We start from the raw sequence: 57,671 nt of genomic DNA, 5'->3' as shown, positions 1-57,671 counted from the left end.
TAACGGTCAACAGTCCGCTTACTCAAACACGAATCAAGCTAGGGGAAGCAAAGATTCAACTTCACGCTCACAGGTAGTTCAGGAACGAAGCTCAACGGATCAAGCAGCCTCAAGCCAAGCGCTTTTGCGTGCGTTAGCTGTAGGAAGCGAGCAGGAGGCGCCCTCTCTGCCATCGTTCCCCCGGCTATCCTCAATAGGGCAAATGCATGGCACATATATCGTTGCTCAAAACGAGGAAGGCTTGTTCTTGATTGATCAGCATGCAGCACACGAACGGATTAATTATGAGTATTACTTTGAGAAATTCGGCAGGCCGGCGGAAGCAAGCCAAGAGCTCTTAGTACCGATTACACTTGAATTTACTCCAACAGAAGCGGAACGCTTGAAGGATAAGCTTCCTATACTTGAGCAAGCTGGTGTCTACATCGAACCGTTCGGCGGCAATGCTTTTCTGGTTAGGGCATACCCACACTGGTTTCCGCAGGGTGATGAAAAAGCACTTGTAGAGGAAATGAGTGAGTGGCTGCTATCTGAGCGCAAAGGGATTGACCTTAGTAAGCTGCGAGAGAAGGCAGCAATAATGTGCTCCTGCAAAGCCTCCATTAAGGCTAATCAAAGCTTAAGCACATTGGAAATAGAGGGCTTGCTGGATCGGCTGGCGGCTTGCCGTAACCCCTATACATGCCCGCATGGACGTCCTATCATTATTAGCTTTTCCACTTATGAGTTGGAGAAAATGTTTAAACGAGTGATGTAAGGTAAGGCAAGTCCCATTGAAATAATGCTGATGGGACTTGCTTTTTTTAATAAATATGGAAGAGAGTTATTTCCTGGTTCTATATACCGAAAGAGAGTTGATTTAGTATGGATACTCAAGTAATTACAAAATTTATAATGCTTGTACCAGCTAATGAGGTGTTTGAAGCGATAGTAGACCCTGAAAAAATGTCAAATTATTGGTTTTCATCGGGAACTGGAAGAGTGGAACAAGGTAAGATGATTACTTGGAGATATGATGAATACAATGCAGAAGTAGTAATAAATGTTTTGGAAGTCGAGGAAAATAAGAAAATCATATTCTCGTGGGGGGGATATGGTCAAGAAACGATTGTTACAATTTTACTAAAAGAGTTAGATAATAGGAGTACAATTATTGAAGTAAACGAATCGGGTTTGAAAGAAGATGACCCCGAAATTGTAAATAAAATGATAGGGCAAAAAGAAGGTTGGGTATATGTGTTAACTTGTTTAAAGGCTTATTTGGAAAAAGGCGTGAATAATTTGAGAGCATCATTAATTCATTAGTTAATAAACCCATGAAAAAATGACGATTCTCTTTGCATTTCTTGTTGAAATAACAGGTGCGTTTGTTCATCAAGAATCGCATGTAAAGGACCTCCAATGGGTCCTTTATTTTTTACTGATTATTAACATTATCCGTTAACAGAATCTAATAAATAAAAGGAATGGAGGAGTTTGACCTAATGGACAAACCATTTCACAATAGCGATTACACCATTATGATTGCTGATGATGATACTTACATAACCGAGTTAATAAACATGTACCTTAAGAACAAGGGGTTTCATGTCCTATGTGCGGCTACAGGAACTGAGGCTTTAGAGCTGCTCCGGAGGCATACCATTCACTTGATTGTATTGGATATTATGATGCCTGATAAGGATGGATGGGCTATCTGCAAGAAAATTAGAGAAACGAGCGACCTGCCTATTTTGATGCTAACAGCTAAGGGGGAAAGCGAGGACAAAATAAAGGGATTTGGTATTGGCGCCGATGATTATATGGTTAAGCCATTTGATCCAAATGAGCTCATTGCTAGAACGGTTTCTCTGCTTCGCCGAGCCTACTCCTCACTAAGGCAATTAAAGCTGCCTGCATCCATTAGAGTTGATTCTTTGACGATTGAAACAGCCTCACGAACCGTTTACTTAGAGAGCGATATTGTTGAGCTTACCCCCAAGGAATACAAGCTCCTTCTCAGCTTTGCACAGCATCCTAATCAAGTGCTTGAGCGACAGCAGCTTTTGGACCTTGTGTGGGGAGAGGATTACTTCGGAGATGATCGTGTTGTGGATGTAACGATTAAACGGCTTCGTGAAAAGCTTTCCCAAGAGAAGGAAAAATCCAGTTGGTCTATTGAAACAGTAAGAGGCGCAGGCTACAAGCTGCGAACCGAGGTGCAGTAATGCTTACTTCTGTGTTTCGTAAACAACTGCTAGCTCTGCTTTGTGTACTTTTGGTTGGATTTACATTGCTTGCGCTTGTACTTAATTTTGCGCTTCAGGATTTCCTTGTGAAACAAAAGGAGGCTGTACTCTTCCGTGAAGGAGAACAGTTGAATGAGCTTTTGCTGGAGGGCTTGAGTACAGATCCTGCCAATCCGAAGGCGATGTATACCAATGCGGAATCTCGACTAAAGCGAACTTTCAACATCCGGACGAAGTTGTTGTTAACCGATGATGGCAGCAATGTGGACAAAGGGAGGAAACTGCAAAAACGATTGCTACGGCAAAGTGAAATAAAGGACCCGACTCTTCTTACTCAAGTTTTAAAAGGAGATCGCGTAACTCAAATGGGTCTTTTTACCGAAACGGATGATACGATTCTGCTTTCTGTTGGGATGCCTGTCAATGAGAACGGTAAAGTAATTGGAGCGCTATTCCTACATACACCCGTCCAGGAAATCCAGATGGGTAAAGTAACCCGTCTAATTATTTTTACGGCTTACTTGATTGCGATTCCATTCTCTTTGTTAGTTTTTGTGTTATCCAAACGAATGACAGGTCCCTTGCTTCGGATGAATCGAGCAGCCAAGAGGTTAGGGAATGGTGATTTTACTGTGAGGGTTCCTGTAGAAAGCCGTGATGAGGTTAGCCAGCTTGCTGACACCTTCAATCAGATGGCAGGACAGCTGGAACAACTCGATCGAATGCGTAAAGACTTGATTGCAAATGTCTCTCATGAGCTCCGTACTCCATTAACCTCTGTTCGTGGATTTGCTCAAGGCCTAGTGGAAGGAGTCATACCGCTAGAGCAGCATCATCGATATCATCAAATCATTTATGCAGAGCTTTTCAGGTTGACCTCCCTATTAAATACGATGCTCGATCTATCTGCCATTGAAACAGGACGTGTCAATATGGAAATGAAGGCTATTCGTTGGTCTTCCTTGGTTCATACGGTTAGCGACAGCCTGGCACCTAGAATGGAGAAGAAACAACTATCCGTAGAAATTGTAGAGCCTGAAGATGAGATTTTGAAGGCATATGGCGACTCCGAACGGCTCAAGCAGGTGTTGTTTAATTTATTAGATAATGCTATTCGCCATTCCGGCTTAGGCGGTAAGATTACCATTCGATCTTTTTATGAAAATGAAAGCCTGATTGTCAAGGTCTCGGATACGGGCTCAGGAATTGACCCTTCTAAGCTGCCTTATATTTGGGAACGATTCTATACAGAGGATGATTCGCGGCATACGCATAGAGAACGAAGTGGATTGGGGCTGACCATTACCAAGCAGTTGATTGAGCTCATGAAGGGTTCGATTGAGGTCGAGTCAGTCTTAGAAGAAGGAACTACTTTTACAATAAGGATTCCCACTCCACCTGAAACGCAGTAGAATATATAAAGAAATGAGCCGAACACCTTGGGTGCTTAAACCAAGTGAACGGCTCATTAGAATTCAATTATTTATTTACGCTTGCGGCAGCTTTCTTGGCTTGCAGCTTAGCTTGACGTTTTTCCTCATGCTTAGCCTGACGTTCTGCTTTATGCTTGGCTTTGAGCTCAGCGGTTTGCTGGTGAAGGTATTCTTGAACCGTTATTCCAAGCTCCTGTGCTTTTTTCACTGCTTCAGCATGCTGTGCCTTCCTCTGTGCTACATATTGCTCAACCGAGATTCCTTTCTTATCGGCTTTCTGTTGAATCTTTTCTTGTTTATCTTCCTTATGCTGCTGTTTTGTCAATTTAAGATCTTGCTTATATTGTTCTAATGTTAGTCCCGCGGCTTGTGCTTTTTGTTCTAGCTCTGCTTTATGTGCTTGATGTTTTTGAGTCCATTGTTCCAATGTAAGACCTTTAGCAGCAGCCTTAGCCTCTAATCTTGCTTTATGGGCTTCTTTGGTTTTTGGAACAGCACTATTGGTTTCATTTGCCGCAAAAGCGGAACCCATTAAACCTATTGTTAATAATGCACCTGCTACAGTTCCTACGATTGTTTTTTTTAGCATTAAGTTCAACTCCTATGGATGATATGTTTCTTACAAGCTAATAGTAGCGTTGCTTTATGACAGGAATATTACAAACGGTAACAAAGCTAGACGCGTTTGTTTATGTAAATATTTGAATATACTTCTACTGTGTTGTTTGTTATAATTTATAAGTTTTCAGCGGAGTAGAACAAGAAGATTAGGGTTGGTGCAACTAACAAATGATTAGACAATGGATTTCATTTCAGAGAGAGAACGAAGATATAAGAATATTTCTTGATAGAGGTGTAAAGGAACGAATTGACTACTCACAGTTTTCAACCCTTTTCAATCTTTCGTTAAATATTTATCATATAGCTGAAAAGAAAGAGCAAATAACCCAAATTCAAGATGAACTGATAGCGCTTCAGGAGAAGCTGGACTCAAGTATTCTTGAAGCCGACCAAGGGGTTTTTATTGCAAGGATTGATTCAGAGACTCGAATAGAGCTAATTTTCTATGTAAGAGATCATGATAAGTGTAAAGAAATGGTTCAAGATGCTTTAAATCATTTCGGGAGATTTCGTTATGCCATAACTTCCAGGCTAGATGAGCAATGGGGGTTTTATGACTATCTTTCTCCCAGTTATTTAGAGGCTGAATTTTATAATAACTACAATGCGGTTCATTCATTTTATTATGAAGGGTATAAGACGAATGTAGAATATAGAGTTCATTATTATTTGCGATTTCAGAATAGTGATGATCTTCTAGAAGCAGCTGAAGGCTTAAAACGACATGATTATACCGTAGAGAATATTGAATACGATGCGGAAGGCATGAATTTAAAGCATGTGTTGCATTTGAGTTTAGCCTGCTTTCTAAATGAGGATACATTGAATAGGAATACCTCATTATTGGTTAAAACCGTTACTAAGGTTGATGGAAGGTACGTAGGCTGGGGTATTTATCCAAAAGAGAGATCCGTTAGGAAAATTAAAGCTGTATTTAAAAAGATACAAAACTATTTCTTATTTGTTTGTTGTATAGTCCTCTTGACTACAGTTGGGGTGTATTTCCATTTTAAATGAAGAAATGAGAGGACTTTGAAATCAAACTCCCCGATCTCGGAAAGTATCTGCTTTCAAAGATCGGGGAGTTTGTATGTATGTATGTATGTATGTATGTATGTATGTTTGCACTGTTGGAGCTAATTAAACTATCTGAACAAACGTATCAATAATGGACGGGTCAAAAAAAGTGCCTCGGTGTTCCCGAATAAAATCAAGTGATTTCTGTCTGTCCCAAATTTCCTTGTAAGGCCTTCTAGAAGTTAAAGCATCATATACATCGACTACGGAGACGATACGAGCCTCTAACGGGATTTCAGATTCTTTCAAACAGTGAGGATATCCGGAGCCATCCCATTTCTCATGATGAGATAAGATGATATTTTTGGCAATATTAAATTCCTCCTTAAAAAAGTCATCATCCAATTCAGCATTGACCTTTTCAAGTATATCCACTCCGATTAATGGATGCATTTCAATTATGATCCGTTCATAGCTAGTTAATGGGCCGGGCTTATAGAGAATACCTTCCGGGACTCCCGATTTACCAATATCATGCATAATACTGGCATGTACAATGCTCTGAACATAATCTTGAGACAGACCTAGCTCAAGCCGTTCGTTATGGGCATTTACCAGCTGTCCGGTGAGCTGCTGAACTCGTGTCAAATGCTCCTCAATCGCTGGGTCGCGAATTTCACAGGAGATGGCAAGTACCTTCAACAGAGCTGCTTGTATATTACTTCGGCGTCCTTCTGCAATGTAGATGCCATCCTGCAAATGCTCCAATTCTCTGAATACCCCAACATAATAGCAATCTTCATTTATAAGGAATGGAGTGATGGAAATAGATGAGTGCCACAGCTCGCCACTTTTCTTTTTGTTGACAAAAATGCCCGACCAGCTTAACTGCTGATTCAATGCATCATACATATCCTGATAAGTTGATTTTGAAGTGAGCTTGGTTTTTAGGATACCGGCTCTAAACCCCAATATCTGTTCACGGTCATATCCGGTAATATCCTCGTATGCTTTATTTACGTCCAGAATTCGATGGTTCTTATCCGTAATAATTACCGCATCTGACAATAATAAAAATGGTTTTAATGATTCTTCCATGCTTAAGCTCCCTTATGATGTCTTTCTTTCTAATTTTGTAAACGTGCTTAATTGTATTATAAGGATGATGAGCCCTATATGTAAAACGAACGATTCGTGGACGCAGTAAAGAAAAACTGTTAAAATTCAGTTGTTCCGATTTTTTTATAAAATTCAAAAGCTAGACGGGTGATGTAGTTGCTGATAACAACCTCTTACGAACCACAGGCGGAGCAGCTGGAATTAGCAGCGCATTTGTCAGAGCAAGTTAGGGGATTAACTGGGATTCAAGAGGACATTCGAGTTGTTTCACGTCGACAATTTTCCATATCACAATTGAGAAAACGTTATGGAGCTCAGGATGTCTTGCTTGTATCGCGCGAACGAATAGAGTATTATCAGGATCAGCAGCCGTTGCTATTCTTTCATCCAAGTACTGCTGCGATCCGGGCAAAACGTCTCAACAATGGAGAACCGGATACGTTAATGCAGTTATCTGGATTAAAGTCAGGAGATAGGGTGCTGGACTGTACAGCAGGGCTAGGCTCTGATGCTGTTGTTTATTCTTTCGCGCTTGGGGGTAATGGTCAGGTAACTGCGCTTGAAAGCAGGGCACTGCCATACTTACTGTTAAACCAAGGACTTGGTGCTTATCATTCGGACATACCCGGAATGAATGAAGCTATGCGCAGAATTCAAGTGATTCAGATTGACCATTATGATTTTCTGAAGCAGCAGTCTGATAAGTCATTCGATGTGATTTATTTCGACCCCATGTTTCGCAGGCCGATCGAAGAATCCAACTCTATTAGCGCGATTAGGGAATTAGCGGATCCTAGAGCGGTCACAGAGGCAACGGTTGCCGAAGCCAGGCGGGTTGCCCGCCGAACTGTAATTTTGAAAGAGCATCGTGAAAGTAAAGAATTTGAACGTTTAGGTTTTACAGAGGTACACCGTTCGACCACGAGAATAGCTTACGGAGTGATACGATTGTGACACAGGCTTCTATTAAGCCAAACCTGCTGGTGTTGGTTGGTCCGACCGCAGTAGGTAAGACAAGGCTTAGCCTTCAACTGGCAGCCGATTATGGCGCTGAAATTATATCTGGTGATTCTATGCAGGTTTATCGTGGAATGGATATTGGGACGGCAAAGGCTACCTCACAGGAGCAGCAGCAGGTCCCCCACCACTTGATAGATATCCATAATCCTGATCATCCTTTTTCAGTAGCTGAGTTTCAGGAGCGGGCTAGCCAATTGATCTTTGACATCCATGACCGCGGCAAGCTGCCTTTTATTGTGGGAGGTACAGGACTTTACGTTGAATCCGTTTGTTACAACTATCAGTTTAGTGAGAGCGGATCAGATGAGGCTTTCCGTAATGAACAAGCTGAATTTGCTGTAACGTATGGTGCTGAAGCCCTGCTAGAGCGGCTGCGACAGATTGATCCCGAGAGCGCGGAACGGCTGCATGCCAACGACCAACGACGCATTATCCGGGCGCTTGAGATATTTCATTTGACAGGCGAGCGTTTATCTGAGCGGTTAAAAGTACAGAAAAAACAGTCTCCTTACGAACTATGTATCGTCGGGTTGACAATGGATAGAGCTTTACTATATAAACGTATTGAAGAGCGGATCGATCAGATGATCGATGAGGGATTAATCGAAGAGGTTGAGGGGCTCCTCAAGCAGGGATACGGCAAGCAATACATATCGATGCAGGGTTTGGGATATAAGGAAATGATCGATTATTTACAGGGTCATTTATCTATGGAAGCTGCTGTGGAACTGCTAAAGCGAGACACTCGCCACTTTGCTAAACGTCAGCTCTCATGGTTCCGCCATATGAAAGATATCCAGTGGGTGGATGTCAGTGAATTGGGAAATTTTTCTGCCCATTTGGACCAGGTTCATGCTATAATATCAGATAGGTTAAAATTCGAACGTTAAACTCATTTGAGGGGGCCCATGATGAACAAATCGATCAATATTCAGGACACATTTTTGAACCAATTGCGCAAGGAAAATATTCCGGTAACCGTCTATCTGACAAATGGGTTTCAAATCCGCGGTGTTATCCGTGCGTTCGATAATTTCACGATCATCATAGACAGTGAAGGCCGTCAGCAAATGGTTTATAAGCACGCGATCTCAACCTTCACCCCTCAGCGTTCTGTTTCACTAATGCAACAAGAGAACGCTACAGACAACTAGAATTTTACTAAGAGCAAAATTCTAATGAGCAACTTTTCAGCTGAATGTTACGTCTAAATGAATACGAACCATAAGAGCAACCCCGTCAGAAGGGTTGTTCTTTTATTGTAAAAATAGCAATTGATCGAACAGGGGTGACTAAAGAGATGGCGACTGGGAAAAAAACAAATGCAGAAAAATCGAAGCCAAAGAAAAAGAAGCGGAAGTTTAGTACCGGCAGAGCGTTAATGTTCTCGTTCGTAGCTGCTGTGGTAGCTCTGATCTGTGCATTAGGCGTCTACATTTTTATTATTATAAACGGGGACAAGATTCTAAAGGAAAATATCGATAAGCTCGATATGGATGAAGCTTCTCAAGTCTATGATGTTAACGGAGCCGAAGCTGCTGTGTTATATCGTGAAAATCGCGAAATCGTGCTGGCGGAAGATATTCCGTTGAAGCTGCAGCAGGCATTTATTGCAACGGAGGATAAAAGATTCGGAGAGCACTCCGGTATTGATTTCTTAGGTATTGGAAGGGCACTGGTCAAGGATGTTATAGCAAGGAGTGCGGCTGAAGGTGGCAGTACAATAACTCAACAGCTTGCTAAAAATCTGTTTTTAAGCTCGAATAAAACCTTTTTTCGTAAAGCAACCGAAATGTCTATTGCTGTAGCATTGGAGAACAATTTTACTAAAGAAGAAATATTAACGAAGTATCTAAATCGGATATTTTTTGGGAACCGTGCTTATGGTGTAAAAGCGGCAGCGAAAAAATATTTTGGCGTATCCGATTTAAAGAAGCTGGAATTGTGGCAGATGGCAACACTTGCTGCAATGCCTAAGGCTCCAAGCACTTATAATCCTATATCTAATCCGGAAAAATCTAAAGAACGGCGTACTGTTGTTTTGAAATTGATGGAAGATCAGAAGTATATTACGGCGGATGAAAGAGCCAAGGCTGAAGCAGTGGAATACGTGGCGCCAAAGGAATCAGGCTCAAAGGATTATATAGCTTTTTTAGACTATGTTATTAGCGAAGCCAGCGATCTGTATGGCTTGTCTGAGGATGAGCTCTTGCGCAATGGTTATAAAATATACACCACAATGGATATGAATGCACAAAAAATTATGGAACAGACATTTGCAAATGATAAGTTTTTCCAAAAAGACGGTCCTGAGCAAAAGATGCAGGGAGCAATGGCCATTGTTAACAATAAGGATGGCGGTCTTGTCGGTATCGTAGGTGGTAGAGATTACGTTCTACGCGGTTTAAATCGGGCAACCGTGATGCAACAGCCGGGCTCCTCCATTAAACCAATATTGGTGTATGCACCTGCTCTTGAAAGTGGCAAATACACACCATATAGTATGCTGGAGGATAATGAATCTAATTACAATGGGTATACACCGCGTAATTATGATGGAGTTTATCGTGGTCAAGTCAATATGTTTGAGGCTGTTAGAAAGTCAATTAATGCGCCTGCCGTTTGGCTGTTGAATGAAATTAAAGTGACCACAGGTATGAAATTTGCTGAAAACATGGGAATTCCCCTGGATCCGGTTAAGGACCGTAATCTGGCTATTTCCTTAGGCGGAATGACAAAGGGTGCTACACCGGTTCAAATGGCAGCTGCATACAGTGCTTTTGCCAACAATGGATATTTGAACACAACGCATTCGATTGTAAAAATATTGAATGATAAAGGTGCGGAAGTAGCAACGTTCAAGCAGGAGCGTAAATCGCCGGTAATGAGCGCAAAAACAGCGTATTATATGACGCTTCTAATGCAGGCTGTTGTTGAGCCTGGCGGTACAGGGACAGCGGCCAAGTTCGAGCGTCCTGTTGCTGGGAAAACAGGTTCCACTCAAAATGTAATTAAAGGACTTGAAAAGTATAATAGGGACTTGTGGTTTACAGGCTACACACCGGAGTGGAGCGCGGCGGTATGGCTCGGCTTTGATAAGCCAGATGCCAAGCACTATGTAACCATGAGCAGTGGTGCACCTGCGGTAATCTTTAAGGAGGTCATGCAGAAATCTCTGGCAAAACGTCCTATGACGCAATTTACAAAGCCTGATGGGGTGGCTGATCCTGTAGCGCCGCCAAAAGGTGTAGGAGAATTGAAGGCTGAATATGTAAAAGAAAGTCAAGGCGTGGTGTTGAGCTGGACAGCTGTCGGGGAAGGGACTTCGTATCAAATATTCCGCAAGGAAGATAAAGATAAGGATTTCGCGGCTGAGCCTATCCTGTCTACTACAGCGATTGAGATTAAAGACATATCTGTTAAGCCTGGGGTGACATACCAGTATGCAGTTGCTTCTGTGAACCCTAATAATGCGGCTACTGGAGGAAAATCAAATGCTGTAACCGTTGCTGTACCAATGGACAATGGAGCTGTTACAGGGCCTAATGGACAAGGACAGGGACAAGGTCAAGGACAGGGACAAGGTCAGGGACAAGGACAAGGACAAGGACAAGGGCAGGGTCAGGGACAAGGACAAGGACAAGGCCAGGGTCAGGGCCAAGGACAAGGCCAGGGTCAAGGCCAAGGCCAGGGTCAGGGCCAAGGTCAAGGACAGGGTCAAGGACAAGGACAAGGACAAGGACAAGGACAAGGTCAGGGTCAAACGTCGGGCGGGGTTAAGCCCGGCACTGGTACAGGAACCACCCCCGGCACAGTGACGCCGGGGCAAGGCAATGGCACGACCGCCCCAGGTACGGGCGGTCAGCCAGGCACAACGCCGGGGACGACGTCCCCCGGCGGAGCAACGAGCGGTACCGGCACATCCGGTACCGGAAATCCCGCTGCCGGAACGGGCAGCGGGGGCGGAGCCGGAACAGGGGCTGGAAGCCCTGTTCCGACCTCGCCCAGCAGCACCACCGGTGCTGCTGGAGCCGTTGATCCCGCGGCGAAGACGGGATCGGGCACGCGCTAGGCCGTGGCAGATGCCCGGCCGTGCCATTCGGCTGCGGCGTGAAGCCGTTAGCCACGCGCAAGAAGAGCCGAACGTCCGGATGCAAGATATCCGGACGTTTTGTTATATTTTACCCACTCGTAGTATAATAATGGATATGGCAATGACCATAAATTACAATATTGGAGTTGAAGAGTAGAACATGAAAGCAACATTTACAGCAACAACCGCGAAATGGGCCGCTATAGCAGCCGTTTGTACACTTCTGCTTTCAGCTTGTGGAACGAAGCCTGCTGAACAATCAGGAGCTTCAGGAGGAGCAAGCCAAACGCCGTCCGGCCAACAAACACAGCAGCCAGCTAATAACACACCTACGGCTCAGCAACCGGCAACACAGCAGCCTGCTGCCAAAAAAAGCTGGACTACGCCTCCTGAAATGAAAATCGACGCAAAAAAAACATACCAAGCGACAGTTGCTACAACGAAAGGCACATTCAAAATCGATTTATTTGCCAAGGACGCGCCTAAAACTGTAAATAACTTCGTATTTTTAGCCAAAGAAGGCTTCTATCAGGATATCATTTTCCATCGGGTTATATCGACGTTTATGGTACAAACCGGAGATCCTACCGGTACTGGACGCGGCGGTCCTGGCTACAAATTTGAGGATGAGCTGAAGACTCCCTATAAGTACGAACCGGGGATTGTTGCTATGGCAAATTCTGGGCCAAATACAAATGGGAGCCAATTTTTCATCTGCTCAGGTGAGGATTGCAAAGGCTTGAATAAGAAACCGGACTATTCGATTTTCGGAAAAGTATCCGAAGGAATGGATGTAGTTCAGAAAATCGCAACAACACCCGTAAACGGAGAATCTCCCAAAGAAAAGATCGCTATTCAGTCTGTGACCATTACAGAGAAATAATATAGGTTCAATGCAAAGAGGCGGGGCGTATGTCCGAAGGGAAAGGCCATAACTACTAGACAGGAGGAGCAACAGCTTCCCTCTCGAAGTTCTCATCCCTAACTGGGGCAGGAATCTTCATCCTTTTCGCAAAACGCACAAACCCAGATTGTACACCAAGGACGCCTTAAGGGCGTTTTTCTTACTCGTACTATAAGGGAGGGTTCACATGTCACTTCAATTATCACAAAAAGATCGTTATAGGGGAAGCTTGCTAGGGTTGGCTATCGGAGATGCTGTGGGAACAACGGTAGAATTTCATGCTCCAGGTACGTTTGAACCACTTAAAGATCTTGTTGGAGGTGGACCCTTTAATTTGCAAGCGGGACAGTGGACAGATGATACCTCCATGGCGCTTTGTTTGGCCGAAAGCTTGCTTGTATGCGGTAAGTTTCATCCAGTGGATCAAATGGAGCGTTACGCCAGATGGTACCGTGAAGGCTACTTGAGCAGTACAGGTGTCTGTTTCGATATCGGCAATACCGTTCGTACGGCTTTGGATAGGTTTGAACTAACCGGTGAACCGTTCTGCGGCTCTTTAAATCGCTTGGCATCGGGAAATGGATCGTTAATGAGGCTTGCTCCTGTTCCTTTGTACTATGCGGCTAACCCGCAGGAGGCCATTGTCAAATCGGGAGACAGCTCTCTGACTACTCACGGATCGATATTGACTGTAGATGCATGCAGGTACTATGGAGCATTAATCATTGGTGCATTACAGGGAGCTTCCAAAGAACAATTGCTTAAGGAGAGCTTTTCACCGGTAGTCGGCTTCTGGGAGAAGCACTATCTGGTTCCAGAAATCGATGAAATTGCGAAAGGCTCATTTAAAAGGCTCCAGCCTCCAGATATTAAGGGCTCCGGCTTTGTTGTGAAATCGTTGGAAGCAGCTCTGTGGGCTTTTTATCACAGCTGCAGCTTTGCTGAGGGTTGTCTGCTTGCTGCTAATCTAGGGGATGATGCAGACACTACCGCAGCGGTTTACGGACAACTGGCGGGTGCTTATTATGGAGTTAATGACATCCCAGAGCATTGGTTAAATAAGTTGTACATGAAAAGCTTCATCGAAGAAACGGCTGACAGTCTGCTTCGAGCGGCAGAAGAGGTGAAACGTTGTGGGTGAAAGGCATTGCCTAATGCTGCATGGATTCACCGGCGGTCCTTATGAGCTGACGCCACTTGCAGAGCATTTAACAAGGACTGGCGCAGTTTGCCATGTTCCTGCTCTGCCGGGGCATGATCCTGAACTCCGAACGCTGGGGGATGTACGATGGATCGATTGGGTTCATGCGGCATCTATTGAGGCTTCCCGATTGACTCAGCGCTATGGAACAATCGATCTTATCGGCTTTTCAATGGGCGGCTTGATCTCAGCCTATATTGCAAATCGGTTTCCGATACGCAAGTTAGTGTTGTTGAATGCAGCAGTTTATTATCTCAGTCCGCTGAGATTTATTAAGAATTTAGCCAATAGAGCACACAGCAATGAGTGGTTCAATTGGAATGAAAAAAAGAAAAAGACACCATGGAGAGCTACCAGACAGTTTATCGAATTAAATAAACAAATGCGACCTGAGCTGCCTCAAATTACAGTGCCGACTTTTATTGCTCAAGGGGAACAAGATCCTATCATTCATCCTAAAAGCGCCCGGTATCTGTATCAGAAGCTGCAAGGCGAGAAGGAAATTCACTATTTTCCGGGCACGCGTCATATGATTTGTTTGGAGCCTGAAGCTCCCGTATTGTTTAAATCGGTTGAGCAATTCTTATATAAGAGATGATAAAAGTGACAGGCTTTAATCATACGACGTTACGTATTTCAAGCTTAGCCAGTTCGCTTCCATTTTATATCGAAATTCTCGGAATGAAGCTGGTGCACCGAGGTCAAACCGATGTTTACTTGGAGTGGGGAACAGCTTGGATTTGCTTGATAGAGCTGCCGAGTATTGAAATCAATACAAAATCATCAATGGATAGTATCTCGCTTACCCAATTGCCCAGTTATCCGATTACGAATCATCCAGATTTGGATCACCTTGCATTCTCTATAGAAGAAGCTGACTTTACAGAAGCAGTTGAGAAGCTGCATGCTGCTAATGTGCCTATTGTACGCGGTCCTGTATATCGCGGAGGAGGTTGGAGTGTTAACTTTCTTGATCCTGATGGCATTCAACTAGAGTTATTTACCGGAACGCTTGCGGAAAGAATGAAGAATTGGACATAAGTCGCACTTATCCTACATATTAAATTTCGAGAAAAATAGAGCCTCCAAAACCACTTAAAAGTGGAGGAGGCTCATTTTCTTTTTCTTAACCGTTAACGATCACACCGCCATTTACATGCATAATTTGTCCTGCCATATACGAGGAATCATCACTTGCTAGAAAAACATAGCTTGGCGCCAGCTCTTCGGGCTGTCCAGCTCGCTTCATCGGTACATCAGCACCAAATTTTGCTACCTGTTGTTCGGTAAAGGTTGAAGGGATAAGGGGAGTCCAGATAGGGCCAGGAGCGACACCGTTTACTCGGATGCCCTTATTAATTAAGGATTGTGATAAGGAGCGTGTAAAGGTCACAATGGCTCCTTTAGTTGCTGAGTAGTCTAAGAGCTGGTCGTGTCCTTCATAAGCCGTGATAGAAGCGGTATTGATGATGGCACTGCCTTGTTTCAGATGGGGGAGGGCGGCTTTTGTTAAATAAAACATAGAGAAAATATTCGTGCGGAATGTACGCTCCAATTGCTTTGATGTTATATCTTCGAGCTTTGTCTGAGGATGCTGCTCTGCTGCATTATTGACCAATATATCCAGCTTGCCGAATTGCTTAAGGGTCTCCTCAATGACTTGCTTGCAAAAGGCTTCTGTGCCAAGGTCTCCAGCTAGGGTCAGGCATTTTCTCCCTTCTTCCTCAACCTGCCGCTTCGTTTCCTCAGCATCGCTGTGCTCGTTCAAATAGACAATTACAACGTTTGCACCTTCTTTTGCATAAGTAACAGCCACAGCTCTGCCAATACCGCTATCGCCACCTGTTACTATGGCTGTTTTATCCTGCAGCTTACCAGCGGCTTTATATTTCATATCCTCAAAAATGGGGTGCGGGTTCATTTCCGACTCAATACCTGGCTGGTGCTGTTGGTGCTGAGGGGGGAATGTCTGACGCGGTGGGGTTATCGTACTCATACAAATCGCTCCTTTATTGGGAATTGGTACTCCTTTAGGATGCGACACGAGTGTTTAAATATTCTTGATGAGGTTATTCAAACTTTTTGAGCTCTCACTTAATGCGGTAATGGTACTGATATAATGGAGTAAATCCGGCCTTGCTGTAGAGCTTTAATGCAGGTTCATTATCATTAATAACTTGTAGGTATAGTCCATCTGCTCCATGATTCCGACTCCACACAGCCAGTTCATGCAGTATAATTCGTCCGATTCCTCTGCCGCGAAGCTCGGGATTCACTGCAACGTTTATAAAGCCTGCCCAGCCGTTTTCTACAATAGAGCTTCCCACAGCGACGCATAAGCCATCCAATTCTAATGTGAAAAATCCTTTCTGCGGTTCGATGTCTGCAAAAAGCTTATTATAAAAAGTGCGCCGTTCCTCGCCGAAGCCCTCCATCTTAAGAAAATGAGTTAACCATTCATCCTTATGCTGAGATCTTACAGTTACATGGAAGTGATGATCTGATTCAGAGAGCGTTTTTTTAATCACGACATCGGATTGCGCGATCATGACGGAACAGGGTGTTTCTTTCAAATAGCCGTGCGCCTCCAGTAAATTGTCCAGTTGTTTTGGTGATGCATCACTAATATGATAACGGACAGGCAATCCATGAAAGCTGTAAAAGCGAACAGCCTCAGCAAGCCAATCCCCCTCAGGGAAAAAATCTCCAGCCGCAGTCCACACACTATTAGCACGTTTGGTTATACCTCCTGAGGCCCTATATATCCAGTGTTCAGAGGTAAAAGTCGAAGCGGCGGGCCAAGTATTTAACGCGAGCTTTTCAATTTGAATAATAAGTTCGTCTGTTCGATTAGTTAAGCTGTTTTTTTGGAAATACATGTGATGCACCGTCCATTTCATCAAGGTAATTTTGAATTAATATACAATATTATGAATAAATATTCATTAAAATTCAAGAGTAATTCCCATTAAATATATAATAAATCGAAAAAACTCTTCCATTTTATGTAATGTCATTGTACGATCAAAATATTATACATATATAACAAATAGAGTTGGTAGGGGTGTATCTAAACATGATTAAAGCGGTAATATTTGATTTTGATGGATTGATTATTGACACTGAAACTCCTGAGTATGAATCGTTTCAAGCTATGTACCGTGATCATGGAATGGAGTTAACTATGGATTTGTGGGGTCTATGTATTGGAACGGACGGTTCAGCATTTGAACCATATTCCTATTTAGAGCAAGCCCTAGGGGCACCTATTGACCGAGAAACGGTTAGGAAACTGCGGAGACAGCGGTACACAGACCGTATGAGTGAAGTCCAACCGAGACCTGGCGTAATCGATTATTTGAAGGAAGCAAACGAGCTTGGACTGCAAATCGGTTTGGCTTCAAGCTCTACTCGGGAATGGGTAACCGGTTACTTGAAGCAGTTTGACTTAATTGATTATTTCATGTGCATTCGGACAAAAGATGATGTGGAAAAAGTAAAGCCAGATCCAGCACTTTATCTGCAAGCAATGAGCTGTTTGGGGGTTCAGCCCGTTGAGGCCATTGCGTTTGAGGATTCGCCAAACGGTTCATTAGCTGCCAAACGAGCTGGAATGCACTGCGTTATTGTTCCTAATGAGATTACAGGACTTTTAAGATTTGGTGAGCACGATCTTCGGCTGCCCTCTATGAGTGCAATGCCCCTAACCGAAGTTATCTCACGAGTATCTATTACTAGAAAAGAATGCTGATCCTATAAGACCATGGAGGCGAGGGTTCCACATATGCAAATCGTATACTTGATTCGCCATTGTAAAGCGACGGGACAGGCTGCTGATGCGGAGCTAACCGGGGAGGGGTGGTTGCAGGCTGAGAAACTGGCTGCATTTCTCAATAGATATCCAATCGAATATGCGGTTTCAAGTCCCTATGTAAGGGCACAACAGACGTTAATACCTTATGCTAAGAATGCCGGTCACACCATTCATACGGATGACAGACTGTCTGAGCGAATTTTAAGTAGCGAGCAGAGGGAGGATTGGATGGTTTGTTTGGAACGAACGTTTTCAGATGAATCTTTGAGCTATACGGGAGGAGAATCCAGCAGAGCTGCAACTGACCGAGCTGTATCCTCACTTACGGAGCTGCTTGCATTGGGGCATTCGAGCTATGCGGTAGCTACACATGGCAATCTTCTGTCTCTGATATTGAAGCGATACGATGATTCGGTCGGCTTTGCTGAATGGAAAGGACTATCTAATCCGGATGTATATCGATTGAGTTTCTTAGAAGGTCATATACAAACGATGTCACGGATGTGGAACGATTGATAATTCGCTTCAAAAAAATATAACCCCAATCCGCAGCGTACAGTCAGATGATTCATGAATGTAGTACTTCATCGCATATGATGGATTAATGGGGTGAAGAGCATGAGTGATCCGATGTTTGGCGCAGAAACGCGAAAGATAACACAGAAAGACCATCAAATCAGTGTTGTATTTCGAACCCAAGATACAGCTGTTAAGCAGCTGCCTGAAGAGTCTAAATTAAACTTCGTTGGCAACCAAGCATTTTCGGATATTTTTAAAACACTAGATGAAATGATTGGGTTAGAAGAAATAAAGGAGCTTATTTTTCAAATTTATGCCATGCTCCAAGTGAAACAATTTCGGGAGGAAGTTGGATTGCAAGGCGGCTCGCATGTGTTTCATATGATTTTTAAAGGTAATCCGGGCACTGGTAAAACCACCGTGGCTAGAATTGTTTCCAAGCTCTTTAAATCAATGGGAGTACTGAGTAAAGGGCATTTGATCGAGGTGGAACGGGCTGATTTAGTAGGCGAATACATTGGACATACGGCTTTGAAGACAAGAGAAATTATGAAGAAGGCCATGGGCGGTATCCTTTTTGTAGATGAAGCTTACAGTTTGGCTAGAGGCGGGGAGAAAGATTTTGGTAAGGAATGTATCGATTGTCTTGTAAAAGGCATGGAGGATTATAAAAATGATTTTATTTTAATATTGGCCGGCTACACAGATGAAATTGATAACTTCCTGCTGACAAATCCAGGGCTTCCATCACGGTTTCCTATTCAAGTTCACTTTCCGGACTATTCCATCGAGCAGCTTTTGAAAATATCTGAGAAAATGCTCAATGAACGTGAATATTCATTTACACCGGATACCTTAAAGAAACTGAGAGAGCATCTTCATTATGAGACAACAAACTGTTTTCACTTTAGTAATGCTAGGTATGTCAGAAATGTCATTGAAAAAGCTATCCGGCATCAAGCTGTACGTTTGTTAAACCGCCGGCATCCCGCGAAGCCAAGCAAAGAAGATCTAATGAGTATATATCCCGAAGATATTCAGTTCGATAAGAGTAAGGAACCCGCATTTCCAGGGCCGGATTTCACTAATTATAAGGTTATGGATTCCTAATAACGTGATTAGTACAATGAAACACTGGGAAAGAATAGGTAGGAACCATTCATTAAGTTGTAATATCGCATAGGGACGTTTACAATTACTGTGAACGCCTCTTTTTGCTGTATAGGAAGGAAATCAGCAAAGCAGTGTCCTTTGTTTTTGGAGGGAATTGTTGTTCCTATTTCTGAACGGATGAGCGAAAAAAATAAGCAATAGACTTATTTAAGCGAATACCTTCAAAGGAGATTTAATAACTATGAAATCTAATGTACATACCATTGAACACGAACAGCCGCGGGCTGTGTTAATGAGCTTGATCACACCAAAGCAGAAGAGACAGGAAGCTTTTGTTGCTGAATATTCCTTATCTGAGCTCGTGAGTCTGGCTGAAACCGCAGGTGTAGAAGTGCTGGCTACCATGACTCAAAACAAGGAATCGATCGATTCCAAATGGTTTGTTGGTAAAGGTAAAGCAGAAGAATTAAAGCAGCTTTTAGATGAGCATGGTGCTAATACAGCCATTTTTGATCAAGAATTGTCCGGGGCTCAGGTACGTAATTTGGAGCAGTATTTGGATGTGAAAATTATCGACCGGACTCAGCTCATATTGGATATTTTCGCTCAGCGTGCTAAGACACGTGAGGGTATTATTCAGGTTGAGCTAGCTCAGTTAAGCTATTTGCTGCCGCGGCTGTCAGGACAAGGCAAGAATTTATCCCGACTAGGTGGAGGGATAGGCACGCGCGGACCCGGGGAAACGAAGCTGGAAACGGATCGCAGACATATCCGTGATCGGATTACCGAGCTTAAGAATCAATTGCAGGAGGTCGTTAAGCACCGGACATTACATAGAGAACGCAGAAAAAAATCCGGTGTTTTTCAGGTTGCGCTTGTTGGGTATACGAATGCAGGTAAATCGACGCTGCTGCGTCAATTGACTCATGCAGATGTGTATGTAGAGAATCAATTGTTCGCAACATTGGACCCAACCTCTAGAAATCTGGAGTTACCTGGGGGTAAAGAGATTGTTTTGACAGATACCGTAGGGTTTATCCAAAACCTGCCGCATGATCTGGTCGCTGCCTTCCGTGCAACCTTGGAGGAAGCTTGTGAAGCCGATCTCATTCTGCATGTCGTGGACAGTGCTTCCGAAATGATGTCTACACAGATGTATGTCGTTGATCAAGTTCTTCAAGAGCTAGGCGCTCATCAAACTGAGCAAATCACGTTGTTCAATAAAGTGGATATGTGCACACCCGAACAAACGGAAATGCTGACAGCTAAAGGAGAATTTTTACGTATTTCGGCATATCGTGATGAGGACCTGAAGCAGGTTTGCGATGCGATTGAATCGAAATTAATGGGTGATTGCAAAACATTCCGGATCCCAGCTGAAAAAGGCGATGTTATATCGCTTGCTTACAGAGTCGGTGAAGTGTTGGAGAATGAAATAGAAGGTAATGATATGCTGATCCAGGTAAGGCTGAATAACAAAGAATACAGTAAATTGGGGTATTTGCTGGCAGCTTATGCATTGGATCAGGCTTACAATGAGGGAGAGAGCAGCGAGCATGTTTAATGAACGAATTACGGCATGGATGGAGTATGCCGAAGAACAGATTGAGGGAAGAATAAAAGAGTTGGACCGGATCGTTGACCAGAATCAATGGAAGGTGATCCGTGCCTTTCAAAAGCATAAGGTGAGCGATTATCACTTTGCCGGTTCTACAGGTTATGGTTACAATGACCGAGGCCGCGAGGTATTGGATTTGGTGTACGCTGAAGTATTTGGAGCAGAGGCCGCCTTGGTGCGGCCACATTTTGTGTCCGGGACTCATACGATCGGGACAGCTTTATTCGGAGTGTTAAGGCCGGGAGATGAGCTGCTCATGATTACTGGAAGTCCATACGACACACTGCACAAAGTAATAGGGAAACCAGACGATGGAAAAGGATCTTTGCAGGATTGGGGCATCGTTTATAACGAAATAGCTTTGCTGTCGGATGGAAGCCCTGATTATGATTCCATTCGTGAGCATATGACGGGGAACACTAAAGTGGTTGGCATTCAACGATCACGCGGATATTCGTGGCGGCCGTCGTTTACTGTAGCTCAGATAGGCGAGATGGTTCGTTTTGTCAAAAGCTTGTACCCTGAGGTTATAGTATTCGTGGATAACTGCTACGGAGAATTTACAGAGCTTCAGGAACCAACCGAGGTAGGCGCAGATTTAATTGCTGGATCACTGATCAAGAATCCAGGCGGTGGTATAGCTGCTACAGGTGGATACATAGCAGGAAAAAGCAAGTATGTTGAGCTGGCATCCTACCGACTCACTGCACCTGGTATCGGAGGAGAAGTTGGAGCTATGCTGGGGACTGTCCGTTCAATTTATCAGGGACTATTTCTAGCTCCCCATTTGGTTGGACAAGCTGTTAAAGGGTCGATCTTTGCTGCGGCGGTATTCGAGCAGCTCGGCTTTGTAACTCACCCGCACTGGAGTGACCCACGGACAGACTTGATACAAGCTATCCAATTTACAAGCGAACAGCATTTAATTGCTTTTGTTCAAGGAATTCAGCAAGCATCGGCTGTTGACTCTCATGTTGTACCTGAGCCTTGGGATATGCCCGGATATGAGCATCCAGTCATCATGGCGGCGGGGACCTTTATTCAAGGAGGCAGCCTGGAATTGTCAGCTGATGCTCCGATCCGAGAGCCCTACATTGCCTACATGCAGGGCGGGTTGACCTATTCACATTGCAAGCTAGGTGTGTTGACTGCTTTAAGCAACATGATTGATTGGGGACTACTGTAAATTATACTTACATCTTGCATGAACCTAACACACCTTGACATGTTTATGTAGGAGGGGTACAATGAAGGTAGTTTGTAGTCCACAGAGGTGATGGGTAGTGACGGATGATATTCGCCGTAATATGGCGCTTTTTCCAATCGGTATAGTAATGAAACTGACAGATTTAACCGCCAGACAAATCCGATATTATGAACAACATGAGCTAATTATCCCCGCAAGAACCGGAGGTAATCAACGACTGTATTCGTTTAACGATGTTGAGCGTCTGCTCGAGATCAAGGATTTGATTGAAAAAGGAGTTAATATCGCAGGCATTAAGCAAGTACTCCTGCCTGTTTCCAAAGACTCCGAGGAAGCTACCGTTCTAAGTGAGCAATCGGAAGTTAAACGTAGAGAATTGACGGATACTCAGTTGCATCGGATGTTGAAGCAGCAGCTGCTCGGCGGAGGCAAGCGAGGTCAGGTTTCACTGATTCAAGGCGAGCTTTCGAGGTTTTTTAAGAAGTAGGGTGTTCGGTTGTGCATGTTCGGGAGACGTAGTATTTCAGAACATGCGCTGTCAATTTTTCATATTTAAAGGAGGAGTTTCACAGTGACGGAAAAGAACTACAAAAAAGAGGATATTACGCGCATTGCGAAGGAAGAAAATGTGCGGTTTATTCGTCTGCAGTTTACTGACTTGCTCGGTACGATCAAGAATGTAGAAATTCCTGTAAGTCAGCTTGAAAAAGCGCTTGATAACAAAATGATGTTCGACGGTTCTTCAATCGAAGGATATGTTCGTATCGAAGAATCCGACATGTATTTATATCCTGATTTAAACACTTGGGTCGTATTTCCATGGGTTGCCGAAGACCGCATAGCCCGATTAATTTGTGATATTTATTTACCTGATGGCAGACCTTTCCCTGGAGATCCGCGCGGAATTCTTAAACAAGCATTGAAGGAAGCTGAAGAAATGGGCTTCACTGCAATGAACGTAGGTCCTGAACCGGAATTTTTCTTATTTAAAACCGATGAAAACGGCAATCCGTCCATGGAGCTTAATGACCAAGGCGGTTACTTTGACCTAGCACCAATGGATCTTGGCGAAAACTGTCGTCGTGAGATTGTGTTGACCTTGGAGGAAATGGGATTTGAAATCGAAGCATCCCATCATGAAGTAGCTCCTGGGCAGCATGAGATTGACTTCAAATATGAGAATGCAATAAAGGCCGCAGATCAGATCCAAACATTTAAGCTTGTGGTCAAAACAGTAGCCAGACAGCATGGATTGCACGCAACCTTCATGCCTAAGCCGTTGTTCGGTGTAAACGGTTCCGGTATGCATTGCCATCAATCGTTGTTTACAGGCAAAACAAACGCGTTCTATGATGAAAGCGACAAATTGGGACTAAGTTCAACTGCAAGATATTATATGGCAGGTATATTGCGTCATGCTAGAGCTTTTGCAGCTATTACGAATCCGACTGTCAATTCCTATAAGCGTTTGGTGCCAGGCTATGAGGCGCCTTGCTATGTGGCTTGGTCCGCTAGCAACCGCAGCCCGATGATTCGGATTCCTGCTTCTCGCGGCTTAAGCACGCGTGTTGAGGTCCGTAATCCGGATCCTGCTGCTAATCCATATTTGGCACTGGCTGTTATGTTGAAAGCTGGTTTGGATGGAATTAAGCATAAAATGCAGCTTCCTCCTCCAGTAGATCGTAACATTTATGTCATGACTGAAGATGAGCGTGAGGATCAAGGCATTCCGAGTCTTCCAGTCAACCTGAAAACAGCTATCGATGAAATGCTTCGTGACGATGTCATTTGCGATGCGCTGGGTGATCATGCTCTAGCTCATTTCGTTGAGCTGAAAGAAATTGAGTGGGATATCTACCGTACTCAAGTTCATGCATGGGAACGCGAACAGTATTTGACTCTTTACTAAGAGAAGTTAATAATTAATAGCCCCTCGACTATCACGGACCTTGGTTCGTGTGGTTGAGGGGCTTTTCTTTTTTTGGGGTGAGAGAGTGTTTGACTTCAAAAGTAAGAAGAATGTTTATTGAATTAGGGTAAATAAAAAATATAAGCCAAGAATCAGGTCTTGTGACCGCTTCTTGGCTTTATTTGTTTTCAGTCTTATACCCGTTAGAAAGGAAGCCTTCAATAGGTTTAATGGATATCTCGGAATACGCCTACAACTCGACCAAGAATCGTGACTTGGTCTAATAGGATCGGCTCCATAGTTACGTTCTCAGGCTGTAGACGGAAATGATCCTTTTCTTTGTAGAAGCGCTTAACAGTAGCTTCATCATCTTCTGTCATTGCAACCACGATATCTCCATTGTTAGCAGACTGCTGCTGTCTAACAATTACATAGTCGCCATTATGAATGCCCGCATCGATCATACTTTCGCCGACTACGCTAAGCATGAATACGTTGTAGTCACCTACATAATGGCTAGGAAGCGGGAAATAATCCTCGATGTTCTCTGTGGCTGTGATGGGAACACCTGCGGTTACGCGCCCGATTAACGGAACACGTGCTACAGAGAGAGCGAATTGTGTGCCTTCTGAAGAGGAGCCGTCGGTAATTTCGATCGCTCTTGGTTTCGTTGGGTCACGACGAATAAGTCCTTTTTTCTCTAGTCGCTCCAAATGTCCATGAACCGTGGAGCTGGAAGCAAGTCCAACTGCCTCTCCGATCTCACGCACGGATGGAGGGTAGCCCTTATCCTTGACTTCATTCTTAATAAAATCCAAAATCGCCAGTTGACGAATGGATAGTTTACTCATCTGAATCACTCCCGTATGGGTAATTATTGAAAAAAGTATAACATAGAACCGGAGTTCGTACAAACATAAGTTCGAAAATACGTTGACACAAACAAGTGTTCGTGTTAAATTAAAAACAAGAACAAACGTTTGGGAGTGATTTTATTATGTATATGAATGAACAATTATTTCATCGTTCTGCTGGTCCCACTAATTCTAAACATACTGCACATAGTGACAGTCGCAAAACGAAATTATCTAGATTCTTTATTTTGCTTGCTGCTGTTGTGCTTGTTTTAGTCTTCAGTTTATGTGCTCCCATGCTGGGTGGAGATCAGGATGCTCTTGCAGCGTCAAGCAGCAGTCATATAAAACAAACCTTTGAAATTGAAAAAGGGGATACTCTTTGGAAGATAGCGAATCAACACGCACCTAAAGGACAGGATGTCCGTGAATATATGTATGAGATTAAATTGTTAAATGGTTTGAAGTCGAATTTATTGCAAGAAGGTCAACTTCTTCAATTACCTTGACAGTCAATATTGAGCGGTCACTCTTGACAATCGAAACCTGTAATGTCAAAGTAGAGGTTGGTGTATTTATTGGATTTGTGAAATTGTATTAACGACATAGGCTATACATACTGGGAGGACTGGCATGAGTAGTGAATCAGAACACGAACAGGATATCAAGCGAATTAATGAACTAGCTCGTAAAGCTAAGTCAGTAGGGCTGACTGATGAAGAAATTGAAGAGCGCAATGTATTGCGTAAGCGGTATATTGAAGGATTCAAAAATTCACTCCGTAATCAACTGGATAACATAACACTGGTTGATAAAGAGGACAAGCAATAAGAACAATTAATCTTCTGATTAATTGTTCTTAAGCAGCACTCTGCTTTGGAGAATGAATAATTGTATCAATTGTAAGCCATTGAAAACATCCTTTGAGGAGAAATGCTATGTCACGTAAGTGGGAACGAATGGTCCAGAAAAACACGAAAATAACGAATAAGGGTAGAGCGAAGCAAGGCAAGCCACTGGTGAGCGAGGCTGTTTCAGACGGTACAATAACGATCAAGGGGCGCAATTGGCTTATGCCGCTTCTTTTTGTCTTTGTCGGCATATTTTGTTATGTTGCCTTCCGAAATACATACCAGGACGATAATCTCTATTGGATTACAGGCGGGAGTTACATATTGCTTGGATTATTTACTTTCTTAGTTAGACGCCCATTCATTAAAATCGGTAAAAACTTTTTGAGCACACGAAGGTTTACCGGAGATAAAAGAGTTGAGCCATCACAAATTCAGGAGATAGTGATTTCCAAGGATGCTGTGGTTATTTCGTTACAAGGTAAAGGCGGTAAATGGGTATTTACGCGGGTTTACCATCGAATTGATATCACAGAAGTATCAGAACGTTTGAAAGAGTTTGCAGAACAACATTCGGTAACTTTTAAAACAGAGTAGTACAAATATATAACAATAAGAATTTATAAGTTATTTGGGGAAAGAGGAACAACGTGATGACGATTCAAGCCGTATTATTTGATTTAGATGATACCCTGCTGTGGGATGATCGAAGTGTTAATGAATCTTTTCAAGCAACTTGTGAGGAAGCTGCTAAGCATGTGCAGGTTGAACCTAAAGCACTAGAAGAAGCAGTCAGAAAGGAAGCGCGTGCTCTTTATCAAACCTTTGAAACATTTCCTTTCACTCAACTGATTGGAATCAATCCTTTTGAAGGTCTCTGGGCTAATTTTACAGAGGGAGAGAACGAAAATTTCCGCAAGCTTGAACAGCTTGCTCCGGGATATCGTACCGAATCATGGACACGTGGATTGAAAGCGCTTGGAGTGGATAATCCAGAGCTTGGATACCGTTTGGGAGAATTGTTCCCAGCAGAACGCCGCAGCCGACCTATTGTTTATGATGAAACCTTTGAGGTTTTGAACCAGTTGAAGGGAAACTACAAGCTGCTTCTTTTAACAAATGGATCTCCGGATTTACAGAAAGAAAAGCTTGCTGGAGTGCCTGAGCTTGCAGCATATTTCGATCATATTGTTATTTCGGGAAATTTCGGTGTGGGTAAACCTGACGTTTCAATCTTCCAGCATGCAATGCAGCTATTGGACATTAACGCAGATGAGGGAGTTATGATCGGGGATAAGCTGACAACTGACATACTCGGGTCCAATCGTGTTGGAATGTCGAACATGTGGATCAATCGTCACGGTTTGAAGCGCGCTAGTGAAATTGTACCTGCACACGAAATTGTTAACCTCAGAGAGATACAAGGCATCATCGATATTATTTCTAAATAACTGCTTGCAAGAAGTTCAATTCTACAAATGTAGGATGAAAAACCCGCCAGTTCCTCTAAGAGGATCTGACGGGTTTTGATGTGTTTTTATGATTTTTGGAAGGAAGAGTCAGCATATGGATGTGCTATCCAGCCTTCTGTTTCGATAAAGAGACGTACTGCAACGATCTGACGGTTATCCATTAATGTAAAGAAGTGCGCCTTATGTTCAGGGACGGAGATTACATCACCAGCCTCAAGCTCTACGTCAAAGTAGCCTACATCATCTGTACCTTTAATAATAAAGATACCTTTCCCAGCTGTAATGGCGCGAACCTCATCTTCGGTGTGTGTGTGAACTTGCTCAAATTTTTTCAGCAACTCATCTAGATTAGGTGTTGCATCGGAGAGAGCAATAAGGTCCCAAGTTTTGTAGCCGCGTCGGCCTGCCAAGTCGTTGATTTCGGAATCAAACGTGGACAGGATTTGTGCTTTTTCCTCATCAGATAAAATGAATTTCTCTTGAAGCTCTTGCGGAAGCTTAGTGGCATCCCAATGCTCGTATAATACTTCTTGCTTATCCAAAAATGCCTTCACATTTTGTTCACCAGATATGCGATCGTTAGAATTGCGGATTCTAATTTCAGCCATGGTCATCCCTCTTTCATTATGATATTAATGCTCTAAGATGTATTATAGTGGAAGTAGAAGATTCTGTCGATATCGAAACTTGATAAATCCGATAGGGATCATTGCATTTACTTTGATTGTGATGTATTCTATCTTTTCATGACCATCGCTTTCTGTTACACTTAGATTTACATTATTCTTGAAAATTCACGTTATTCCTTTAAGATTCTCAAACTAAATTCAACATTTACAAGACAGTTGTCGGACGGATGTCATTGAAGGGAAGATAAGAATGAGTAAACCAACTTTACAAGAGCAATTAAAGAAAAAAATTATGATATTAGACGGTGCCATGGGTACAATGATCCAACAAGAGAATTTAACCGCTGAGGATTTTGGTGGCGATGATCTTGATGGATGCAACGAGTATTTGGCTATCACCCGTCCAGATGTCATTAAAAAAATACATGAGGCTTATTTCGAAGCTGGTGCAGATATTATTGAATCCAATACGTTCGGAGCATCTAGTGTTGTTTTGGCGGATTATGATTTGCAGGATCGGGCAAGAGAGATCAATCTTATTCTGGCTAAGCTGGCTGTAGATGCAGCTAAAAAATATAGTACTCCTGAATGGCCTCGATATGTAGCAGGAGCTATGGGACCAACAACCAAGACCTTATCCGTAACAGGGGGGGTCACTTTTGATGAACTAGTAGACAGCTATTACGAGCAGGCATTGGCGCTAATTGAGGGTGGAGTTGATGCTTTACTGCTGGAAACTTCTCAGGATGCATTGAATGTGAAAGCTGGGAGTATTGGTATCCGCAAAGCTTTCGACACATTAGGTTATAAGCTGCCGATTATGATCTCGGGTACGATTGAGCCGATGGGCACAACGTTAGCAGGTCAAAATATTGAGTCCTTCTACATCTCTATGGAGCATCTTGACCCCGTTACCTTTGGTCTGAACTGTGCTACAGGACCAGAATTCATGAGAGACCACATCCGGACTTTATCCGATTTGGCACAAACGGCTGTAAGCTGCTATCCAAATGCAGGGCTTCCGGATGAGAACGGTAAGTATCATGAATCTCCGGAATCACTTGCTAAGAAGCTGGCTGGGTTTGCTGAGCAAGGATGGCTTAACATGGCCGGTGGATGCTGTGGAACAACACCGGATCATATTCGTGCGATGGCTGAGGCATTGGCGCCTTATAAGCCGCGGCAGCATGCTGCTGCGCATCCTCCTGCGGTTTCTGGTATTGAAACGGTTTTTATTGAAGATGCAAACCGCCCGTATATGGTCGGTGAGAGAACGAACGTTCTAGGTTCTCGTAAATTCAAACGATTAATTGCCGAAGGCAAATATGAAGAGGCTTCTGAGATTGCAAGAGCACAAGTTAAAGGTGGAGCGGCTGTAGTCGACGTCTGCTTGCAGGATCCGGACCGCGATGAAGTCAGTGATATGATTAAGTTTCTAGAGCTAGTAGTTAAAAAGGTTAAGGTTCCTTTAATGTTAGATTCCACCGATACAAAGGTAATCGAACTGGGACTTAAATATTCACAAGGTAAAGCGATCATTAACTCCATCAATTTGGAGGACGGAGAAGAGAAGTTTGAAAGTGTTGTTCCTCTAATTCATCGTTATGGGGCAGCTGCCGTCGTTGGTACAATAGATGAGCGGGGCCAAGCAATTACTGCACAAGACAAGCTGGAGGTTGCACAGCGCTCACATGATCTTCTAGTGCACAAATACGGGATGAATCCTAAGGATATTATTTTTGATCCGTTGGTTTTCCCAGTTGGAACAGGTGACCAGCAATATATCGGTTCTGCCAAGGAAACGATAGAAGGTATTCGACTTATTAAACAGGCTATGCCGGACACACAGACCATACTTGGATTAAGCAACGTTTCCTTTGGGTTGCCGCCTGCAGGACGGGAAGTATTGAATGCTGTTTATTTGTACCATTGTACAAAAGCAGGTTTGGACTATGCGATTGTCAACACGGAAGCTTTGGAGAGATATGCTTCTATCCCAGAGGAAGAGCGCCGTCTATCTGAAGAGCTTATTTACAATACGAATGATGACACGCTTGCCGAGTTTGTTGCTCATTTCCGTGTCAAGAAGGTTGAGAAGAAAGAGAAAATCTCCAATCTATCCCTTGAAGAGCGGCTTGCATCTTATGTTGTAGAAGGGACGAAGGAAGGCTTAATTCCCGATCTGGATGAGGCGAGAGCCAAATATCACCCTCTTGAAATCATTAATGGACCTTTGATGAGAGGGATGGAAGAGGTAGGTCGCTTATTTAATAACAACGAGCTTATTGTCGCAGAGGTGCTTCAAAGTGCCGAGGTTATGAAAGCCTCCGTTTCACATCTGGAGCAATTTATGGAGAAGACGGAGAGCGCGGTTAAAGGGAAAATCATTCTTGCAACAGTAAAAGGCGATGTTCATGATATCGGGAAGAATCTGGTGGAGATCATCCTTTCCAATAATGGTTATAAAATCATCAACCTAGGCATTAAGGTTCCGCCTGAGCAGTTGATTGAAGCGTTCCGCCGAGAAAAAGCGGATGCAATCGGTTTGTCGGGGCTATTGGTTAAATCAGCTCAGCAAATGATCATCACAGCCCAGGATTTGAAGAATGCAGGCATTGATGTTCCCATTATGGTTGGGGGTGCGGCATTAACTCGTAAATTTACCAAGACACGTATTGCACCGGAATATGAGGGCATGGTGTTATATGCTAAGGATGCGATGGATGGCTTAGATATAGCCAATAAGCTTAGCGACCCTGTGCAGAGGCAGCAATTGATTAAGGAGTTGCGTGAAAGCAAGGAATCGGATGTAATGGAAGCTGGCAAAAAGGAAGAAACAATGCCAGTGTTGACACGTGTTAAAACATCGTCCATAGACAAAACGCTTCCTGTTCAGGTTCCGCCTGATCTGGAGCGCCGAGTTATCCGAGATTATCCGATCAGTCATATTATGCCTTATGTAAATATGCAAATGCTGTTGGGTCATCATCTAGGTTTAAAAGGAAAAGTGGATAAGCTTTTAGCGGAGAAGGATTCAAAAGCCGTTCAATTAAAGGAAACAGTGGACGATATCTTTGCTCAAGCGCAAAAAGAGGGAATTATTTGCGCTCATGGTATGTATCGGTTCTTCCCAGCGCAATCTTCGGGCAACGACGTGCTGGTATATGACCCTAATGACCCTTCCAAGCTGCTTCAAACATTCTCATTTCCACGTCAGGATAAAGAACCATTCTTATGTCTGGCAGATTTCTTGAAGTCTGTTGACAGTGGGGAAATGGATTACGTCGGATTCCTGGTGGTTACAGCTGGTCATGGAATCAACGAGAAGGCTAAAGAATGGCGTGATAATGGAGATTATCTGCGATCCCATGCGCTGCAGTCTTCTGCATTAGAAACAGCTGAGGCACTTGCGGAACGTGTTCATGAGATGATGCGTGATGTCTGGGGCTTCCCTGATCCGGCAGGCATGTCGATGCAGGAGCGCTTTGGCGCGAAATATCGTGGACAAAGATTCTCCTTCGGTTATCCAGCTTGTCCTAATTTAGACGATCAGCAGCAGCTGTTTGCCTTGTTAAATCCTGAAGATATCGGGGTAGAATTAACTGAAGGAAGTATGATGGAGCCGGAAGCATCTGTATCGGCTATAGTATTTGCACATCCGGAGGCCCGTTATTTTAATGTAGACAAAAGTTAGGCATGCTAATGCAGAGTGGAGTTGACATCGACTCCACTCTTTTCCCTATGTTTACATGAAGAAAGCATGAAACGGAGTAGATGAGGTTTGGAAATTTACTTTCTTGGTACAGGTGCTGGCATGCCTTCAAAAGATCGGAATGTTACATCGATCATCCTGAACCTGTTAGCTGAACGGAATACATATTGGATGTTCGATTGTGGAGAGGGGACGCAGCATCAGGCCTTGAGGTCCCCAATACGCATTGGTAAGCTGGAAAAACTGTTTATTACTCATCTGCATGGTGACCATATTTACGGAATACCTGGCTTGCTAACAAGCCGTTCTTACCAAGGTGGAGATACGCCGTTTACAGTTTATGGCCCGAAGGGGACCGAACAGTTTATATTGACTGCATTGAGCTTGAGTCAGGCTCATTTGTCTTATGAGCTTATCATTCAAGAGTTTGATGTATCGGAGGAAACAGTGCTGTTCGAGGATGAGCAATTTGTGGTCAGCCTTGCACCACTTATTCATCGGGTGGACAGCCACGGTTATCGAATCGTCGAAAAACCACAAAAAGGACGTCTGCTTGTGGAAAAGCTCAAGCAACTTGGAATCACCTCCGGTCCTTTGTTCGGTAAGCTCAAGCAGGGAGTCGACGTTACATTAGATGATGGCACTTCCTTGAATGCAAGGGAGTATATAGGCCCTTCTTATCCGGGACGCGTTGTAACCATCTTAGGAGACACTCAGCCGTGTGAGAATTCAAGCAAGCTAGCACGAGGTGCTAACGTATTGGTTCATGAGGCAACGTTCGCTGAGCAGAAGAAGCATCTGGCTGTAGAATACGATCACTCTACAGCTATGGACGCTGCACGTGCTGCTCAAGAAGCGGGAGTGGAAGCGTTGATTTTGACCCACATTAGCTCGCGCTATCAGAAGGATGAGGCTGAGCTATTAGTACAGGAAGCGAAACAAATTCATGATTGTACCTATTTGGCTAGGGATCATTGGAGCTACGAGGTGCCTAGGTCTAAAAGATAGCTCTATTCAACATTTTATAAGTTGAGTAGCTTCAAGTAGAAAGAATGAAACCCCATCCTTGGGATGGGGTTTCGTTTTCGTATGATTCTGATGCATGACTATTGATTTTGTTGATACTCAGATTCATCTTGAATTTCACTACGGAAGCCCTGCAAGCTTTGTTCGCGCCGCTGGTTCTTTTCTTGAATGGTTTGTTTTTCACTTGGGCTGATTTCGTCTGCATGTTCTGCTAAATAGGCTTCAGCCTCTTCTTGATTTTTAATGGTGTTGTTAATACTGTTTTGTAAATGTTCTACGTTGTCTTCGCGGTTATCAGGCTTTGCCATTGTGTTTTACACTCCTTATTATGAGTTAGTTGTATGCTAGCTGCACACCATGGTTACAATCCCACAATTGGATAACAAATATACACGGTAATTTGCGGTCGTCTAAAGGTCCGGTGTTGCGAATGAAAGACACTGAATTTCATATAATCTATAGCTTTGGTTTTCAAATGATTTCATTGGAGGGAAAGAGCTTGCTTGGTTTTTCAATAGTAACCGGTTTTTATTTGTTAGGGTTGCTTCTGCAGACGGCGTTGCACATTCCAATTCCGGCGAATGTCATTGGACTCATTTTATTCACTTTAAGCTTATTTTTGAAGCTGGTGAAGCTGGAATGGGTCGAGGATGCAGGACAATTTCTCATCAATCACATGCTGCTATTTTTCACTCCGTTTGTTGTAGGTACCCTAGTGTTTTTTCACTATATAGGTGAAAATTCGGTACAGCTGCTGGTCAGTCTTTTTGCGAGCACCTTTGGCGTTCTAATCCTGACAGGCTGGTCGGTTAAGCTTTTCAAGGGGAAGGAGAGCAGCCGTCATGAATCTTCATGATATTACGGAACAGCCGATATTCGGGCTGGCATTATCACTAATCAGCTATTCGCTGGCCCTTTATTTATACCGAAGATGGAAATGGCTTCATCCATTATTTGTAAGCTCTGGTCTTGTTATCGCTTTTTTGCTAACAACGAATATTCCTTATGAAGCCTACCGTAAGGGGGGAGATACCCTTATATTATTACTGGGTCCGGCTACGGTAGCATTAGGCATTCCTTTCTATAAAAATGCAAAACGTATACGTTCTAGTCTCCTTTCAATTGTGGGGGGCGTTACGGTGGGCTCTGCAAGTGCGCTGCTGCTATCCGCTGCTTTAGTATGGAGTTTGGGCGGGTCGAAGGAATTGATGGTGACTATGATGCCCAAGTCTGTAACCTCACCTATTGCTTTGGAGATTTCACGTCAAGCAGGAGGGCTACCAGAGCTTACTGCTGTATTGACGGTTTTGACTGGTTTGATTGGAAGTATGTTTGGACCTGCCCTGCTAAGGCTCTGTGGTGTCCGTGATGACATTTCAATAGGGACTGCTATTGGTACGGCGGCGCATGGGATTGGAACTGCACGTGTAATCAAAGATTCAGAGCTTCAGGGCAGTGTAGGGGGCTTTGCAATGGGGGCTGCAGCTATTATAACCTCATTTTTATTTATTCCATTGTATATTTGGCTTCGATAAGTCATTCAGGTAAACGAAATGTTTTAAAGTGAAAACTCAAAAACATGAAAAGAGCCCATTGCGGCTCTTTTTTTCATTGTGTAAGACCTGTGCCCTTAAGATATTTTGGGGCAAGGCTATGGTCAAGCCATCTTAAATCTTACAAAACCTTAACAACACGAAAATGCCGGATTAATAATCATTTGCTACGCTGAAGAGGTAAGAACTACTCCAACTTCTCTGAGAAAGGTGTGTTGACTTGTGACTCAAACTGCCGTGCAATTCGTCCCTCAGCAGATTCGTTTATGTGTCAAGTTGGCTTCGAATAGTGAGGAGATTGAGCAGGCCATGCGCTTGCGGTATCGGGTTTTTGTTGAAGAGGAAAAGAATTTGCAGATGCTTAACGATAGTGGCTTGGAACAGGATGAGTATGATGTTTATTGCGATCATTTAATCGTTAAGGATTTAGAAAGTGATAGGGTTGTAGGAACGTACCGCTTATTACCGGGAGAGCTGGCTATTTTGAACAAAGGGTTTTATTCAGAGTCTGAGTTTGATCTGTCATCTTTTCATAGCTTTAAGCCGCAGACATTGGAGTTAGGGCGCAGCTGTATCGACCCGATTTATCGCGGCGGTAAAGCTATTCAATTGTTGTGGGAAGGTGTTGCAGGCTATATAACAGAACGCAGTTACTCTTATTTAATCGGTTGTGCTAGTGTGCATATTCCTTCACTTAATGAATTGAATGTGATCTATAGTATGCTGCGCCAAAAGCAGGTACTAACAGACAGATATGGTATTCAACCCCTGGAAACACATAGAATCAGAGGGCTGCAGGAGGTCGATAGTGGTTTTAGCGAGAAAGAAGTGTTCCGCAAGCTTCCGCCGCTGATGAAGGGCTACCAATGGCTCGGAGCAGAAATAGGTGGAGACCCGGCATACGATGCACTCTTTGATACGGTTGATTTTTTCATTGTTTTGGAGAAGGATAGGGTTACTCGCAGGTACAAAAAACATTTTTTGAACGGCGAAGCTTAGTCAAGATAAAGACGAGGGGGGACCTGCATTGTATGAATGGATTGGAAAAATAACGGGCAGCCCTCGAACTACAAGAACGCTCTCTCTGCTTAGCGGTTGGCTTCCCCCGACCCTTGTGCTTGTTCTTTGTAAGGGAATCGGTATCCTGATTTATTGGCTGACTGGCGGCAATCTGAGGAGCAAAGTGCTTCGTAACCTGCTGGACTTGCTTCCAGACCACAGCGATAAGGAGAGAAGCTCTTATAACATTCAATTTTTTCAAAATCTCATAATTATCTTGTATGAAATACTATTGGATTCTTATCGGCTGCCGAAAAGTGAGGGACGGAGGTTCCAGGTTAAAGGGGAGGTGCATCTGACAGAAGCGCTGCGTATGGAACGGGGGGCTATTGTATATTCACCGCATGTAGGCAATTTCTTCTACTACTACTGGTATTTGTGTCAGAAATATTCCTGTTTGACGATTGCTACCTCGGGAAGCTCGGAATTGCGTCCACTCTACCTGCGTTTTAAGGAATTAGGTTGCCCGGGGTTGGATTATGACAGCACTCCCCCATTGGAGCTGCTTCGTAAGCTTCGCAAGCATTTGTCGGAAAATGGTGTTGTTTATATATTAGGTGATTTTTGGCGACCAACGTTTCCTGAATCCTATTTTTTTGGTAAAAAGACCCGAACACCGGAAGGCGCCGCATCGCTGGCCATTGAATTGCAGGTACCCTTAGTTCCGTTCTATGGGCGCAGAGTCAGAGGCTTCACACATGAACTGGTCTTCGAGCAGCCTTTGCAATTACACGCTATGTATTCAAGGTCGCAGAGAGCAGATGCAACGCGCCTGCTGAACTCCATTATGGAGAGGGTAATTCGAAAAAATCCAGCACAATGGTTCTATTGGTTTAACGCGGAGGAGCGTTGGGAGAAAGAAAAAGTCGAGGCTGTACAGTAGAGGAAGCTGAATAATGGAGACACATCAGGAGGGAACTGGCGATGGATACAGGAAGTCACTTATTATTTGGCGCTACATTAGCTGGTCTGGCGATGCTGGACCCTGCTATTGCTCAGAACCCTGAGCTATCTCATGCGATTTTAACGGCAACCTTAATAGGCTCACATGCGCCAGATTTTGATTCCGTAACAAGATTGAAGGGTTATTCAGCATATATCCGTTTTCATCGAGGTGTGACTCATTCTCTTCCAGCCATGCTGCTATGGCCCTGCATAATCACTTTGCCAATTGCTGCTGCATTTGATGTTTGGTCGTATGCAGGTTCACTTTTCCTCTGGTCTTTCTTGGCAGTTGTTTTTCATATCACTTTGGATTGGTTCAACGCTTATGGTGTGCAGTGCTTTAGACCTGTATCCAATAAATGGAGCCACTTGGATTTCATGTCGCTGTTTGATCCGTTTTTATTTATTATCCATGGGGTCGGGCTGCTTGTCTGGATATTTAGCAACCTATCGCCAGGTATGCTGTTTCTTGATATATACGGGGTATCGATGGTTTATATGGGCGCTAGGGCGATTCACCATCGGCAAATGGTAGCTAAAGCTCGTGAAACATTGCAGTTGGATGGGATTTATCAAGTTATTCCAGGATTAAGTTGGTTTCGTTGGCAATTCGTAATAGAAACAAGCTCGTTATTCTATACGGGTACTATTCGCGGGAAAGAGATCGCTATTGAGGATGTTTACAGGAAGGACGCAACGAATTCAGCTATTCAAGCGACGTTATCAACGGATGGAGTAAGGGCGTTTTTGTATTTTGCCCAACGGGTGCATGTATGCTGTAAGGAAATACAGGACGGCTATATGGTGGAGTGGCGTGATGTGCGATTTTGGTATAATCATAAGCTCCCTTTTGGGGTTGATATACAATTGGATCATAATCTGCAGGTAGTCGATCAAAGCTTAGGTTGGCGAAAGAAAACGTGGGAGCCGCCTTATGTTTAGAATCAGATTCATTAAAATGAATGTTTCCTCCCTTTTTTGGTTAGAATAGGTCAAGAAGAAAAATTGTTGCTCAGGAGGGCTGCGGTATGGATTTTACAAGTCACGATATCGCCGTAATCGAACAAGCTTTGCAGTTAGCCATTAATGCAGAAACCAAAGATTCGAAGGTTAATCATTTTCGGGAGGTTCTCACTAAGCTGCAAAAAAATGCGGCAGTGGCTATGCACGGAACGTACCTTCAAACGGTTTCGCACGACGGAGTTCGATATGATTACGATGATTCCTCGGACTTACTGTAAAAACTTACTTGGGGAAGAGCAAGAAGGAACACAGTTTTTAGACTGATGAATCCTAGACCGAATCATTCATTTCCATATATTCCTCTCATACAAGCAAGAATTCATGATATTGAAAATATAAGTTTGAATACAAATGACCCTGATCCAGAGCTGATCAGGGTTTTCTTTTGTCAAAATCAAGATTGTAGTGCGAACGTGTATTCGGTATAATGGAAAAGTACAATTAAGCCTGAAGTTAAAATACTTGCATCATCAAAAAGGCTTCAAGTACAAGCTATTCATAATAAGGAGTCTGAGCTTATGAACCGCTTAACGGGAAAAGTTGCTTCCATAGATGAAATGATAGATTTGGTTAAAGACACACCGGAGCTGATGTCTCAGGTGACCTATTGGCGAACTATACCGCCTAGAGATCCTTTATACGAGTCTTTCCCAGAAGGGATACATCCGCTTATCAAGGCGGCTCTGTTGGAGAAAGGCATTGACCGACTTTATACACACCAAGCTGAATCGTTCAGAGAGGTACTGGCGGGCCGCCATTTAGTGACCGTGACGCCTACAGCATCAGGTAAGACATTATGTTATAACTTGCCGGTACTCCAAGGCATATTGGAAAATGACAGTGCGCGTGCGCTCTATTTGTTTCCAACCAAAGCGCTGGCTCAGGATCAGGTGGCAGAGCTGCAGGAAACGGTCAACCGGATGGGAGCGGATATTAAGACGCATACCTATGATGGAGATACCCCGCCAACCGTGCGCCAGGCTATTCGCAATGCGGGTCATATTGTGGTTACCAACCCTGATATGCTTCATTCGGCGATTTTGCCTCACCATACGAAATGGGTCAAGCTGTTTGAAAATATTAAGTATATCGTGGTTGATGAGGTTCATTCGTACCGAGGAGTTTTCGGCAGTCACGTAGCGAATGTGATTCGACGGCTGAAGCGGATTTGCCGCTTCTATGGCTCATCGCCACAATTTATCTGCGCATCGGCGACCATCGATAATCCTCAAGAACATGCTGAGCGATTAATAGGTGAGCCGGTATCGTTGGTTGACCGTAATGGGGCTCCGTCTGGAGAGAAGCATTTCGTCTTTTACAACCCCCCAGTAGTCAATCAACAGCTGGGTATACGTAAAAGCAGCGTATTGGAAACGCGTAAAATTGCCGGTCTGCTGCTCAAGCAGGGCATACAGACGATTGTGTTCGCCCGCAGCCGCGTGCGGGTTGAGCTTCTGCTCACCTATTTGCAGGAGCAGGTGCAGCATGAGCTGGGCTCGAAGTCGATCCGCGGCTATCGGGGAGGTTATTTGCCCAAGCTGAGGCGCGAGATTGAGCGCGGTCTGCGCAATGGCGAGATTCGCGGCGTAGTGAGCACGAATGCGCTGGAGCTGGGCATTGACATTGGCCAACTGCAAGCGTGCGTGTTGAACGGTTACCCTGGCACGGTAGCCAGCACGTGGCAGCAGTCCGGCCGTGCGGGTCGTCGCCAGGAAAGCTCGATCACATTTCTCGTGGCGAGCAGCAATCCGCTGGATCAATACATGATCCAGAATCCTCGCTATTTCTTCGAGAGGCCGCCCGAGCAGGCATTGATCCATCCAGATAATTTAATTATCCTGGTGGATCATGTTAAATGCGCGGCCTATGAGCTGCCCTTCGAAGAAGGGGAGAGCTTTGGCGGTGAATCGCTGAAGGATGTATTAGAGTTTTTGGCCGAAGAGCATATCCTCCATTACGTCAAAAATCGCTATTATTGGATGGATCAGTCATTCCCAGCTCATGATATATCACTGCGCTCGGCCGCCCAGGAGAATTTCGTGATTATCGATATAACGAATGGCAGTCGGGTTATCGGCGAGGTCGATCGCTTCAGCGCGCCGACAATGATTCATGAGGAAGCTATTTATATTCATGAGGGGATCCAATTTCAGGTGGAGAAGCTGGATTATGAGGAGAAGAAGGCATTCGTCCGCGAGGTAAACGTCGACTATTATACCGATGCCAGTATGGCGGTGCAGCTCAAAGTACTGCACGTTCACAGAGAGGTTGAGGAGGAGAAGCTGCTGCGTCAGTATGGTGAGGTAACTCTTAATGCTAAGCCTACGATTTTCAAGAAAATTAGACTGAGAACACACGAGAATATTGGTTCCGGTCCCATCCACTTGCCTGAGGAGGAGCTTCATACCAGCTCCTATTGGATTACATTCTCCGATGAGATTGCCGCAGCAACAACGACCAACGACATGCAGTTTGCGCTGCTTGGCCTCTCCAATGTTCTAGTACATATTGCACCGCTCTATTTGATGTGCGACCCGCAAGACATTCGGGTTGTACCGCAGGTAAAGGCGGTTCATAATAAGAAACCGACTATCTTTTTCTACGACCGCTACCCAGGTGGCGTAGGATTGAGCGAACGGCTGTACGAGGTGCACGGTGAGCTGATTGCTGAGGCGAAGCGGCTGATCGCATCATGCGGCTGCATAAGCGGCTGCCCAGCCTGTGTCGGGCCGATCGAAGAGGTCGGCCTCACAGGTAAACAGCTGTCGCTGAAGCTGCTGGATCAGCTGGGTGTTATGCGATGAGCGGCCTGCGCGAACGGCTGTTGCGGCACAAGAAGCAGGCAGGCGGCGAGAGCGGAGCGGATGTCGCAAGCACAAGCACAAGCGCCAGTGCTGGAGCTGGAGCGGGCATTGCGGCAGCGGAGCAGGGAGAGGCTGCAGCCGATAGGGAGTGGGCGCAGATTGGCGCCCGCATGGAGCAGGGCGAGTGGGGCTCCTTCGTAATGCGTCGCCGCGTGTATGATGGCTCAGCGCTGCACGGTCGCTACGCGCTCCGTGAGCTGATCGGTCAGTCCGATCAGCTGTGCGCAATGCTCGCTTCAGCGGGAGCGAGAAAGCCCACAGCGGCTGGCGCTAACGACCTCCCGAGCTCCCTTCCCCATGATCAGCTGCTCTACCTTGATACGGAGACGACCGGTCTCGGCATAGGAGCCGGCAATGTGCCGTTTATGATCGGTATCGGATTTTATGAACAAGAGCAGTTTATCGTAGAGCAGATGTTTATACGCCATCCCGGAGAAGAACTGGCCATGCTTCATTATTTGCAGGTAAAGCTGCAAGAGCATCCGTATTTAGTATCCTATAATGGAAAAACGTTCGATTGGCCGATTATTAAGAACCGTTATATTCTGAACCGAATCCCTTCTGAGCCTGATATTGCCGGACATCTGGACTTTTTATACCCTTCGCGCAGCCTTTGGAAGCACACACTTCCATCATGTCGCTTAGGCAAGGTAGAGGAAGAAAGGCTTAACGTGGTCAGGCATAACGATGTACCGGGATCATTAGCACCTGCTTTATACTTTCAATACTTAGCTGAACGCGATGTGTCGATAGTCGAAGGGGTTTTTGTTCATAATGAGCTGGATATTTTGTCGTTAGCAGGCTTGTCGATTCACTTTGCCGATGTATTGAATGGGAAAAGCCAAACTGCTGATATGGGCTTGGAAGAGCTCTATAGGCTCGGACTTTGGCTGGATAAACTCGGCCAAGGTTGGCTTGCTGAGCAAGCCTTGGAGCTGTTAGCAGAGAGGCTCAATGAATCGCAGGCTGATGAAGCAACTGATTATTTGCAGCTATTAGCTCAAGTGTACAAGAAACAGCAACGTTATTCTGCTGCATGCCGCCTATGGACCCTATATGTAGAGCGTAAGAGAGACCGCAGCACAGCATTAATTGAGCCATTCATTGAGCTGTCTATGCATTATGAACATAGGGAGAAGCGGTTGGAGCAAGCGCTATATTATGCTGAGCTAGCCTTGCATAAAGCGCGACAGCGTCAAGAATTGAAGCGCTCCTATGGCGTTAGCAGTCTCAGGTTAGGGGGGGGACGCAAGGCTGTTACGGCGATAGAAGCCAAGCAGCTAGAGGAAATTGCAGCGTTGGAGAAAAGGATTCAGCGTTTACGCCATAAGTCGGAGCTTGCTGATCATACCCTAACATCAGGGAGGCCGAATGGTACTAAACGCAATGCTCTTAAAACCCTCGCAAAGAAGAAAACAAATCGGAGTGAGGACTATATAATGGATCATTTGATTTAAGGGGCGTTGTATCTGCAAACTTAATTTCATGCCATATCGGGATAAAGCAGTCATAAATTGGTTACATATAGAGAGACAAGTCTTACCAATTCAACTTAAGCTAGGTTAATTGGTCCAGATGATAGTCTCTTATTTTTATGATAAGGAGCCAATATATGCCTGAACTACCGGAAATGGAAAATTACAGGCTTTTGCTAAGCTCGAGAATTATCGGAATACCGATATCGGTCGTTGAGGTTGAGAGAGAGAAATCAATCAATACCTCTGTGGAAATTTTTCAGCGGCAGTTGTTAGGCTCTTCCATTCTTCATATTGAACGACGGGCTAAGCACCTTCTGTTCCATCTTAACACCACTAAAGTGCTTGTGCTTCATCTGATGTTAGGTGGTATGATGTTCTACGGAAGTGGCGAGGATAGGCCGGAACGGACTGTGCAAATAACGATAAGCTGGGGAAACCGCCATTTATATTTTATTGGCTTGAGGTTGGGGTATTTGCATTTACATGATGCTTTGGAGGCTGAGAAGCTGCTGAAGAAGCTCGGTCCTGAACCGTTGGAGACGGGATTCACATTTAATGAATTTGTATCATTGCTGGAACGGAACCGAGGAACATTGAAGTCAACGCTAGTTGACCAAAGCATCATTGCTGGAATTGGAAATTGCTATTCCGATGAAATTTGTTTTGAAGCGGGACTGCTTCCAGCAAGACGCTGTCAGCAGCTTCAACGAGAGGAATTTGAACGTTTATACCTTTCGATGAGGCAGGTTCTCCAGACCGCAACACGACAAGGAGGCTATATGGAGATGCCGTTATTTCCCGGAGATAGTCTGACGGGCGGATATGATAGCCGGTGCAAAGTATATGACAGAGAAGGAGAACCATGTGTACGATGCGGAAGTCCTTTGGTTCGGCAGGATGTGTCATCCAAGAAGTCCTTCTGCTGTTTGAACTGTCAAAGCTAGGCTAAGCTATTGGAATGTGGTCAAATTTGGGATGAGGCAGTTTAAAGCAATGGGAGGAGGAAAGCCTTGATGAAGATAGGCTGTCATATTAGCATTCGAAATGGCTATGAAGAAGCAGCCAAGACTGCTTTTAAGCTGAAAGCGGGGGCATTTCAATACTTTCCCAAAAATCCGCGAAGCCTGACTATCAAACGCTGGAATCCAAAAGATGCAGAAGCGTGCTCCCGATTATGCAATGAGCAAGGCATTGCTTCAATAGCCCATTCACCCTATCCAACCAACCTGGCTTCCGAGGATTCTCAGCTGAGACAAGCAACCGTTATGTCACTCCGTAACGATCTGGAGATTGCTGAAGCTTGTGGTTCGGTTGGCGTTGTGGTCCATTTTGGTAAATATAAAGGCGGGGACACGTTACAAGGCTATAAAAATATTATACAATGTTTACATGAAGTGCTTTCAGACTGGCAAGGCCATGCAAAGCTGCTGATTGAGAATCAAGCGGGGGAAGGCACGAAGATGGGCACCTCATTGGAGGAGCTCATGCAAATTCGGAATTTATCGGATTGCCGTGAGCATATCGGGTTTTGCTTCGATACGTGTCATGCTTATGCTTGCGGGTTATGGTCATCACATCCGAACGGGTGGAGTGAGTTGGCTTTTAAAGCCTCTACCCTTGGGTATTTCGATCATTTAAAAGCCATTCATATTAACGATTCGTTATATCCCGGAGGTATGAGGAAGGACCGCCATGAGAATATAGGCAAGGGATATATAGGGGAATTACGGTTTCGCGAGTTTCTGCAGTCACCAATTGTGCAGTCTATTCCTCTTGTATTGGAAACTCCAACGCCTCAGGACGGATCGCATCTTTCCGAGATTGAGCTTGTTCTTGGGTTATCGCGGAGTTAAAGATTTAACCGACAGCTTTTATTTCAAGTTCATTGTCCCCACCTCATGATCAATGCGAGTGTATTGCTCTGTATAGTGCTTTCTTTTGAAAGGAGGCGATTCTTATCATTCATGTTTATCTAGACGATATGAGACTCTGTCCCAAAGGATTTGTAGCTGCACGCAGCGCCGAAGAATGTATATTATTAATTGAAGAATGCGAGATCGGTGTTCTTTCCCTAGACTTCGATCTGGGATGGGGACAGCCGGATGGCTTACAAGTTGTGCATTATATAATTGCCAAGGGACGTTACCCGCAAGAAATCTTTCTGCATACCTCCAGTCTAAGCGGCAAAAAAGCCATGTATCAGCTGTTATACCAGAATAAACCCGAAGGTGTTCAACTGGTAAATGGACCTATGCTGCACGAAACACTCCAAAAGATTTACAATACTGTACAAGAATAGGTTGTGATCCTACACATGCAAGTCTTATCATTGAAAAATATTCATTTTGTCCGCGAGGAGCGGGCGATTTTATCCGATATTGAAATTCAGGCCAACTTGGGTGAGCACTGGGTTATTCTCGGGAAAAACGGTTCCGGCAAAACGACTATTTTGGAACTAATCAATGGGTATCAATTTCCAAGTAGTGGCCAAGTTCAGGTTTTAGAACATACATACGGTCAATGCGACGTTAGAGAAGTACGTAAAAAAATTGGCTACATTAGTCAATCCTTATACGAAAAGTTAAATCCGGCTGATCCCGTTTGGGAGGTTGTGGCTACTGGCGAGTTTGCGTTTTTACGGTTTTACGAAGAAATTCCTGATGAGGTTCGGAAAAAAGCATTGCGTATGCTGGAGGAAGTAAGACTTCCGCATCTCGCAGACCAAGCACTGGGCTCATTATCTCAAGGCGAGCGTAAGAAGATCATGTTGGCGCGGTCGCTAATGACCAGTCCTTCTATTCTTATTATGGACGAGCCCTGCTCGGGCTTGGATTTATTCGAGCGGGAAAGGCTGTTGGAAACAGTGAACCGTCTTGGACAGCAGAACATTACCGTATTGTATGTGACTCATCATATCGAAGAGATTATGCCTATGTTTTCTCATGTTGCGCTTATTGATGATGGAAAGCTTATTGCCTCTGGACGGAAAGAGGATGTATTGACAGAAGCTAATTTGCTTAAGGCTTTTCAGGTTCCGGTTTCGTTGGAGTGGTTTCAAGGTCGGCCTTGGATTAAGGTGCTGTAATGATAGTAGAGACTGTTGAAAGCAGCGTTTTTATTGGAACAGCGAATCATGGGTTCGGTCAGCAAGCACAAGAAGAAATTAGACGGTTGTTTGGAAATGAAGCTAAATTTAGCCACGTGGTGCCTGCCGAGATATTTTTATATTCTTTACCTGTTGGAAAAATGGATGCTATAAGTAAGGTGTTGGAGCAAGAGCCTATGTTCCTTCGACATATGCAGCCTGTGGATGTTGAGCTGGATTGGGATGGTTCTGTAGCTGCGCTTCAGGCTTGGATTCACGATAGCTTTCAACTGACAGAGGGGACCAAACTCGCCATTCAAATTCGTAAAACAGAGCAGGTCTCCCAATTGTCAACAGGAGAATGTAAAAAAGCTTTAGACAGTGTTCTAACGGATGCCTATGCTATTGTTCCAGTAGCCAAAGACGCAGAGCTGATCTTGTCAGTCTATTTGACTCCTGAGAGAGCCTATGCGGGGATTTCCAAACCAACAGATAATTTATCGGATTGGGCAGGTGGAGCTATCCGTTTCCGCAAGGAGGATGGTCAAGTTTCTCGGGCCAAGTTTAAGCTTTTGGAATCAGAGGTAGCGTTCGGTCTAGATTTCACTCAATACCGATCGGCGGTTGATGTTGGCGCGGCACCTGGTGGATGGACTTCGCTTTTGCTGGAAAGAGGAATTAAGGTTACTGCAATTGATCCGGCTAAACTCGATGCAGGCCTACTCAAACATCCGAATCTGACATTCCACAAGAAAAATGCAAGTGATGTTGTGCTTCAGCCGGATTCATTTGATCTACTCGTATGTGATATGAGCTGGAGCCCTCGTCAGATGGCAAGACTTGTAAAAGGGCTCCTTCACGCACTCCAATCCGGAGGAACGGCGATCATTACAGTAAAGCTGATGCATAAAAAGCCGTTTCAAACCGTTCGTGAACTGCTGGAGGACGTTGAACCTGAGCTTGTATTGCAGAAAGCTAAGCAGCTGTTTCATAACCGAGAGGAATTGACTTTGTTTTTTATCAAATCCTGATGTCGGCTTGGAGAGGGTGCTACTATGGAGAAAGAACTAAATTATTGGAATCAAATATTTGCTGAGATGAATAATAGTAAGCCCGTTTATGATGACTGGCTTGACAAGCATTCGGCGCGGCTGGAAGCTTCACGGAATGTTCCTGTGATTGATCTTGGTTGTGGGGTTGGCTGTGATACTCTTTATTTAAGTGAGAGAGGGTATCCTGTCATTTCATGCGATTTATCAGAGGAGGCTTTGCAGCGGGTTCAACAGTATGTGCCAGACGCTGTAACCATGCAGGTAAACCTGCTGGAAAAGCTTCCTTTTGAATCGAACAGTGCAATGACTGTCATCGCAGACCTAAGCTTGCACTACTTTTCCTGGTCGGATACACAAGCCGTTCTTGAGGAGCTGCAGCGCGTGCTGCTGCCTAATGGGAGCCTATTATGCAGACTGAATTCAGTCCATGATGTGGATTTCGGGGCAGGTCAAGGGATTGAGCTAGAGCCTAATTATTATGAGCATGAAGGGCGTCGGAAGCGGTATTTCAACGAGCACCAAATCGATCAGTTGTTCCGAAAGTGGCATATAGTATATAAGCAGGAGGCGACTATGACGCGCTACCGACTGCCGAAGCAGCTATGGGAAATTGCCGTAATTAATAGAGCCATATAGTAGAGTAGCCGTTGCTGTGGAGCTGAATGATCCGAACGCCGATCACAATCATCGGAAAAGGGGAGAATTGAATGAACGAGAGGGTTCAAGCTAATTCGCAGTGCTATATCAAAAGGGTGAAGGTTCGAGGAAGATTATGAAAGCCATTTATGCCGGAAGCTTTGATCCTATTACATTAGGACATTTGTCGGTAATTGAACGTGCCTTAAAGCTGTTCGAAAATGTGCATATTATTATTGCTAACAATCGTTCTAAAAAACATTATTTTTCATTGGAGCAAAGAACGGAATTAGTTAAGGCATCAGTGGACAGCGAATTTTTAAACCGTGTAAGTATTGTACCCTTTGAAGGTATTGTTGCTAATTATATAAACGCTCATCAGATTGATGTAGTTATTCGGGGGATTCGAAATGTAACTGATTTGGATTACGAGCTCCAGATGGAACAATATATTCGTAATACAACTTCAGCGGACACGATATATTTATCGCCGTACACGCCTGATATGCTGACGAGCAGCTCGCTTGTGCGCATGTTTTTTCAATCGGCTAAATCCGAGCTGGCTCAAAGGTATATGCATCCGGCAGCTTATGACAAAGCCATTGGATATTTGAAAGTAATGAACCAAGCGTGATCACTTGGATTTTACTAAACAGCTCATTCTTCTATGGAACGGGCTGTTTTTGTTATGTTTATTTTTAAATATCCATCGGTTCACAGAAGGAAAGCAGCCAATATTGTCGAATTTACAATTGACGTATTTTGGATAAGAAAGACAAAAAAATAGCTTAAGCCGGAGGCAAGGCATCTATGTTAAGTTATTTCAAAGATTTTATAGTTAATATATTCTTTATCTTTTCTCCATTAGTCTTTTATCCGTACATATATAGAACCAAAAGCAGAGTGCGCTTATACAAATTTCTGTTGTACATTTTGTTCTCCTTTGCCTTAGTAATAACGATGTCTTTCCCACTCACTATAAGTGGAATGGTATATGATTTTCGCTCCATCCCCCTAGTGCTTGGTGCGCTATATGGAGGTTTGGAGGTATCTATTCTTTTGTTTGCAACCCTTATCACGTATCGGCATATATTGGGTAGTCCAGTCAATTTGCTGTATGCTGTAGCGACTGTACCTGGCTTTACAATACTTGCTTTATCCCATAGAAAGTATACTTATTTAAAATTATATCAAAAGATCATAACAGCAGTTATTTTGTGCACGCTGTTTAAATTAATAACATTTTCTATTTATTACACATTTACGCAAAATATTAAATTTTTATTTCATAGTGTGATAACAACCTTTGAGACTTATTTACTACAAGGATTAATTATCGGTGTATGCGTGTATCTAATAGAATTTCTGAATAAATACTTTCACATGCAAGAAGAGGTTGTAAAAAGTGAGAAAATGAAAATCGTAAGCGATATGGCTGCATCTGTAGCTCATGAGATTCGGAATCCACTTACAACAGTGCGAGGGTTTATCCAATTATTCGGAGCACAAAATTTAGAAGAAAAGAAGAAGATTCTTTACCAGAGAATTTGCCTGGAGGAACTGGATCGCGCGCAATTAATTATTACAGATTATCTTTCACTCGCGAAGCCGGATCCTGAAATTATTGAGAAGATCAATATTAAAGACGAGATTAGTTATATGTCTAATGTTCTATTGACTTACGCAAATTACAATCATATTGAAATAAATGAAATCGTATCCGAAAATGATGACCTATTTATTATCGGTGACCGATATAAATTTCGACAAGCGTTAATAAATATTGGTAAGAATGCTATTGAAGCTATGGATAATAAGGGTGTTTTAGAAATAAAAGTTATTAAAATCAATCATCATGTTGAAATAATAATTAGCGATACGGGTGTTGGTATGACTGCTGATCAAATTAAAAGACTGGGGACACCCTATTATTCAACAAAGGAAAAAGGAACAGGTCTTGGTACAATGGTATCATTTGGAATAATCAAAAAAATGAATGGCAAAATAGATATCAAGAGCGAAGTCGGCAAGGGCACACAATATACATTGATATTTACTGAAGCACAATCAAACAAATTAATCCAAAATAGTTGATAAATCCTTTTAATGTGCTATAATTCAAGTAATATTAATAGAACTGTAAGCGGAAGCACCGCTGATCAAGAGTAATTCTTGTTCAGTGAGTGCTTTTTTTGCGTTCATATTTCAGGAGGCGATTGGTTATTTCAAACAAAGTTAAAGCTGCAGTCGTACTGGCGATACTATCGGCAGTTCTGATAGGCAGTGGAATTTTACAGCTAAAGGGGGCTTTGTGAGCTTCAAGCTACAGCAAAAAGGGGGAATGGACTGAAGTCTATGTCTAAGATGAAGCTGGTTTTACTTGAGAAGGATAGTTATTTTATCGATATGATCTCTACATACATCCGGTCCTCAGAGCATGCGGATACATTTACAATGAGTGTGTTTACAACGAAAGAGCAAGGTTTCTCCTATATCGGACATTCACAGGAGCTTTATATATTACTCGTTCATGAAAGCTTTATGCCGCTGCCTGAGCTTGTGTTTCATCATCAGCATGGGTGCTTGATCATACTTAGTGATACTTTGGCTCCAGAGGATATTGTAGAATACCCAGTGCTTTGTAAATACCAGCCGTTAAATCACCTGTTGTCACGTATTGTATCGCATTTTAACGAATTTACCTCGAATAGGATGCTTAGGGGGAATCGTAGCTCGGAGGTTATTGCTGTATATTCCGCTGTGGGAGGCAGCGGTAAAACATTAGCTGCGGTACATCTGGCGAGGGAGCTCACATTTCAAGGAAAGCGGGTCTTTTATTTAAATTTTGAACAATTACCTTCCCCATCGTGGTTAAAAGGGGCAGGTGCTGAAGAGGAAGAGAATTGCTTTTCTCGGATGCTTTATTATGGTAAAACAGATCCTCGAGTACAGACTGCTAAGCTTGAGCGTTATAAACGCAAGCATCATATTATGGGGTTTGATTTCTTTCCTGGAGTATCGCATTCAGCAGAAATGTCCGAAATGACAGAAAAAGATGCGGAATCAATGATAAAGGCGGTGCTAGCAACAGGAGGTTATGATTGTGTATTACTCGATCTAGATTCGTCGCTTTATCCTAGAATTACAGCGTCGCTTAAACTAAGCGATCAAGTCTTGTGGCTCGTAATTGATGATCGAATACACATGGAAAAAACGATGCTGCAAATGCGGCACTTAGCTGAAATGGAGGTATTTTCTACAAATGAGGTCGGCCAGAAGCTGCGATTGGTAGTCAACAAGTTTAGCGGATCAATGAACCATGGGATTGCAGCACTTCAGGTACCCGTATCAGGCTATCTTCCCTATATTCCTGAATGGAAAGCGATCGGTTCGATGGATGTATTACAAACACGAGGCGTATTTAGCGAAAGCTTAGCGGCTCTTCCGTGGATTAAAGCTCTATTCCAGGGAGGACAATCGAATGTGGATGGATGAAACCGTTACATCATTGAAACATACTATTAAAGAAAAATTGGATTTATCCTTTTCCGTAACCAACGAGCAGCTTATGGAGATGATCGAGCAGGAGGTGTTCAGCTATTCGTTCGATGGATATTTGACAGCTGGACAAAACTATCAGTTAGTTATGCGACTCTTTAATTCGTTCCGAGGACTGGATGTTCTACAGCCGCTAGTCGATAATGCCGCGATAACGGAAATTATGATTAATCGTCATGATCAAATTTTTATCGAGCAGAACGGCCGCGTGCAATTAACGGAGGTAAGGTTTGAAAGCAAAGAGAAGCTTGAGGATGTAATCCAGGCTATAGTTGCCCGAGTGAACCGTGCTGTTAATGAGTCCAACCCAATAGTTGATGCTCGACTTTTGGATGGCTCTCGTGTAAATGTCGTGCTTTCACCGGTGGCTATAGAGGGGCCGTCAATGACAATACGCAAATTTCCAGAATCTCCGCTTACTTTGAACGACTTAGTCGAAAAGGGCGCACTAACCGATGAAGCCGCTTTGTTCTTGACTAGGCTGGTTAAGGCAAAATACAACCTTTTTATTGGGGGAGGCACGGGTTCAGGGAAAACAACATTCCTAAATGCGTTATCACAATACATCCCAGATGATGAACGTATTATTACGATAGAGGATTCGGCTGAGCTGCAAATTCGTACGGTTCCGAACTTGGTACGCTTGGAGACACGGAATGCGAATACAGAGGGGAAAGGGGAGATTACGATTCGTGATTTGATTAGATCTTCCCTTCGCATGAGACCTAACCGGATTATTGTCGGAGAGGTGAGGGGCTCTGAGGCCTTAGATATGCTGCAAGCCATGAACACTGGCCATGATGGCAGCCTCTCCACCGGTCATGCGAACTCAACTGAAGATATGCTCAGCAGACTCGAAACGATGGTGTTGAGTGGCGCTTCTCTTCCTGTAGAAGTTATTCGCAAGCAAATATGCTCCGCGATTGATGTGATGATTCATATGCATAGGCTAAGGGATAGGTCACGCAGGGTTACTGAAATTAGCGAAATTATAGGCTTGAAGGGAGGCGAAGTACAACTGAATCCGTTATTTCAATTTGTTGAAAAAGGAGAGGACAAGGATGGCAGAGTCATAGGGGAGCTTCAGGCAACGGGGTGCAAGCTTCTATCAGCAGATAAACTGTCGATGGCAGGGATGATGTTGTAATCCTTACTATCATTAGGATTCGCTTTGCCAGGGGAGGGGGAGAAGGCTGACTATTGTCGTTTTGATCATCATAGTTGGGGCCGTTAGTTGGATCGGCGTTTCACAGCTGAAGAGAAACCAGCGGCCTCGTGTGGAACATATAAATGGGAATTTGATCCATTATAACGAGTATGTCATGACTTCTGGACAAATTCTCATTTCGGTAATCGCTGCCGGCAGCTGCTTGGGAATTGTTGGCTATGTTTTTTACAAGCATATCATTGGAGCTTTACTGCTTTCATTGGTTGGATTATATTACCCAGTTATTAGACGGAAGGAATTAATACGTAAGCGTAAAAATCAACTGCAGCTGCAGTTCAAGCAAGCTCTTGCCTCTATTTCTTCTTCGTTGGGTGCTGGCAAATCAGTAGAAACTGCATTCCAAGAAGCTCTGTTAGACCTGCGGTTACTGTATCCTGACCCTCGAACACTGATAGTCAAGGAGCTGGAAACGATAAACCGTCGAATCTTGAATGGAGAAACAATCGAGAATACTTTAAAGGATTTGAGCGATCGTTCGAATTTGGAGGATATTCAACAATTTACAGAGGTCTTTATGACCTGTAAACGAACTGGAGGGAATTTGGTTCACGTGATCCGGCGGACCGCCTCTATCATCCAAGAGAAGCTCGATATACAGCAGGATATTCAAGTTATGATGTCACAGAAGCGGTTTGAATCTAAGGTTCTTGCCTTCGCGCCGCTTATCGTGATAGGCGTTTTAAGCTTCAGTTCACCAGATTATATGGAGCCCATGTACCAAGGGGCGGGCTATTTAATTATGACCGTATCCTTACTAATTCTGATTGGTTGCTTTGCAGTTACAAAAATGATTATGAACATTAAGGTGTGATAGTCGGTTGACGATGCTTGTTCTGTTTTGCGTACAACTTGTAATTGGAGGATGGCTGCTACTAATAGCGACCCCCCGTTATAAAGTTTTTTTGAAGGAACAACATGGCTATTTAAAAATCCCTTTTATAGCGCCGTTGTCGTTATTGCTGATGGACCGACTACGGTTAGCGGATCACCTATCAGAGCCTTTGTCCCGAGTCCATCAATTAATGGCTGGGCTGCACGGAAGTAAAACCGCTGTTATTCGCACCAAGTGTTTTGCAGCTAATGTACTTACAGTGGTGATTGTCGTAGGCGTTGGAAGCACCTTATTATCCTGGGTTTCTGAAAGCGGAGCGGAAATGCTGCTTTACGGCTGTTGTTTGATTGCTCTGCTCCCGTTTATTTTCTATAAAGAACTGGCGGTTAGGCTGCAAAAGAAAAAGAGGCAGATGCTGCTGGAGCTCCCAGAAATGGTTAATCAAATTGTTTTGCTTGTAAATGCAGGAGAAACGGTACAAAAAGCATTGATGAGATGTGTGGAACGTAGATCCAATTATCATGATAGCCCACTTCTTGCAGAACTGGCAAAAGCTGCTCAAGAAATACAAATGAATGTATCATTTACTAAATCCATGGAGGATTTCAACAAGCGCTGCGGTTTACAGGAGGTGTCATTATTCACGACCACGCTGCTGCTCAACTACAAAAGGGGCGGCGATGAACTGGTTATGTCATTAAAGGAGCTGTCGTTCAGTCTTTGGGAGAAACGAAAGTCATTAGCTAAGACGTTAGGAGAGGAAGCGTCATCCAAAATGGTTTTTCCGATGGTAGTTATTTTCATGGTAGTAATGGTTGTAGTAGCCGCACCAGCAGTTTTGATCATGGGATAGCTGTAACTAAGCATAGAGAGGGGAAAGGGTCATGAAATGGAAGAGTGAGGCAGTTAGCGGCTTCTGGGAGGATGAGGATGGGTTAGGTACCCTTGAAATATTAATGATCGTGGCGGTACTGGTTATTATTGCGATTGCCTTTAGAAAGTGGATTATGAAATGGGTGGGTGAATTATTTAGATCTGCAAATACCGAAATTAACTGATGAGGGAAAATAAAGATTGTTAGTGGAAAATAAAGTGTGTTAGTGGAAAATATAATTCGTTAGTGAGTTTTACAAATGTAAACAGAAGAAAATTGTAGAGAATATTCAAAAGAAGCACTTCAAAAGTAGGCGCTTCTTTTGTTGTTATGGTTATTGCTCTGTACATTGCAAATATCTCACGCTGCTGCGGGAGTTAAAAAGCATGGAGCTTAAAACTTACCTTAAATTAATGATTTACAATTAGTAAAGACAAAGAAAACAGTAAAGAAAACCGATTCCCTGAACATGAACGTATCGAGTGATATTGTCCCATAGAATGGCTCTACATTTATTCCATGCTCCATATCGGGGCAAACTAGTTTAAAGCACGTTCTCCCGGTTTCACCACCTAGCTGCTACGGTTTGTAACATCCAAGCAACGATCAGAGAAATAATTGAGAAATAATTCATAATAGCGATACCCAGGCTAATAATAGAAGCCGGGTCAATATGCGCTAAGTTGCATTACTGCTTGTTTGGAAGAAAGATTTTGTGAGAATCGGAAAGCATACTAGCACTTTGGATACTAAATCCCCCGGTGTGGTCTACTCATTCATGTCCCTTTTGCGGCAGTCATTCTTTCATAGGAGTTTAGAAAATGCAAAATAATGTGTGAATGTGGCTAAAATCTTCGTAAATATTATGAAACAAAAATATGATACTACTTGCTTAAATTGACCAAAAATCCAGAGTATAATTTTCTTGAAATCGGAAATTACTAGTTTTATAGATTCATAATCAATAATGATAGAGCGTTTAGGAAGTTAAATTGATTTCCAAGTAACTCATTTATGAAAATCACAAATAAAAATGCATTTTCCTAATTTTATGGGTAACGTTGTGAAGAGTACTAATTTAGTATGGAGGTAGATGACCGTTGCTTAATTTTTTCCCGAACCCCTATCCTGATGAGGATTTTGGAAGTATTGTGTATCGATTTTTCAAGTTATCCGGTACCCCTTATATGATAGATATCATGTATAAATTATTACAGGTTAAAACGATAAGAAATAGATTTATTCTTCCTAAAAACCTATTGATTTTATTAAATAATATACCAGGCAAACACTCATATTCTTTAGATAGTATAGTCAAAGAACATTCTTATTTACCCTTAATGAAACCATTTTATACAGATAAAGAATATCACAACATTCTTAAAGATATTGGTATGACAAAAGGAAGGATTGTAGTTGGTAGCGATCAACTCAGGCATATGATTTCAAATCAAGTTCGATATTGTCCCCTATGTCTTTTAGAAGATTATCAGAAGTTTGGCGAATCTTACGTACATAGAATTCATCAATATAAATTTGTTCAGGTTTGCCCTAATCACCATACATATCTAATATCATCGTGTCCTGAGTGCCAACAACCTTTTGTATATTATAATAGAAGGCTGTTAGGCATACCCTATTGTAGTAATAAACATTATCTACCGTCATTCGCACAACATACTGTATACACCGGTGCCCTTGAGAAATTGATACATCAAGTGGCAGATGATACAAGTTTTTTTATCCAAAATGAAAAGAAAATATATATTGAATTGATTAGACAAAGATATTTAGATTATGCATTAAAAAAAGGGTACATTTCACCAAATGGATTGATGAAAAAAAATAAAAGTTTAAAACAAGATTTTTTGGGCTTTTTCTCAGTTGAAAATCTAGAAGTTTTAGGGATAACAATTAATCAGATTCATAGAAAATTTGCACAAATCTACTTAAATCTTCAAGGTAATCATTATAATATATTGATTCATATTTTACTCATGATTTATTTTTCAGGTTCAGTGAGTAATTTCCTAAATCAAAAAATGACAGACACAGAACCTTTTATCCCTTTTGGCCGGGGTCCTTGGGAATGCCTTAATGAGTTATGTTCAAAATATAAACAAAAATCTATAGTAGTATGTCAAAGATATTGTTTTAGAGATGTAATTTATGGAACATTTCAATGTGAAAATTGTGGATATACCTTTACTAAGAAATGCAATAGAGAAACCTTACAAAACATGGACGGAATTTATGTTAAGGATAAAGGTTGGCTTTGGGAAATGAAAGAAGAGGAAGTATATAAGTTATATAAAGAAAAAATTCAATTAGCTCAAAAATTAAACAAAAGGAATCGTATACAAGATAAAAAAATAGAAATACCCGAAAGAAATTCGTTTGCTTGGATTAGCCTTTTATTTCAAGTTTATTCGAATGTAAAAAGTTATAAAGAAACTGCTCGAATCCTAAGAACTACAGAGATAACTGTGAAAAATATATTGATTAGACATCAGATAAAAATTACACAATTAAATAAGTCAGAGTCTGTCAAGAATATTGTGTAAACTCTCAAGAGCGATCTATCAAACTGCGAGTCCGCGCCTAAAACATATCGATGGATTTGAAATAGTGGGGTAGGTATTGGCGGGTTTACTCATTCGCAGGATTTCATCACTTTGGAATACAGTACCGTGAGGATATTAAGTTGTTGCGACCGTAATTTACCCTTTTCTCTGCCACCTTTCCCCTCTCTAAATGAAGTAAGTTCACGTGAGATAAATTCTTAATACATACCGGTGTGAAATATTAGCAGTAGAAATGGAAGACCGGGCTTGAATAACAACTGCTTTACCTAAACGGCCATTTTTCTAGATGTTAATGTCAGGAGAAAAACAAGGCTTAATAGAAGCAGAGGAACATAATGATTTAGGCACTGTCAGCAATAACGTATGAGTAATACATCTTATGGTGGTAGATATTAATAAATAATTTTTGGTAGACAAGAAGTAGCGAATATAATAAATTATTACATATAGATCAAATATTTTATGAAAAATATGTAGCAAGTAACGAACTTTAGGTTCAACGGAACTTAACAATACTTATATTGAAACGAGAAGCACTCGTAAATTTCAGGTTTAAATACCTTTAATTTGCGTGTGCTTTTATTATGTTAAGGGAGGATTTCATATGAAAAGATTAATCTTAACAGATAAGCACCTAAATGAATGTTTACAATTAAACTGCCTGGTAGAAATAAGAATTTGGGGTAAAACTGTTGAAGTAACAAGAATAATTTCCTTCGATCAATATTGTGTAACTGTTGAAGATGGTAATAAATACCTAAGAGAAAGTTGTGCTTTTATGAAAGTAGGCTTGAGATTGATTTGAAAGGGGGATCCACTTTAAACTGCTGCAACAAAATCGCCTTACTAAGCTTGGAACAACTGAAAGGGAATGCAGGAATAGGTGAGGATATTTCATCCAAACTATTACATAATTTGCAACCCTGAAAGGGTTGCTGCATTTTATTCTTGGAAGGTATTGGATGAGCTATCTAGAACACCTATCATGGGAGCGTAAATTATTTTGTGTAAATGGTTTTTACCGACAAACTTACAGTTCCCGAAAATTCAGGCACAGGCTTTTGGCATCTGTTACATTCCTTGCATTCAGCAGCGCGAATTGGTTACATTTTTTCAACTACCATGAAAGAACGGATTTACTTTTTTCATTCTACTCGATTCTCGTCCTTATACTCGAGCAATTCTTAGTGTTGAGGGATTGGCCGAGCACTTAAAGTTAGATATTAAAGTATTTGAAGATCTTAGAGAACGTCATTTTGCATCTAATATTATTGAAAATTTAGAGTTAATGTCTAGTATCAGAGAGAGTTTTAATGACCCTAATTATACCTTGCCGGGTGGAGAGTCTAATGCTGATTGTCAGAAAAGAGCAATCTCAGTTCTAAAACCCATATTAAAAGAGCACAGAGGGAAGAAAATAGCAATCGGGACTCATGGTCTTGTAATGACTTTGATGATGAATCATTTTGATCCAGCTTTTGGCTTGGAGTTTTTGAATCAATTAAAGAAACCAGATATCTATAAAATGCAATTCGAGGACTTAGAATTAGAAGAAGTAACAAGAATGTGGAATGATTAGATTTTATAAGGTTTATCGAAGAGGACTGTGACATCACATAACACCATATTAAAGCATTGGGGCTATACCCCCTCGGTCTGCCATAGGGATCTCGGAATTAAGCTAACGGGTGACGATAGTGGAGGAGTACCTACGAGGCAGCTCCTTTTTTTCGTTTGTTGAAGTAAAGGGCAGGATAATTGAGGAACATCAAAGATTATTTAGAAAATAACTGGAGTGGTATGCGATCGATCAACACAAAGGGGGTAATTTATAATGAATTTAGAAGAATATAAAAAGCATGCAGCAGATCAGGAGGATTGGGCACCAGGATGGGAAGACATTGATGAAGTATTCGATAAACTCTATACGAATCAGAAACCCGTTCATTATGGAACGGATTTACATAAACGTTCCATGTTTGGTGGAAATGAATATTTGGATGGTTATAGCATCTATCAATCTCCAAATGGGTATAAGCATTTACTGACTTATGGAATGACTGAACTTTATACCGATGAGGAAGCATTTGGTGGTGAATGGAGTCGTTGGGGATATGAAATGACTATAAAATTAAAAGAAGAATCTATTGAGGATTGTCTGTGGTCAATTAATATGCTATCTAATCTTGCTCGCTATACCTACATTAAACAAAGGGCTTTTGAACCATTACAATTTATAGCGGGAAATGGAAAATCCATTCATATTGGTATTGAGTCTGCCATAACAGCTTTACTTATTGTAAATGATACTGAGGTAGAAGGAATGAACACACTACATGGTAGAGTTGACTTTATTCAATTGGTAGGGATTACCCATCGGGAATTGGAAGCGTTGAAAGAGGACCGAACACATGCAAGTGCTCTCGTTGAAAATATGAAGATGGATAATCCTTATTTGATGACGGATATGAAAAGAACCAAATCATATTTATAATGAAAAGTTTCTAAGCTAACGGAGAACGTTTGTTCAATAAGAAAC

58 protein-coding genes (1 of these 58 running past the window's edge) are annotated in these 57,671 nt (G+C 43.0%); 51 read left to right on the top strand and 7 right to left on the bottom strand.

Annotated features, from left to right (window positions below; translation table 11 throughout):
- From mutL to GC093_RS27980, 4 genes are all read left to right on the top strand, one after another.
- Positions 1-757: the final stretch of a DNA mismatch repair endonuclease MutL gene (gene mutL, locus GC093_RS27995; protein ID WP_171655222.1), read on the top strand. Its footprint begins 1,310 nt before the window's first position; 757 of the gene's 2,067 nt are visible here — the last part of the coding sequence; its start codon lies beyond the left edge, outside the window; its stop codon occupies positions 755-757.
- Positions 758-864: 107 nt separating this feature from the next.
- Positions 865-1,305, top strand: a complete 441-nt coding sequence (locus GC093_RS27990; RefSeq protein WP_171655221.1) for an SRPBCC family protein — start codon at positions 865-867, stop codon at positions 1,303-1,305.
- A gap of 179 nt (positions 1,306-1,484) precedes the next feature.
- Positions 1,485-2,207, top strand: coding sequence for a response regulator transcription factor (locus GC093_RS27985; protein ID WP_171655220.1), 723 nt, complete (start codon positions 1,485-1,487; stop codon positions 2,205-2,207).
- Positions 2,207-3,640 (top strand): sensor histidine kinase, encoded by a 1,434-nt coding sequence (locus GC093_RS27980; RefSeq protein WP_216624864.1) that lies wholly within the window; start codon positions 2,207-2,209, stop codon positions 3,638-3,640. The genes GC093_RS27985 and GC093_RS27980 overlap by 1 nt, the downstream gene beginning before the upstream one ends.
- Before the next feature lie 67 nt (positions 3,641-3,707).
- Here GC093_RS27980 and GC093_RS27975 read toward each other — a convergent pair whose 3' ends face one another.
- Positions 3,708-4,250, bottom strand: a complete 543-nt coding sequence (locus GC093_RS27975; RefSeq protein WP_171655218.1) for a hypothetical protein — start codon at positions 4,248-4,250, stop codon at positions 3,708-3,710.
- A gap of 200 nt (positions 4,251-4,450) precedes the next feature.
- Between GC093_RS27975 and GC093_RS27970 the strand changes: the two genes are divergently transcribed.
- Positions 4,451-5,299: a DUF695 domain-containing protein gene (locus GC093_RS27970; RefSeq protein ID WP_171655217.1), complete on the top strand. Its 849-nt coding sequence runs from the start codon at positions 4,451-4,453 to the stop codon at positions 5,297-5,299.
- Between the two features lie 123 nt (positions 5,300-5,422).
- On the opposite strand, the gene GC093_RS27965 is transcribed toward GC093_RS27970, so the two are convergent.
- Positions 5,423-6,397: an HD domain-containing phosphohydrolase gene (locus GC093_RS27965; RefSeq protein ID WP_171655216.1), complete on the bottom strand. Its 975-nt coding sequence runs from the start codon at positions 6,395-6,397 to the stop codon at positions 5,423-5,425.
- A gap of 177 nt (positions 6,398-6,574) precedes the next feature.
- On the opposite strand from GC093_RS27965, the gene GC093_RS27960 reads away from it, so the two are divergent.
- The 8 genes from GC093_RS27960 (at position 6,575) to GC093_RS27925 (ending at position 14,677) form a co-directional block, all read left to right on the top strand.
- A complete protein-coding gene (locus GC093_RS27960) occupies positions 6,575-7,372 on the top strand; it encodes a class I SAM-dependent methyltransferase (protein WP_246315515.1) in 798 nt (265 codons plus the stop codon).
- On the top strand, positions 7,369-8,328 hold the full coding sequence (gene miaA, locus GC093_RS27955; protein WP_171655215.1) for a tRNA (adenosine(37)-N6)-dimethylallyltransferase MiaA: 960 nt from the start codon (positions 7,369-7,371) through the stop codon (positions 8,326-8,328). The genes GC093_RS27960 and miaA overlap by 4 nt, the downstream gene beginning before the upstream one ends.
- Before the next feature lie 21 nt (positions 8,329-8,349).
- On the top strand, positions 8,350-8,592 hold the full coding sequence (hfq, locus tag GC093_RS27950) for an RNA chaperone Hfq (RefSeq protein WP_171655214.1): 243 nt from the start codon (positions 8,350-8,352) through the stop codon (positions 8,590-8,592).
- A gap of 146 nt (positions 8,593-8,738) precedes the next feature.
- The gene (locus tag GC093_RS27945; RefSeq protein WP_171655213.1) at positions 8,739-11,510 is read left to right on the top strand and encodes a transglycosylase domain-containing protein; all 2,772 of its coding nucleotides are present in this window, start codon (positions 8,739-8,741) and stop codon (positions 11,508-11,510) included.
- A 181-nt stretch (positions 11,511-11,691) separates the two neighbouring features.
- The gene (locus tag GC093_RS27940) at positions 11,692-12,414 is read left to right on the top strand and encodes a peptidylprolyl isomerase (protein ID WP_171655212.1); all 723 of its coding nucleotides are present in this window, start codon (positions 11,692-11,694) and stop codon (positions 12,412-12,414) included.
- A gap of 208 nt (positions 12,415-12,622) precedes the next feature.
- Positions 12,623-13,576 carry an ADP-ribosylglycohydrolase family protein gene (locus GC093_RS27935; protein WP_171655211.1) on the top strand — a complete coding sequence of 318 codons (954 nt, stop codon included), beginning with the start codon at positions 12,623-12,625 and terminating at the stop codon, positions 13,574-13,576.
- 13 nt (positions 13,577-13,589) lie between these two features.
- Positions 13,590-14,234, top strand: coding sequence for an alpha/beta hydrolase (locus tag GC093_RS27930; protein ID WP_171655321.1), 645 nt, complete (start codon positions 13,590-13,592; stop codon positions 14,232-14,234).
- On the top strand, positions 14,234-14,677 hold the full coding sequence (locus GC093_RS27925) for a VOC family protein (RefSeq protein WP_171655320.1): 444 nt from the start codon (positions 14,234-14,236) through the stop codon (positions 14,675-14,677). Before GC093_RS27930 ends, GC093_RS27925 begins: the two co-directional genes overlap by 1 nt.
- An 85-nt stretch (positions 14,678-14,762) precedes the next feature.
- Here GC093_RS27925 and GC093_RS27920 read toward each other — a convergent pair whose 3' ends face one another.
- Positions 14,763-15,632: an SDR family oxidoreductase gene (locus tag GC093_RS27920; protein WP_171655210.1), complete on the bottom strand. Its 870-nt coding sequence runs from the start codon at positions 15,630-15,632 to the stop codon at positions 14,763-14,765.
- A 94-nt stretch (positions 15,633-15,726) separates the two neighbouring features.
- On the bottom strand, positions 15,727-16,515 hold the full coding sequence (locus GC093_RS27915; RefSeq protein ID WP_171655209.1) for a GNAT family N-acetyltransferase: 789 nt from the start codon (positions 16,513-16,515) through the stop codon (positions 15,727-15,729).
- Between the two features lie 197 nt (positions 16,516-16,712).
- Between GC093_RS27915 and GC093_RS27910 the strand changes: the two genes are divergently transcribed.
- The 7 genes from GC093_RS27910 to glnA all read left to right on the top strand — a co-directional run bounded on the left by GC093_RS27910 (position 16,713) and on the right by glnA (position 23,816).
- Positions 16,713-17,387: an HAD family hydrolase gene (locus GC093_RS27910; protein ID WP_171655208.1), complete on the top strand. Its 675-nt coding sequence runs from the start codon at positions 16,713-16,715 to the stop codon at positions 17,385-17,387.
- Positions 17,388-17,420: 33 nt separating this feature from the next.
- Positions 17,421-17,966 carry a histidine phosphatase family protein gene (locus GC093_RS27905; RefSeq protein WP_171655207.1) on the top strand — a complete coding sequence of 182 codons (546 nt, stop codon included), beginning with the start codon at positions 17,421-17,423 and terminating at the stop codon, positions 17,964-17,966.
- A gap of 102 nt (positions 17,967-18,068) precedes the next feature.
- Entirely contained in the window at positions 18,069-19,079 is a 1,011-nt protein-coding gene (locus GC093_RS27900; RefSeq protein ID WP_171655206.1) for an AAA family ATPase, read from the top strand.
- Positions 19,080-19,323: 244 nt separating this feature from the next.
- The gene (gene hflX, locus GC093_RS27895; RefSeq protein ID WP_171655205.1) at positions 19,324-20,646 is read left to right on the top strand and encodes a GTPase HflX; all 1,323 of its coding nucleotides are present in this window, start codon (positions 19,324-19,326) and stop codon (positions 20,644-20,646) included.
- Positions 20,639-21,886: a methionine gamma-lyase family protein gene (locus tag GC093_RS27890; protein ID WP_171655204.1), complete on the top strand. Its 1,248-nt coding sequence runs from the start codon at positions 20,639-20,641 to the stop codon at positions 21,884-21,886. The genes hflX and GC093_RS27890 overlap by 8 nt, the downstream gene beginning before the upstream one ends.
- A gap of 97 nt (positions 21,887-21,983) precedes the next feature.
- Positions 21,984-22,394 carry a MerR family transcriptional regulator gene (locus tag GC093_RS27885; RefSeq protein ID WP_171655203.1) on the top strand — a complete coding sequence of 137 codons (411 nt, stop codon included), beginning with the start codon at positions 21,984-21,986 and terminating at the stop codon, positions 22,392-22,394.
- Positions 22,395-22,478: 84 nt separating this feature from the next.
- Complete coding sequence (gene glnA / locus GC093_RS27880) at positions 22,479-23,816, top strand: type I glutamate--ammonia ligase (protein WP_171655202.1); 1,338 nt, start codon at positions 22,479-22,481, stop codon at positions 23,814-23,816.
- 227 nt (positions 23,817-24,043) lie between these two features.
- Here the strand turns inward: glnA and lexA are convergent, their stop codons facing one another.
- The gene (lexA, locus tag GC093_RS27875) at positions 24,044-24,667 is read right to left on the bottom strand and encodes a transcriptional repressor LexA (RefSeq protein WP_171655201.1); all 624 of its coding nucleotides are present in this window, start codon (positions 24,665-24,667) and stop codon (positions 24,044-24,046) included.
- Between the two features lie 146 nt (positions 24,668-24,813).
- Between lexA and GC093_RS36175 the strand changes: the two genes are divergently transcribed.
- The 4 genes from GC093_RS36175 (at position 24,814) to GC093_RS27855 (ending at position 26,972) form a co-directional block, all read left to right on the top strand.
- Positions 24,814-25,179, top strand: coding sequence for a LysM peptidoglycan-binding domain-containing protein (locus GC093_RS36175; RefSeq protein ID WP_246315513.1), 366 nt, complete (start codon positions 24,814-24,816; stop codon positions 25,177-25,179).
- 124 nt (positions 25,180-25,303) lie between these two features.
- A complete protein-coding gene (locus tag GC093_RS27865) occupies positions 25,304-25,501 on the top strand; it encodes a DUF896 domain-containing protein (RefSeq protein WP_171655200.1) in 198 nt (65 codons plus the stop codon).
- Positions 25,502-25,608: 107 nt separating this feature from the next.
- Complete coding sequence (locus tag GC093_RS27860) at positions 25,609-26,118, top strand: hypothetical protein (protein ID WP_171655199.1); 510 nt, start codon at positions 25,609-25,611, stop codon at positions 26,116-26,118.
- Positions 26,119-26,174: 56 nt separating this feature from the next.
- Positions 26,175-26,972, top strand: a complete 798-nt coding sequence (locus GC093_RS27855) for an HAD family hydrolase (protein ID WP_171655198.1) — start codon at positions 26,175-26,177, stop codon at positions 26,970-26,972.
- Positions 26,973-27,058: 86 nt separating this feature from the next.
- Here GC093_RS27855 and mtnD read toward each other — a convergent pair whose 3' ends face one another.
- Positions 27,059-27,601, bottom strand: a complete 543-nt coding sequence (gene mtnD, locus GC093_RS27850; protein WP_171655197.1) for an acireductone dioxygenase — start codon at positions 27,599-27,601, stop codon at positions 27,059-27,061.
- 271 nt (positions 27,602-27,872) lie between these two features.
- On the opposite strand from mtnD, the gene metH reads away from it, so the two are divergent.
- Together metH and rnz are read left to right on the top strand one after the other, a co-directional pair.
- A complete protein-coding gene (gene metH, locus GC093_RS27845) occupies positions 27,873-31,316 on the top strand; it encodes a methionine synthase (RefSeq protein WP_171655196.1) in 3,444 nt (1,147 codons plus the stop codon).
- An 87-nt stretch (positions 31,317-31,403) separates the two neighbouring features.
- Positions 31,404-32,342, top strand: a complete 939-nt coding sequence (gene rnz / locus GC093_RS27840) for a ribonuclease Z (RefSeq protein ID WP_171655195.1) — start codon at positions 31,404-31,406, stop codon at positions 32,340-32,342.
- A gap of 98 nt (positions 32,343-32,440) precedes the next feature.
- On the opposite strand, the gene tlp is transcribed toward rnz, so the two are convergent.
- Positions 32,441-32,668 carry a small acid-soluble spore protein Tlp gene (gene tlp / locus GC093_RS27835; RefSeq protein WP_171655194.1) on the bottom strand — a complete coding sequence of 76 codons (228 nt, stop codon included), beginning with the start codon at positions 32,666-32,668 and terminating at the stop codon, positions 32,441-32,443.
- Positions 32,669-32,859: 191 nt separating this feature from the next.
- On the opposite strand from tlp, the gene GC093_RS27830 reads away from it, so the two are divergent.
- From GC093_RS27830 to GC093_RS27710, 25 genes are all read left to right on the top strand, one after another.
- Positions 32,860-33,216 carry a CidA/LrgA family protein gene (locus GC093_RS27830; protein WP_171655193.1) on the top strand — a complete coding sequence of 119 codons (357 nt, stop codon included), beginning with the start codon at positions 32,860-32,862 and terminating at the stop codon, positions 33,214-33,216.
- Positions 33,203-33,895: an LrgB family protein gene (locus tag GC093_RS27825; RefSeq protein ID WP_171655192.1), complete on the top strand. Its 693-nt coding sequence runs from the start codon at positions 33,203-33,205 to the stop codon at positions 33,893-33,895. Before GC093_RS27830 ends, GC093_RS27825 begins: the two co-directional genes overlap by 14 nt.
- Positions 33,896-34,135: 240 nt before the next feature.
- Entirely contained in the window at positions 34,136-34,912 is a 777-nt protein-coding gene (locus GC093_RS27820; protein ID WP_312886622.1) for a GNAT family N-acetyltransferase, read from the top strand.
- A 28-nt stretch (positions 34,913-34,940) separates the two neighbouring features.
- The gene (locus tag GC093_RS27815) at positions 34,941-35,855 is read left to right on the top strand and encodes a lysophospholipid acyltransferase family protein (protein WP_246315510.1); all 915 of its coding nucleotides are present in this window, start codon (positions 34,941-34,943) and stop codon (positions 35,853-35,855) included.
- Between the two features lie 41 nt (positions 35,856-35,896).
- On the top strand, positions 35,897-36,859 hold the full coding sequence (locus GC093_RS27810) for a metal-dependent hydrolase (RefSeq protein ID WP_171655191.1): 963 nt from the start codon (positions 35,897-35,899) through the stop codon (positions 36,857-36,859).
- Positions 36,860-36,945: 86 nt separating this feature from the next.
- A complete protein-coding gene (locus tag GC093_RS27805) occupies positions 36,946-37,158 on the top strand; it encodes a hypothetical protein (protein ID WP_171655190.1) in 213 nt (70 codons plus the stop codon).
- Positions 37,159-37,458: 300 nt separating this feature from the next.
- Positions 37,459-39,744 carry a DEAD/DEAH box helicase gene (locus GC093_RS27800; protein WP_171655189.1) on the top strand — a complete coding sequence of 762 codons (2,286 nt, stop codon included), beginning with the start codon at positions 37,459-37,461 and terminating at the stop codon, positions 39,742-39,744.
- The gene (locus GC093_RS27795; RefSeq protein WP_171655188.1) at positions 39,741-41,261 is read left to right on the top strand and encodes a ribonuclease H-like domain-containing protein; all 1,521 of its coding nucleotides are present in this window, start codon (positions 39,741-39,743) and stop codon (positions 41,259-41,261) included. Before GC093_RS27800 ends, GC093_RS27795 begins: the two co-directional genes overlap by 4 nt.
- A gap of 155 nt (positions 41,262-41,416) precedes the next feature.
- Positions 41,417-42,226: an Fpg/Nei family DNA glycosylase gene (locus tag GC093_RS27790; RefSeq protein ID WP_171655187.1), complete on the top strand. Its 810-nt coding sequence runs from the start codon at positions 41,417-41,419 to the stop codon at positions 42,224-42,226.
- Positions 42,227-42,295: 69 nt separating this feature from the next.
- Positions 42,296-43,135: a deoxyribonuclease IV gene (locus tag GC093_RS27785; RefSeq protein ID WP_171655186.1), complete on the top strand. Its 840-nt coding sequence runs from the start codon at positions 42,296-42,298 to the stop codon at positions 43,133-43,135.
- A 104-nt stretch (positions 43,136-43,239) separates the two neighbouring features.
- Positions 43,240-43,581, top strand: coding sequence for a cyclic-phosphate processing receiver domain-containing protein (locus tag GC093_RS27780; RefSeq protein ID WP_171655316.1), 342 nt, complete (start codon positions 43,240-43,242; stop codon positions 43,579-43,581).
- A 15-nt stretch (positions 43,582-43,596) separates the two neighbouring features.
- A complete protein-coding gene (locus GC093_RS27775) occupies positions 43,597-44,367 on the top strand; it encodes an ABC transporter ATP-binding protein (RefSeq protein WP_171655185.1) in 771 nt (256 codons plus the stop codon).
- Positions 44,367-45,398 carry an SAM-dependent methyltransferase gene (locus GC093_RS27770; protein WP_171655184.1) on the top strand — a complete coding sequence of 344 codons (1,032 nt, stop codon included), beginning with the start codon at positions 44,367-44,369 and terminating at the stop codon, positions 45,396-45,398. Before GC093_RS27775 ends, GC093_RS27770 begins: the two co-directional genes overlap by 1 nt.
- A gap of 24 nt (positions 45,399-45,422) precedes the next feature.
- Positions 45,423-46,055, top strand: coding sequence for a class I SAM-dependent methyltransferase (locus GC093_RS27765; protein WP_171655183.1), 633 nt, complete (start codon positions 45,423-45,425; stop codon positions 46,053-46,055).
- 136 nt (positions 46,056-46,191) lie between these two features.
- Positions 46,192-46,689 carry a pantetheine-phosphate adenylyltransferase gene (gene coaD, locus GC093_RS27760; RefSeq protein WP_171655182.1) on the top strand — a complete coding sequence of 166 codons (498 nt, stop codon included), beginning with the start codon at positions 46,192-46,194 and terminating at the stop codon, positions 46,687-46,689.
- Positions 46,690-46,865: 176 nt separating this feature from the next.
- Positions 46,866-48,149, top strand: a complete 1,284-nt coding sequence (locus GC093_RS27755; RefSeq protein WP_171655181.1) for an ATP-binding protein — start codon at positions 46,866-46,868, stop codon at positions 48,147-48,149.
- A 270-nt stretch (positions 48,150-48,419) separates the two neighbouring features.
- Positions 48,420-49,550, top strand: coding sequence for an AAA family ATPase (locus tag GC093_RS27750; RefSeq protein WP_171655180.1), 1,131 nt, complete (start codon positions 48,420-48,422; stop codon positions 49,548-49,550).
- On the top strand, positions 49,537-50,760 hold the full coding sequence (locus GC093_RS27745) for a TadA family conjugal transfer-associated ATPase (protein WP_171655179.1): 1,224 nt from the start codon (positions 49,537-49,539) through the stop codon (positions 50,758-50,760). Before GC093_RS27750 ends, GC093_RS27745 begins: the two co-directional genes overlap by 14 nt.
- A 61-nt stretch (positions 50,761-50,821) precedes the next feature.
- Positions 50,822-51,652: a type II secretion system F family protein gene (locus tag GC093_RS27740; protein ID WP_246315508.1), complete on the top strand. Its 831-nt coding sequence runs from the start codon at positions 50,822-50,824 to the stop codon at positions 51,650-51,652.
- 91 nt (positions 51,653-51,743) lie between these two features.
- A complete protein-coding gene (locus tag GC093_RS27735; RefSeq protein WP_246315499.1) occupies positions 51,744-52,526 on the top strand; it encodes a type II secretion system F family protein in 783 nt (260 codons plus the stop codon).
- A gap of 31 nt (positions 52,527-52,557) precedes the next feature.
- A complete protein-coding gene (locus tag GC093_RS27730; protein WP_171655178.1) occupies positions 52,558-52,731 on the top strand; it encodes a Flp1 family type IVb pilin in 174 nt (57 codons plus the stop codon).
- 916 nt (positions 52,732-53,647) lie between these two features.
- Positions 53,648-55,111, top strand: coding sequence for a TnsD family Tn7-like transposition protein (locus GC093_RS27725; RefSeq protein WP_171655177.1), 1,464 nt, complete (start codon positions 53,648-53,650; stop codon positions 55,109-55,111).
- A 625-nt stretch (positions 55,112-55,736) separates the two neighbouring features.
- Positions 55,737-55,937 carry a hypothetical protein gene (locus GC093_RS27720; protein WP_171655176.1) on the top strand — a complete coding sequence of 67 codons (201 nt, stop codon included), beginning with the start codon at positions 55,737-55,739 and terminating at the stop codon, positions 55,935-55,937.
- A gap of 342 nt (positions 55,938-56,279) precedes the next feature.
- Positions 56,280-56,711: a histidine phosphatase family protein gene (locus tag GC093_RS27715; protein WP_171655313.1), complete on the top strand. Its 432-nt coding sequence runs from the start codon at positions 56,280-56,282 to the stop codon at positions 56,709-56,711.
- Positions 56,712-56,966: 255 nt separating this feature from the next.
- Positions 56,967-57,626 (top strand): suppressor of fused domain protein, encoded by a 660-nt coding sequence (locus tag GC093_RS27710; RefSeq protein WP_171655175.1) that lies wholly within the window; start codon positions 56,967-56,969, stop codon positions 57,624-57,626.
- Positions 57,627-57,671: the final 45 nt, after the last annotated feature.

The sequence above is a fragment of the Paenibacillus foliorum genome (assembly GCF_013141765.1).
Taxonomy (GTDB): Bacteria; Bacillota; Bacilli; order Paenibacillales; family NBRC-103111; genus Paenibacillus_S; species Paenibacillus_S foliorum.
The sequence above is the reverse complement of the archived record's forward strand: the minus strand, read 5'-3'. Positions and strand labels throughout refer to the sequence as shown.

Bases quoted from the DNA above. Each gene is read 5' to 3' on its own strand.
- GC093_RS27940 (WP_171655212.1), top strand. From the start codon at position 11,692: ATGAAAGCAACATTTACAGCAACAACCGCGAAATGGGCCGCTATAGCA.
- GC093_RS27860 (WP_171655199.1), top strand. From the start codon at position 25,609: ATGTCACGTAAGTGGGAACGAATGGTCCAGAAAAACACGAAAATAACG.
- GC093_RS27775 (WP_171655185.1), top strand. From the start codon at position 43,597: ATGCAAGTCTTATCATTGAAAAATATTCATTTTGTCCGCGAGGAGCGG.
- GC093_RS27825 (WP_171655192.1), top strand. From the start codon at position 33,203: ATGAATCTTCATGATATTACGGAACAGCCGATATTCGGGCTGGCATTA.
- GC093_RS27915 (WP_171655209.1), bottom strand. From the start codon at position 16,515: ATGTATTTCCAAAAAAACAGCTTAACTAATCGAACAGACGAACTTATT.
- GC093_RS27930 (WP_171655321.1), top strand. From the start codon at position 13,590: ATGCTGCATGGATTCACCGGCGGTCCTTATGAGCTGACGCCACTTGCA.
- hfq (WP_171655214.1), top strand. From the start codon at position 8,350: ATGAACAAATCGATCAATATTCAGGACACATTTTTGAACCAATTGCGC.
- GC093_RS27710 (WP_171655175.1), top strand. From the start codon at position 56,967: ATGAATTTAGAAGAATATAAAAAGCATGCAGCAGATCAGGAGGATTGG.
- hflX (WP_171655205.1), top strand. From the start codon at position 19,324: ATGAAATCTAATGTACATACCATTGAACACGAACAGCCGCGGGCTGTG.
- GC093_RS27795 (WP_171655188.1), top strand. From the start codon at position 39,741: ATGAGCGGCCTGCGCGAACGGCTGTTGCGGCACAAGAAGCAGGCAGGC.
- GC093_RS27975 (WP_171655218.1), bottom strand. From the start codon at position 4,250: ATGCTAAAAAAAACAATCGTAGGAACTGTAGCAGGTGCATTATTAACA.
- GC093_RS27920 (WP_171655210.1), bottom strand. From the start codon at position 15,632: ATGAGTACGATAACCCCACCGCGTCAGACATTCCCCCCTCAGCACCAA.
- GC093_RS27970 (WP_171655217.1), top strand. From the start codon at position 4,451: ATGATTAGACAATGGATTTCATTTCAGAGAGAGAACGAAGATATAAGA.
- GC093_RS27965 (WP_171655216.1), bottom strand. From the start codon at position 6,397: ATGGAAGAATCATTAAAACCATTTTTATTATTGTCAGATGCGGTAATT.
- GC093_RS27730 (WP_171655178.1), top strand. From the start codon at position 52,558: ATGAAATGGAAGAGTGAGGCAGTTAGCGGCTTCTGGGAGGATGAGGAT.
- GC093_RS27785 (WP_171655186.1), top strand. From the start codon at position 42,296: ATGAAGATAGGCTGTCATATTAGCATTCGAAATGGCTATGAAGAAGCA.
- GC093_RS27810 (WP_171655191.1), top strand. From the start codon at position 35,897: ATGGATACAGGAAGTCACTTATTATTTGGCGCTACATTAGCTGGTCTG.
- mtnD (WP_171655197.1), bottom strand. From the start codon at position 27,601: ATGGCTGAAATTAGAATCCGCAATTCTAACGATCGCATATCTGGTGAA.
- GC093_RS27745 (WP_171655179.1), top strand. From the start codon at position 49,537: ATGTGGATGGATGAAACCGTTACATCATTGAAACATACTATTAAAGAA.
- GC093_RS27755 (WP_171655181.1), top strand. From the start codon at position 46,866: ATGTTAAGTTATTTCAAAGATTTTATAGTTAATATATTCTTTATCTTT.
- GC093_RS27800 (WP_171655189.1), top strand. From the start codon at position 37,459: ATGAACCGCTTAACGGGAAAAGTTGCTTCCATAGATGAAATGATAGAT.
- GC093_RS27935 (WP_171655211.1), top strand. From the start codon at position 12,623: ATGTCACTTCAATTATCACAAAAAGATCGTTATAGGGGAAGCTTGCTA.
- GC093_RS27770 (WP_171655184.1), top strand. From the start codon at position 44,367: ATGATAGTAGAGACTGTTGAAAGCAGCGTTTTTATTGGAACAGCGAAT.
- tlp (WP_171655194.1), bottom strand. From the start codon at position 32,668: ATGGCAAAGCCTGATAACCGCGAAGACAACGTAGAACATTTACAAAAC.
- GC093_RS27790 (WP_171655187.1), top strand. From the start codon at position 41,417: ATGCCTGAACTACCGGAAATGGAAAATTACAGGCTTTTGCTAAGCTCG.
- GC093_RS27945 (WP_171655213.1), top strand. From the start codon at position 8,739: ATGGCGACTGGGAAAAAAACAAATGCAGAAAAATCGAAGCCAAAGAAA.
- GC093_RS27805 (WP_171655190.1), top strand. From the start codon at position 36,946: ATGGATTTTACAAGTCACGATATCGCCGTAATCGAACAAGCTTTGCAG.
- GC093_RS27905 (WP_171655207.1), top strand. From the start codon at position 17,421: ATGCAAATCGTATACTTGATTCGCCATTGTAAAGCGACGGGACAGGCT.
- GC093_RS27890 (WP_171655204.1), top strand. From the start codon at position 20,639: ATGTTTAATGAACGAATTACGGCATGGATGGAGTATGCCGAAGAACAG.
- metH (WP_171655196.1), top strand. From the start codon at position 27,873: ATGAGTAAACCAACTTTACAAGAGCAATTAAAGAAAAAAATTATGATA.
- GC093_RS27900 (WP_171655206.1), top strand. From the start codon at position 18,069: ATGAGTGATCCGATGTTTGGCGCAGAAACGCGAAAGATAACACAGAAA.
- GC093_RS27985 (WP_171655220.1), top strand. From the start codon at position 1,485: ATGGACAAACCATTTCACAATAGCGATTACACCATTATGATTGCTGAT.
- GC093_RS27765 (WP_171655183.1), top strand. From the start codon at position 45,423: ATGGAGAAAGAACTAAATTATTGGAATCAAATATTTGCTGAGATGAAT.
- GC093_RS27980 (WP_216624864.1), top strand. From the start codon at position 2,207: ATGCTTACTTCTGTGTTTCGTAAACAACTGCTAGCTCTGCTTTGTGTA.
- GC093_RS27720 (WP_171655176.1), top strand. From the start codon at position 55,737: ATGAAAAGATTAATCTTAACAGATAAGCACCTAAATGAATGTTTACAA.
- lexA (WP_171655201.1), bottom strand. From the start codon at position 24,667: ATGAGTAAACTATCCATTCGTCAACTGGCGATTTTGGATTTTATTAAG.
- GC093_RS27750 (WP_171655180.1), top strand. From the start codon at position 48,420: ATGAAGCTGGTTTTACTTGAGAAGGATAGTTATTTTATCGATATGATC.
- GC093_RS27855 (WP_171655198.1), top strand. From the start codon at position 26,175: ATGACGATTCAAGCCGTATTATTTGATTTAGATGATACCCTGCTGTGG.
- GC093_RS27865 (WP_171655200.1), top strand. From the start codon at position 25,304: ATGAGTAGTGAATCAGAACACGAACAGGATATCAAGCGAATTAATGAA.
- GC093_RS27990 (WP_171655221.1), top strand. From the start codon at position 865: ATGGATACTCAAGTAATTACAAAATTTATAATGCTTGTACCAGCTAAT.
- coaD (WP_171655182.1), top strand. From the start codon at position 46,192: ATGAAAGCCATTTATGCCGGAAGCTTTGATCCTATTACATTAGGACAT.
- GC093_RS27910 (WP_171655208.1), top strand. From the start codon at position 16,713: ATGATTAAAGCGGTAATATTTGATTTTGATGGATTGATTATTGACACT.
- GC093_RS36175 (WP_246315513.1), top strand. From the start codon at position 24,814: ATGTATATGAATGAACAATTATTTCATCGTTCTGCTGGTCCCACTAAT.